Annotated in this window: 40 protein-coding genes (1 of these 40 cut by a window edge); 12 read left to right on the top strand and 28 right to left on the bottom strand. The window is 40.4% G+C overall.

Features of this window, described 5'->3' with window-relative positions; translation table 11 throughout:
- Positions 1 to 273: 273 nt before the first annotated feature.
- The gene (locus tag ACQKMP_RS27235) at positions 274 to 1,215 is read left to right on the top strand and encodes an AraC family transcriptional regulator (protein WP_427472038.1); all 942 of its coding nucleotides are present in this window, start codon (positions 274 to 276) and stop codon (positions 1,213 to 1,215) included.
- A 16-nt stretch (positions 1,216 to 1,231) separates the two neighbouring features.
- Here the strand turns inward: ACQKMP_RS27235 and ACQKMP_RS27240 are convergent, their stop codons facing one another.
- From ACQKMP_RS27240 to ACQKMP_RS27250, 3 genes are all read right to left on the bottom strand, one after another.
- Entirely contained in the window at positions 1,232 to 1,954 is a 723-nt protein-coding gene (locus tag ACQKMP_RS27240) for an MBL fold metallo-hydrolase (RefSeq protein ID WP_427472040.1), read from the bottom strand.
- A gap of 207 nt (positions 1,955 to 2,161) precedes the next feature.
- The gene (locus ACQKMP_RS27245) at positions 2,162 to 4,078 is read right to left on the bottom strand and encodes a hypothetical protein (RefSeq protein ID WP_427472042.1); all 1,917 of its coding nucleotides are present in this window, start codon (positions 4,076 to 4,078) and stop codon (positions 2,162 to 2,164) included.
- Between the two features lie 315 nt (positions 4,079 to 4,393).
- Positions 4,394 to 4,753, bottom strand: coding sequence for a winged helix-turn-helix transcriptional regulator (locus ACQKMP_RS27250; protein ID WP_042184858.1), 360 nt, complete (start codon positions 4,751 to 4,753; stop codon positions 4,394 to 4,396).
- A gap of 220 nt (positions 4,754 to 4,973) precedes the next feature.
- Between ACQKMP_RS27250 and ACQKMP_RS27255 the strand changes: the two genes are divergently transcribed.
- On the top strand, positions 4,974 to 5,507 hold the full coding sequence (locus tag ACQKMP_RS27255) for an NAD(P)H-dependent oxidoreductase (RefSeq protein WP_042184856.1): 534 nt from the start codon (positions 4,974 to 4,976) through the stop codon (positions 5,505 to 5,507).
- 62 nt (positions 5,508 to 5,569) lie between these two features.
- Here ACQKMP_RS27255 and ACQKMP_RS27260 read toward each other — a convergent pair whose 3' ends face one another.
- Both ACQKMP_RS27260 and ACQKMP_RS27265 read right to left on the bottom strand, forming a co-directional pair.
- Complete coding sequence (locus ACQKMP_RS27260; protein WP_042184853.1) at positions 5,570 to 6,736, bottom strand: DUF4317 domain-containing protein; 1,167 nt, start codon at positions 6,734 to 6,736, stop codon at positions 5,570 to 5,572.
- Positions 6,737 to 6,894: 158 nt separating this feature from the next.
- Complete coding sequence (locus ACQKMP_RS27265; protein WP_427472045.1) at positions 6,895 to 8,016, bottom strand: NAD(P)/FAD-dependent oxidoreductase; 1,122 nt, start codon at positions 8,014 to 8,016, stop codon at positions 6,895 to 6,897.
- 169 nt (positions 8,017 to 8,185) lie between these two features.
- Here ACQKMP_RS27265 and ACQKMP_RS27270 point away from each other — a divergent pair, with 169 nt between their 5' ends.
- Positions 8,186 to 9,373 carry a YhgE/Pip domain-containing protein gene (locus ACQKMP_RS27270; RefSeq protein WP_427472047.1) on the top strand — a complete coding sequence of 396 codons (1,188 nt, stop codon included), beginning with the start codon at positions 8,186 to 8,188 and terminating at the stop codon, positions 9,371 to 9,373.
- A gap of 46 nt (positions 9,374 to 9,419) precedes the next feature.
- Entirely contained in the window at positions 9,420 to 9,959 is a 540-nt protein-coding gene (locus ACQKMP_RS27275) for a PadR family transcriptional regulator (RefSeq protein WP_339800375.1), read from the top strand.
- A gap of 77 nt (positions 9,960 to 10,036) precedes the next feature.
- Here the strand turns inward: ACQKMP_RS27275 and ACQKMP_RS27280 are convergent, their stop codons facing one another.
- From ACQKMP_RS27280 to ACQKMP_RS27320, 9 genes are all read right to left on the bottom strand, one after another.
- Positions 10,037 to 11,023: a FecCD family ABC transporter permease gene (locus tag ACQKMP_RS27280; RefSeq protein ID WP_427472049.1), complete on the bottom strand. Its 987-nt coding sequence runs from the start codon at positions 11,021 to 11,023 to the stop codon at positions 10,037 to 10,039.
- Positions 11,023 to 12,063 carry a FecCD family ABC transporter permease gene (locus ACQKMP_RS27285; protein WP_052404149.1) on the bottom strand — a complete coding sequence of 347 codons (1,041 nt, stop codon included), beginning with the start codon at positions 12,061 to 12,063 and terminating at the stop codon, positions 11,023 to 11,025. The genes ACQKMP_RS27280 and ACQKMP_RS27285 overlap by 1 nt, the downstream gene beginning before the upstream one ends.
- Positions 12,064 to 12,128: 65 nt before the next feature.
- Entirely contained in the window at positions 12,129 to 12,950 is an 822-nt protein-coding gene (locus ACQKMP_RS27290) for an alpha/beta hydrolase (protein ID WP_052404148.1), read from the bottom strand.
- The gene (locus ACQKMP_RS27295; RefSeq protein WP_427472052.1) at positions 12,947 to 13,957 is read right to left on the bottom strand and encodes an ABC transporter substrate-binding protein; all 1,011 of its coding nucleotides are present in this window, start codon (positions 13,955 to 13,957) and stop codon (positions 12,947 to 12,949) included. The genes ACQKMP_RS27290 and ACQKMP_RS27295 overlap by 4 nt, the downstream gene beginning before the upstream one ends.
- Positions 13,958 to 14,069: 112 nt before the next feature.
- Entirely contained in the window at positions 14,070 to 15,182 is a 1,113-nt protein-coding gene (locus tag ACQKMP_RS27300; RefSeq protein ID WP_427472054.1) for a helix-turn-helix domain-containing protein, read from the bottom strand.
- 193 nt (positions 15,183 to 15,375) lie between these two features.
- Positions 15,376 to 16,236, bottom strand: coding sequence for a hypothetical protein (locus ACQKMP_RS27305; RefSeq protein WP_076286100.1), 861 nt, complete (start codon positions 16,234 to 16,236; stop codon positions 15,376 to 15,378).
- Entirely contained in the window at positions 16,229 to 16,807 is a 579-nt protein-coding gene (locus ACQKMP_RS27310) for a sigma-70 family RNA polymerase sigma factor (protein WP_052404147.1), read from the bottom strand. The genes ACQKMP_RS27305 and ACQKMP_RS27310 overlap by 8 nt, the downstream gene beginning before the upstream one ends.
- Before the next feature lie 478 nt (positions 16,808 to 17,285).
- Positions 17,286 to 17,624: a hypothetical protein gene (locus ACQKMP_RS27315; RefSeq protein WP_427472056.1), complete on the bottom strand. Its 339-nt coding sequence runs from the start codon at positions 17,622 to 17,624 to the stop codon at positions 17,286 to 17,288.
- Positions 17,625 to 17,930: 306 nt separating this feature from the next.
- Positions 17,931 to 18,569, bottom strand: a complete 639-nt coding sequence (locus ACQKMP_RS27320) for a DNA-binding protein (protein ID WP_427472058.1) — start codon at positions 18,567 to 18,569, stop codon at positions 17,931 to 17,933.
- A gap of 167 nt (positions 18,570 to 18,736) precedes the next feature.
- Here ACQKMP_RS27320 and ACQKMP_RS27325 point away from each other — a divergent pair, with 167 nt between their 5' ends.
- Positions 18,737 to 19,081 (top strand): helix-turn-helix transcriptional regulator, encoded by a 345-nt coding sequence (locus ACQKMP_RS27325; RefSeq protein WP_339189535.1) that lies wholly within the window; start codon positions 18,737 to 18,739, stop codon positions 19,079 to 19,081.
- A 235-nt stretch (positions 19,082 to 19,316) separates the two neighbouring features.
- Here the strand turns inward: ACQKMP_RS27325 and ACQKMP_RS27330 are convergent, their stop codons facing one another.
- Positions 19,317 to 19,568: a histidine kinase dimerization/phospho-acceptor domain-containing protein gene (locus tag ACQKMP_RS27330; protein ID WP_427472061.1), complete on the bottom strand. Its 252-nt coding sequence runs from the start codon at positions 19,566 to 19,568 to the stop codon at positions 19,317 to 19,319.
- 178 nt (positions 19,569 to 19,746) lie between these two features.
- Here ACQKMP_RS27330 and dndB point away from each other — a divergent pair, with 178 nt between their 5' ends.
- The 6 genes from dndB (at position 19,747) to ACQKMP_RS27360 (ending at position 27,209) form a co-directional block, all read left to right on the top strand.
- Positions 19,747 to 20,838: a DNA sulfur modification protein DndB gene (dndB, locus tag ACQKMP_RS27335; protein WP_339189532.1), complete on the top strand. Its 1,092-nt coding sequence runs from the start codon at positions 19,747 to 19,749 to the stop codon at positions 20,836 to 20,838.
- Positions 20,831 to 22,327, top strand: a complete 1,497-nt coding sequence (gene dndC / locus ACQKMP_RS27340) for a DNA phosphorothioation system sulfurtransferase DndC (RefSeq protein ID WP_427472063.1) — start codon at positions 20,831 to 20,833, stop codon at positions 22,325 to 22,327. The genes dndB and dndC overlap by 8 nt, the downstream gene beginning before the upstream one ends.
- 17 nt (positions 22,328 to 22,344) lie before the next feature.
- Positions 22,345 to 24,351: a DNA sulfur modification protein DndD gene (gene dndD, locus ACQKMP_RS27345; RefSeq protein ID WP_427472065.1), complete on the top strand. Its 2,007-nt coding sequence runs from the start codon at positions 22,345 to 22,347 to the stop codon at positions 24,349 to 24,351.
- Positions 24,348 to 24,725, top strand: a complete 378-nt coding sequence (gene dndE, locus ACQKMP_RS27350; RefSeq protein WP_339189527.1) for a DNA sulfur modification protein DndE — start codon at positions 24,348 to 24,350, stop codon at positions 24,723 to 24,725. Before dndD ends, dndE begins: the two co-directional genes overlap by 4 nt.
- A 21-nt stretch (positions 24,726 to 24,746) precedes the next feature.
- Entirely contained in the window at positions 24,747 to 25,880 is a 1,134-nt protein-coding gene (locus tag ACQKMP_RS27355; protein WP_339189526.1) for a cysteine desulfurase family protein, read from the top strand.
- A 66-nt stretch (positions 25,881 to 25,946) separates the two neighbouring features.
- Complete coding sequence (locus ACQKMP_RS27360) at positions 25,947 to 27,209, top strand: SIR2 family protein (RefSeq protein ID WP_339189524.1); 1,263 nt, start codon at positions 25,947 to 25,949, stop codon at positions 27,207 to 27,209.
- 68 nt (positions 27,210 to 27,277) lie between these two features.
- Here ACQKMP_RS27360 and dptH read toward each other — a convergent pair whose 3' ends face one another.
- The 12 genes from dptH to ACQKMP_RS27420 form a co-directional block, all read right to left on the bottom strand.
- Positions 27,278 to 32,494, bottom strand: a complete 5,217-nt coding sequence (dptH, locus tag ACQKMP_RS27365; protein ID WP_427472067.1) for a DNA phosphorothioation-dependent restriction protein DptH — start codon at positions 32,492 to 32,494, stop codon at positions 27,278 to 27,280.
- A complete protein-coding gene (gene dptG / locus ACQKMP_RS27370) occupies positions 32,475 to 33,881 on the bottom strand; it encodes a DNA phosphorothioation-dependent restriction protein DptG (protein ID WP_427472069.1) in 1,407 nt (468 codons plus the stop codon). The genes dptH and dptG overlap by 20 nt, the downstream gene beginning before the upstream one ends.
- 5 nt (positions 33,882 to 33,886) lie before the next feature.
- Positions 33,887 to 35,692 (bottom strand): DNA phosphorothioation-dependent restriction protein DptF, encoded by a 1,806-nt coding sequence (dptF, locus tag ACQKMP_RS27375; protein WP_339189519.1) that lies wholly within the window; start codon positions 35,690 to 35,692, stop codon positions 33,887 to 33,889.
- Between the two features lie 305 nt (positions 35,693 to 35,997).
- On the bottom strand, positions 35,998 to 37,305 hold the full coding sequence (locus ACQKMP_RS27380) for a hypothetical protein (protein ID WP_339189518.1): 1,308 nt from the start codon (positions 37,303 to 37,305) through the stop codon (positions 35,998 to 36,000).
- A gap of 2 nt (positions 37,306 to 37,307) precedes the next feature.
- Positions 37,308 to 38,687 carry a DGQHR domain-containing protein gene (locus ACQKMP_RS27385; RefSeq protein WP_427472072.1) on the bottom strand — a complete coding sequence of 460 codons (1,380 nt, stop codon included), beginning with the start codon at positions 38,685 to 38,687 and terminating at the stop codon, positions 37,308 to 37,310.
- A gap of 755 nt (positions 38,688 to 39,442) precedes the next feature.
- Positions 39,443 to 45,445, bottom strand: coding sequence for an S-layer homology domain-containing protein (locus ACQKMP_RS27390; protein WP_427472074.1), 6,003 nt, complete (start codon positions 45,443 to 45,445; stop codon positions 39,443 to 39,445).
- Positions 45,446 to 45,836: 391 nt separating this feature from the next.
- Positions 45,837 to 47,231, bottom strand: coding sequence for a thioether cross-link-forming SCIFF peptide maturase (gene scfB / locus ACQKMP_RS27395; RefSeq protein WP_427472076.1), 1,395 nt, complete (start codon positions 47,229 to 47,231; stop codon positions 45,837 to 45,839).
- A 122-nt stretch (positions 47,232 to 47,353) separates the two neighbouring features.
- Positions 47,354 to 47,503 (bottom strand): six-cysteine ranthipeptide SCIFF, encoded by a 150-nt coding sequence (gene scfA / locus ACQKMP_RS27400; RefSeq protein ID WP_076098734.1) that lies wholly within the window; start codon positions 47,501 to 47,503, stop codon positions 47,354 to 47,356.
- A gap of 484 nt (positions 47,504 to 47,987) precedes the next feature.
- Complete coding sequence (locus ACQKMP_RS27405) at positions 47,988 to 48,557, bottom strand: SF0329 family protein (protein WP_427472078.1); 570 nt, start codon at positions 48,555 to 48,557, stop codon at positions 47,988 to 47,990.
- Positions 48,558 to 48,837: 280 nt separating this feature from the next.
- Positions 48,838 to 51,858, bottom strand: a complete 3,021-nt coding sequence (locus ACQKMP_RS27410; RefSeq protein WP_427472080.1) for a DUF4855 domain-containing protein — start codon at positions 51,856 to 51,858, stop codon at positions 48,838 to 48,840.
- 394 nt (positions 51,859 to 52,252) lie between these two features.
- Complete coding sequence (locus tag ACQKMP_RS27415) at positions 52,253 to 53,041, bottom strand: response regulator transcription factor (RefSeq protein ID WP_427472082.1); 789 nt, start codon at positions 53,039 to 53,041, stop codon at positions 52,253 to 52,255.
- Positions 53,010 to 54,596, bottom strand: a complete 1,587-nt coding sequence (locus tag ACQKMP_RS27420) for a sensor histidine kinase (protein ID WP_427472084.1) — start codon at positions 54,594 to 54,596, stop codon at positions 53,010 to 53,012. Before ACQKMP_RS27420 ends, ACQKMP_RS27415 begins: the two co-directional genes overlap by 32 nt.
- A 272-nt stretch (positions 54,597 to 54,868) precedes the next feature.
- Here ACQKMP_RS27420 and ACQKMP_RS27425 point away from each other — a divergent pair, with 272 nt between their 5' ends.
- Positions 54,869 to 56,659, top strand: a complete 1,791-nt coding sequence (locus tag ACQKMP_RS27425; RefSeq protein ID WP_427472086.1) for a flavocytochrome c — start codon at positions 54,869 to 54,871, stop codon at positions 56,657 to 56,659.
- Between the two features lie 230 nt (positions 56,660 to 56,889).
- On the opposite strand, the gene rlmD is transcribed toward ACQKMP_RS27425, so the two are convergent.
- Positions 56,890 to 57,671, bottom strand: the 3' portion of a protein-coding gene (rlmD, locus tag ACQKMP_RS27430) for a 23S rRNA (uracil(1939)-C(5))-methyltransferase RlmD (protein ID WP_427472087.1). It continues 703 nt past the right edge of the window; 782 of the gene's 1,485 nt are visible here — the last part of the coding sequence; its start codon lies off the right edge, out of view; it ends in the stop codon at positions 56,890 to 56,892.

A 57,671-nucleotide genomic window follows, 5' to 3' on the forward strand; every position in this document is an offset into this window, starting at 1 on the left:
AGTGGTTCTTATATTTCGGGATTGGCCGTGACTACAGAGAATGTTTGGACTTCCGGCCGCTGTTGTCTGCAGATTTCTTGATTTTATACCGCTCTTCGCGGTGGAAATCTGCAGACAAAGGCGGACGCTAACGCTCCTACAGTTCCAAACTTCTCCTCCGCCACTTTTTTCCTAAATTGTATAATATCAAGTTCTCTTTATATAGTTGAATTTGATATAACGTTAACCTATAATCTACTCAACCTACGTAATAAGAATGGGAGTATTGAGAATATGCCCAGAAAAAAGAAACCCGTCATCGAATACCGCCACTACAGCTTGCCGATAAACTTCCCTATTTTACTGCTAAGCGGTGAACGTTGGAAGATTTCCGATATCAAAAGTGAACATCTCCATTTTCATAACCATTTAGAGATTGGCATTTGTCATTCGGATAGCGGCATCATGGAGATCAAAGGTGAATCCGTACCCTTTAAAGCCGGAGATGTGACCTTCATCCCTAGGTATCTTCCTCATACCACTTATAGTTCGCCAAATGAGGCCAGTCTTTGGTCTTATATCTTTTTCTCACCGGAGGAGCTCTTTCAACATTCATTCAAAAGCGCTTATAGTGACTTCGAGCCAAATTTGTGGGCGATCAAGGGAAAGAATTGTATTTTGAACAAGGAGGAACATCCCAAGGTTTATACCCTTGCGACATCGGTCGTAGAGGAATTGAAGCACAAAAATCCTTACTATCAGGAAAGCGCCTACGGCTTATTATTATCCCTTTATATAGAACTGCTTAGAATTCATTCCCGGAATAAACCCTTAGTAGAGCAAGAAACAGACCATAACCTGAAAGGTGATTTTGTCATCTCTCCGGTTCTGGAGTACATCACCAAAAACTATATGACACCTATCACCATTGATGATCTGGCTGATCTGTGCCATCTAAGCACCACTCATTTTCGCAGAAAATTCCATGAGATCATGGGGACCGCACCTCTAGATTTCCTAAACAGCACCCGTATTGAAGAGGCCTGCAAGCAGTTGAAAAGCACGGATGCTTCCATCCTCTCCATCTCTGAACGAGTCGGTTTTCAGTCCATTTCCAGCTTCAACCGATGCTTCTCTAAGCTTATGGGCGAATCTCCCAAACAATGGCGTAAAGCCGCACATTCCGAAGCCCAATCTGCAAAAGCATCTATATTGGAGTTTACGGGGTGGGTATAGGGAAAGGAGTCCCTGTTTACTTCACTTCACAAAATCTACTTAACACATGAATGATTTGCTCCTTGCTCATAGGGGCGTCGTGCCCTGGAATATACGTAGTGAATGAAAGTTTTTTTAAAAACTCAACATATTCCTTCATTTTTATGGGATCAATTTTACCTTCTCCATGATAATAATCTCCACTATGTGCATCACCTGCAAATAAAACCTCCGCTTCTTTAACATATACAACACAAGAGTCTGCTTCATGCGGCCCTCCTACCTTGAGGATTTGGCAAGTGATGCCCCCTAAATCCAATGTTAAAGAATCCTCGAAAATAATCGATCCTGTGCTGACCGAAATCTTATCGAACGTATCATATTCTTTGTTCATACAGTTATAGGCGAATTCTATTTCTTCTTTTGTCCCTAGACGTTTTATAACGGACTCTTCATCCCATTTCCACGCTTTCAATCGCTTTAGTACCTCATTCGTTGCTGAAGATACTATGGTTTCCCCCTCAAAAGCATGCATACCAAAGGTATGATCCCAATGCCAGTGCGTAATCAAAGCATATTTGGGACGAGATAGATTGTGATCATCCAAACCCGTTATAAAGGCATCAAAATGCGATTTTGAATTGCCACAATCAATCATAATTGAAAAGTTCTCACCTACAACATATCCCAAAACAGGTCTGTCTGTTTCTCTAACATTTTCTAAATAATAAATCGATTCATTTATTTTTTTTAGTTCCATAAGATTGTTTTCTCTCCTTTAGATCAACGGGTCATTTTGTAATTTAATAATGAATCCGGATAGCTCGTTGAGCAAGGGAGAGTTTAATTTTAGGCGTTCTCACCAAGAGCACAAGTCAATCCAACTCCAAAAAAAAGAGAGTCCCCCGGTAGCCACTTTTTTATGGCTACTGGGAGACTCCCTCACAATTAGGTTTTTGCTATAAGGTTATTTCGAATTCTTCATAGTTGTCGAACGAACTTGGAATGCTCCGTTTTTGTAAGCAAGAACAGAGGTTTCTACGCCTTTAATTACGGAAGTAGCTTCACCACGAATCGTTTTTGATGCAACAATCTCATAGACTCCGTTTTTATCTACATCAGAAGCCTTCATTGTATTGTAGAGCGAACGTTTGCCATTCACTTTCACGTATTCGTTTAGAAGAACTTTAACACCACTGTCTTTGAAGGATACTACGTAAGCATTGGTGCTGCCGTTGTTACCGCCTGAGTATACAGTAATCATGACATCTTTAGATTTATCTCCGTTGAAATCTCCAACGAAGTTAATTTTTGGCTGGTAACCCGTGAAGCCTTTGAGATTACTGTTGATCACTTTTTTAGTTTTTCCTTCAATAACGACGATGTTGATATCTGTAACCAGTCCACCATTTGCGGCATCCTTGTTACCAATCAGTAAGACATTATCCGCAACACCATTACCAGTTACATCGACTTGTTGTTTCGCAAGCAGGATTGTTTTTGCTGTTGTTGTAATTCCCTTAAGCTCAAAACGTTTACCAACGGTGTAATCACTTGTTGTAGTTGTTGGAGTAGTCGCTGGCTTGCTATCGGACTTAATGGTTTCTGTACCTACAACCTTGAAGGCACCATCTTTGAAAGTAAATGTTGTTTTTTCCTCACCTAGAACTATAGCTTCAGCGTCACCGCGAATTTTTCTAGTCCCCACCAGATCATATACACCATCTTTATTAAGATCTACTTGCTCTAAAGTGTTGAAAAATGCTGGTTTACCATCCACAACAGGTTTTACACTCAAAAGTGGTTGTACCTTATCACCTGTGAAAGACAATATGTAAGCATCTGTTGTACCATTGTTACCACCGGAGAATGCTGTAAACATTACATCATTTGCTTTGTCCCCGTTGAAATCACCAATCCATTGAATTTCTGGTTTAAAGCCATCGAAACCGCTGATTTTTGCATCCTTCAATGTGTTTGTTTTGCCATCGACAACAACCAGGTTGATGTTGCTTACATAACCAAGTTCATCTGCTTTGTCACCAATCAGATAGATTTTATCTTGGACACCGTCTTTATTAACATCGTTAACTTGTTTTCTGATAAGAACAGTCTTATCTGTTGTGTTAACACCTTGCAATGCGAAAGGTTGGCCAACAGTCAGTTCTCCAAGTGCAGGTTGTTTAAATGGATCTTCTTTAGTAGTTTCTGTTTTGCTAACTTGGAATTCGCCGTTTTTGTACGTAAACCATACTTTTTCATAGCCTGTTACCACGGAAGTAGCTTCACCATGGAGGATTCTGATTCCAAGCAGTTCGTTCACGCCATCATTTTCCACATCAACTGCTTCTAATGTTCTGAATAATGCCCGTTCGCCTTTCACCTTCAAATCCCCGCCCAGAATAATAGAAGGGGTATCATTCTTGAAAGTTACGATTCTAGCATTGGTAGAACCTTGGTTGCCACCGGAGTACGCAGTAATCATCACATCAAGTGCATGGTCATTATTGAAATCACTTACATAGCTGATTTTCGCGTTCAAACCACCAAAGTCTTTAATCCCTGCGTTTAACACTTTGTTTGTTTTGCCGTTTACAACGATGAGATTAATGTTGTCGAAATCAGGAGATTCATTTTTGTCGCCAATGAGATATAAAGTGTCTTTCACGCCATCCAAATCAAGATCAACCGTTCTTGTTGCTATCAATACTGTATTGACGTTCGTTTTAACACCAGCTAGTGTAAACTTTTGTCCTACTTGATTAGTGGATGGTGCTACGGTTGAACTGGTTGTTGTTGCGACAGGATTGGCCATTGCTTGAGATGAGAAAGATGCGACTGCTGCTACACATAATGCAACGGATAATGTTTTCTTAACTTTCATTGTGTTTCCTCCGATGGTTTATAAAGGTTGGTGTCGAATACAATCTCATTATATTCCTAGAAACATAGGACAGAGTGACGGTAAGGTAACATTATCCTATTGAAATAAAACAATAACTAAATAAAATATCCAAATCAGAGGAACTTCAAGCACTAAATAATGCCAATTTCTTTGGGGGATAACGGTCGAAAAATCAATAGAAACGCTTTCATTGGCTATACCATGGGATTTGAACAACCCTACTTTTTTTTAATAGTTTGATAACAATTCTGTAAAATCAGTTTGATTCAAACGACGCGCAAACCTATTCAAAGGCTACAACGCTTGGAACTCCTCCAACAAGACGACCTCTTCTCCTTGTTCTTGTCTGATTCTAATATTTTCTTTTCCCCAAGAACACATAACGTCAACGATCTTATTGGCTGTAACGCCATATTCCGTGAGGCTATATTCGACTTTTGGCGGCATCTGCTGGTAAACGAATCTTTTGACAAGTCCATCTCTCTCAAGTTCACGAAGCTGCTGAATCAGAACCTTTTGTGAAATGCCCTGTATATTACGCTGTAATTCACTTGTTCTTTTGGCACCGGACATCAATAAGCAAATGATCAAAGCTTTCCACTTTCCGCCGATGATTTCTAGTGTTGCCTCTATCCCTAGATTATATTGTTTCATAGAAAACACCTCGTTCATACGGATCTATTTAAACTTACCCAAAACTTCATTTTTGCATATATTTTTTCGTGAGTCTAGTACGTACTTCAAAGTAACCATCTTACTTTATTGTGTGTATTTTCTTTTAATAAAACCTGCAAGATAATGATGATATTCATAAAAATAAGGCACAGCATTTTGAAGAAATACGCTTAATATAGGCCTGGAATGGAGATTCATTATGAAAACACTGGTGATTGTGGCACATCCCAACCTTGAGAATTCGAGGGTCAATCAACGCTGGAAAGAAGAGCTACTGCAATATCCAAACGATATTACCATTCATGAGATTTATAAAGAGTATCCTGACTGGAACATTGATATTCCTAGAGAGCAAAATCTAATGGAAGCCTATGACCATGTGATCTTTCAATTCCCTTTGTATTGGTATAGTTATCCGCCTCTACTGAAAAAATGGTTTGACGATGTGCTCGCTTACGGATGGGCTTATGGATCAAACGGTGACAAGCTTAACGGGAAAAAGTTAGGGCTTGCTATATCCATCGGCGATAAAAAAGAAAATTATCAACCAGATGGCTCTGTTTCTTTTACCGTAGACGAAGTAATTGCACCCTTTAAAGCCAGTGCCAAACATGTAGGTGCAGAAGCACTACCGTACTTTGCTGTTTTTGGAGCTTCTTTTCAAGCGAGCGATGAAGAAATTAATACTAGTGCAAAAGAATATATCCACTATATCTTTAAGTACCATATTTGATACAAAAAGGGCTATCCCAAGTCTTGATCAAAGACTTTAAGGATAGCCCGCTATTAAAAAATCTAAAGCGTTTCTGTAGTGAGTGTAAATCCTTCGATCACAGCATCTTCGTCAACCTCAATCAAAATGCAACGTCTACCTTGATAATTCACTTGCTTCACATATTTCAAATCCTGTGGGCTGACCGAAATCGTAGCTACCTTTGTTTCGATCTTTATCGATTTTGTAGTGAATTTTGGCATCACGCTACTTGCCTTCATCTCATAGTGCTTGTTGTCTACGATGGTTTCAAACGCACGTTCCACTTTTTCCATCGTCACGTCTTCAACACCGCTTACCTTCAGCACACGTTCTACATCTCTATAGTCGAGTTTAGGAGGTTCTTCTTCATCTTGGTTGGTTTCAATGACCTGGTGGATTTCCTCGTACAGCTGAGCAATGGTGGTCGCGTCAAGTTGTTCGCCCGCCACTTCCTTCACGATGTCTTCGAAAATAGCTCTCTCTTCCAGTGCCGTCACGGATCTTTCGGCGTTCAAGACCTGCTCGATGAAATGCGGATCTGGAAAATTCGATTTTCCCGTACAATACAGAATGCGGTTCACATCGGAATAATTGTCCGTCACGCTTGGGTAAAAGAAGCCCTGCTCCGGCGTACTTAACTTGACGATCGGATCTACAATGACATTGTACTTAAATTCCCTTTCCACATAATCAAATAAGAGAGCTTTCCGTTGCTTCTCCGTGGAATTCACGCTGCATAGAATAAACGGATGCGCGAATAGTTCGTTTTTCTCACTTTCCTCGGCTTCATCGTTTCTATCTTTAGTCGGACGGTAATATTGTCCGCGAACAAAAGTGATCACCGTATCCCGTTCATAATGAGTATCCGCCATCATTCTGTCCACCAACAGCAGCATCAGGTCCTGCCATTCATCTGGATCCCCTGTCACCAAAGCTTGGTGAAGCATCACCTGCGCTGGCTCCTCCGCTTCCGCCTGAAACTTCAACTCGAACAATTTCTGATCCAGTTCGCCGGTCAAAAGCTTTTTGAAATTGCCCATATACAGCTCCTGCTTCTCTCTGTCCACCATTCCAAACGGCAGGCGCTCCCAATGATAGATCTCGTTGCTTTCCTTCATAATATACACGTTGAGAATATCGTAAATATTCATTAAATCGTGATCCAGCTTAAATTGCTTGCGTATATGCGCGACTTCTTTCTTTATCATGATTCGTTAGACAACTCCTAGGAAGATAAATTGGTCTTATCAGTATAAAGGATAAAAAAAACCTTCGCTATACTAGTTGAACTTAAGATTTTTCTATTAAGGTAAGTGCGTGACTGCGGTGAATGTTTGGACTTTCCCTCCATACATGCTCGTTCTAATCAATTTATCGCATGCTCTAATGAATAGTCTTCAAGCGGAATATCAACCTGTTGATTCATGGCCAGCTTGGCTAGCTGCTCACCAAGAAAGGGTCCCATCGTTAATCCCGATGAACCTAGTCCATTAGCAACAATTAGTTTATTCCATCCTTGAACCCTGCCCAACACGGGAAGAAAATCTGCAGTAAAAGGACGGAAGCCTACTCTTATCTCATTTAGGCTACAATCTGCAAGACCGGAAGCCGTTTGAAGACCTTTATTTAAAATTTCTTGCATTCCTCCTGCGGTTACAGCAGTATCATAACCTACGACATCATTTTCGTGAGTAGCACCTACCACGATATTTTGATCCGCAAATGCAAGGATATATTGATCTGTAGGCGGCATTACCACAGGCCATTGCTCTGTACTCGCTTGTTGAGCAAGCTTCAAGTGCATAATTTGAGCCTTCTGATAACGCACCTGGAGCATGATCCCAAGCGGATGAAGCAAAGCGTTAGACCAAGCCCCTGCGCACACAATCACTTCATCCGCTGTGAATGTCTGTTCTCCGACGCTAACCCCTTTAATTTCATGATCATCATACTCAAGAATAGCATCTCCCTCAATCATTTGCGCACCGTTACGCTGTGCCGCCCTTAGCAAAGCATCACGTAATTCACGTCCATCCACTCTTGCTGCACCCGATACATGAAGCGCATGATAACCTTCCGACAATAACGGAAACTTCTCTTGTGCTTCAAGATCCGTCAGCATCGTAAGCTCACCTATTTCAGGGGCGTCCTCTCTGCGAAGCTCCGCTCTTTCTTTCATCGCATGTAACTTTTTCAAATCCTCATGAATACATATCGCTCCTACTTTTGCGTATCCAGTCTTCGCTTCTCCAGCCTCTTCCAACTCTTGAATAAGTGCTGGATAGAAGCTCGCCCCTGCTTTAGCAAGCCGATACCATGCTTTGTTTCTGCGTTGAGACAACCACGGACAAATAATCCCTGCGGCTGCATCCGTTGCTTGTCCAACATCTTTACGATCTATAATGATGACCTCAGCACCTAACTTACTTAGCTGATAAGCTGCTGAAGCCCCTAATATCCCTGCACCAATTACGATAACCTTGTTCATGTCCGAAGTCCCTTCAGTTATTCATTTTTTTAATCATTCACTACTTATCCATTGTATCTTAAATTTGACATTTCTAATGAATTATCGTACTATAAATCTCACTCAGTTAAAAGTACTTTAATTAGAGTACTAGAATAAAAGTGTTATTCATAAGAAAGAAGGTATACAGTTGAAGTTCTCACAGTTTTTGAAGTCCAAAGGGGCCATTGGTTCTATTTTTATGGGTGTGTTCTATGCCATTGCGATGCTTGGTATTTTCTTACCAGGGTATACAGCACTTCCAGGGAACATGAATGATTTAGAAATTGCTATCGTCAATGATGATGCAGGTAAATATGGGGCTCAGATTTCGAGTCAGTTTTCGGAGAGCTTACCATTCAAAACGATAAAAACCGATGTATCGAATAAAAAGGCGATGGATGAATTAGAGCATAATAAGTTAGCTCTAGTTGTCCATATTCCAGAAGAATTTTCCGCCAACGTTCAAAGCGGTAAGGTATCCGCAAGTATTGATTTCACAGTCAACGAAGCCTCTGCCACCATGGTATCTTCAGCCATGTCTTCCGTTGTAGGAGAAATTAACAAACAATTAAGCGCGAACTTCTCAGAGCAAACCGCAAAAGGTGTGTTAATGAACTTTAACGTACCAGAAGAACAAGCCACCGCAATGGCTACACAAATTGAGAATAGTTATGTCGGGAATTATGTTGTCATCAATGATGTTCCGGACGGCATGCACAACAACATGTTACCTATGTTCTTAACTATGGCTGGTTATGTTGGGGCAATGATTGCCTCCATGCAATTAGTTGCTTCTTTTAAAGCGAACCGCGGGAAAGCAAGCAAGACAAAACTGTTTATGTTCGTTCAATTCACAGCTTTATTAATCGCTGTATTATCAACAGTTGTTGCTTTAACCATTGCCTTCTCTATTGCAGATGTAGACCTATCCTTACTGTTACCAGTTGCTGCTCAGCAAATTCTAATGTATATAGCTGCATTTAACGTATGTGCGATTATGGTCTTCCTAGTTGGCGAAGGTGGTATGGTCTTAAATATTCCAATCCTGCTCATGCAAACCATCGCCAATGGTGCTACCATGCCTCGTGATATGATGTATACACCATACGATTGGTTCGGCCGCATCACACCGATGTATTATTCTGTACAAGCTTATTTGGCACAAATGTTTGGTTCCATCAGTCCAGCACCCTTCTTATGGGGATTAGCAGGCGTATTTGCCGGGGCTATGATGATTAACATTGTAATCGTCCGGTTTGTTCATAAACCTGTACCTCTGACTAAAGAAGCTATACTGCCCGTTGAAGTTAAAAATACAGCTGAAATAACCGCCTAGGTTTGGTAAGATAGAGTTTAGCCAACAATTAGGAGTGGGTTCTGTGATGTCAATTCAAATTTATATCTTAAGTAAGTTAATGGATGAAAATAATTATCCTTATAAATTAAAAAAAGAACTATCCACCCCTATTCCTTTTGATAAATTGCTCAATCTATCTGAAAGCAAACTGTATTATCACTTTGAATCTCTTTCGAAACAGGGCTTAGTTGAACAGGTAGAGATTATCAAAGAAGAACATCGTCCAGACAAACAGGTGTTTTCCATTACTGATAAAGGGCGCAAGCAGCTCCCGCTCAAAATTTATAAGGTAATAGAAGATGCAGAATCTATTTCAGATATGATTGTCGCTCTTGTGAATCTTCGTTTTGTAGAGACTGATAAAGTGATCCCGATTATCGAGAAGAAAATTGAACAGTCACTTATAAAAAAAGATCAATTAAATCAAATTTACCATCAAATAGATGTAGTTAGCTCCACTCGTGAAGTCGTAGATTTCATGGAAAGCTACTACGTTTCTCAACTTGAGCAATCTATACACTGGTGGAAAGTTCTTTTAGAAAAGCTGAAAACGAAAACGATATAAAAAAGAATGCCTTGGATTATAGCATAATCAAGGCATTCTTTTTTTATATCCAGCACCAATCGCAAAGCTTTTTTCAATTATTCACTTTTAATCAATAAATATAAGAAGTATGGAGCACCGATTAAAGCCACGATTACTCCTGCTGGTATTTCAGTATTGGCTACTACCATTTTACCATGCGCATCTGCAATAACAACTAATCCTCCACCTATTAATAGGCATGCGGGAATCATTATTTTATGACCACGAAAGAGTCGTCTAACTAAATGTGGAACTACTAAACCTACGAATCCAATACTTCCACTAACGGCAACCGCTGGTGCCGCTAATAATACACTACACACTAAAAACCAAACACGATATTTATTTAAAGACACCCCTAAACTAATTACTACTGGGTCATTAAGCCTTAGCACATCCAATATAAGATGGCTCCGAATTAATAAAGGTACAATAATAAGTAACCAAGGCAGCATAGCATATACGTGTTTCCAATTACTATTCCCAATGTTTCCAGCCAGCCACACCTTGATCATTTGATATTGCGAAGGATCTAGTACGAAGGTTAGCACAATTAAACATGCACTAATCGCAGCCGCAATAGCAATACCTGTGTAAATTAATCGAATGGGAATAATGCCCTGATTACGATCATAGGAAAGCAAAAATAAGAGAGCCACAACGATAAATCCACCCAATAGGGCATAGAATGGCTGAACATAAGTATGTAAGCCGGTAGAGCTATTTTGTAACAGCAAAAATAACATCATGGATAATCCAGCTCCAGCATTTATCCCCAGTATGCCCGGGTCCGCTAAAGCATTTCGGCTTATCGCTTGTAGCAGCATTCCTGCTATCGCCAACGCGCCACCCACTAGAAACCCCAATATCAATCGAGGAATACGAAACTGAAAAAGTACAAGCTCCTGCCTCGGTGTTCCATTTCCTAATAGGGTCTGCCATAACTCTTGTAAGCTTAAGCTGCTTTGACCAGTAGATACACTATATATAAAGCCTAGCAGTAAAATGATAGCTATAATTATAAATTTCCATCGCAGCTTCACTATAGTTCCCGCCTTTCTTTACGTGCCAAATACAGAAAGAACGGAACTCCAATAACTGCAATTACAGCACCTACAGGTATTTCATAAGGGGAATTTACGATCCGTGCCACTAAATCAGCAAGCACAACAAGGATGGCCCCCAGAACTGCCGATAATGGAATAATATAACGATAATCTACACCCACTATGTAACGTACCAAGTGCGGAGCAATTAAGCCAACAAAGCTTACAGATCCAGCTAAAGCACATGAAATCCCAGCTAACATAAAGGCGGATAAAAGCGAGAGATTTTTGATAAGCTTAATATTAACGCCTAGCCCTTCCGCTGTCTCATCCCCTACAGATAATATGGTAATCGACTTTGAAATTACGATGGCAAGTAATAGAGCAAGGAGCATCCAAGGCAACATTTGCTGTAGATGGGCCATGCTAATGCCACTTAAACCTCCTCCATACCAAAAAGCCACCTGCTGTGCCACTGAAAAAAAGATACTTATGCCTTCACTTAAAGCAGTTAGCATAGCAGATATGGCAGCACCCGCCAGTACAAGTCGAATAGGTGTCATTCCTCGTTTACTTAATAAGCCAACACTAAAGACTAAACCCGCTCCCAATCCCGCACCTAGAATACAGAGCCAAAGTGTGCCTGTAAATGTAAGCGTAGGCAGGAAAACCATAGCAATAACTAGCGTGACACCTGCTCCAGCATTTAATCCAAGAATCCCCGAATCCGCTAAAGGATTGCGACTAATCCCTTGAATAATCGCTCCACTTACTGCAAATCCAGCGCCTGTTGCCATAGCGGCAAGTACTCGGGGTAAACGAATCGACTGGATCACCTGATGGGTAGAAGCCTTATCATCAAAAGCAATGATCGACATGAATACATCTGCAAAGGGTATTTTTTTCGCGCCAAGGGCCATAGCAAGCACTAATACGCCTATTAATAGGAGGAGCATGAAGATTAGCAATAATAAAAAGGAAAGCTTTTTTTCTCCTGTTAGAGATGATTTCTGAACATTTGTGACCAATATTTCCAACCCTTTCCCTTCACTTACAAAAAGAGCCAGCCAAGGGCCAGCTCAGATGCAAACGAATATAATTTCTAACGCAAGTCAGAGGATGTTGTAAGCAAAAATTTGACGGCCCGACTAATCGCACCCGAGATTACGCTCACATGCTCCTCTTGCGCAAGCAATGCCCAGCTTACTTCGAAGCTTGGAATGTGTAAGGACATCATGCTGTTACATAGATCCAAGCTATCCTTGACCATATAATCCAGCTCTTCTCCACCGGCAATCATAAGCGTTTTAGGTAAATGACTTAACGTATTGCTGTGTAAATCAGCTTTAAAATTCTCATACTCATTTAATAGTGAATAATCATTCCACCAGATGGAAGCACTACTTGCAATATAATGCGAAAACAAGGTAGGTTGTGTAAACAAGGCATGCAGAACAAATAATCCGCCAAAGGAATGACCAAACAATGCTTGCTTCTGCTCATTTATAACGAACCGCTGGGCAATGGCTGGCATTAACTCTTTTTCAAAAAAAGCAAGCAGCTCATCTGCCCCGCCAAATTCAGGCCAAGGCTCCCCGTTAGGACGTTTCGGTAAATTCGCAAGCTCGGCTGGCATGGTTAAATCATAGGTTCGACGCACTGTATCAAACGCTTCACCCCCAGGATAGCCGATGCCGACAACAATCGCGGGTGGATATCCTTTGGGCTTACGCGTCAGCAATCGGGTGATTTCAGCAGCGGTTTCAAAAAGTCCATTACCATCTAGCACATAAATGACGCCGTAGCCATCTTTTGCAGGCTCATCTAAAGGTTTGGCAATAAAGATTTCATAGTCCTTATGATTAGCTTTACTCGTAATCAGCATCGTTTCATAGTTGGGCTTTACATACGGTTTGATGATCATGGCTTTAGGAACTTCACGATATCGTCCATCGTCTTTTGATAAGCAATTAATCCGCTGGATCTCCAGTGATCGCCATCCACCTCGAACACTTTACCCGCTTGGACTGCAGGCAGCGCTTTCCATAAAGGACTAGCTTTAATGTCTGCCAGGAAGGCATCCCCGAGACCATCATTATCGTTAATAAAAATGTAATCAGCGTCTAAATCAGACAGCATCTCCAGCGAAATATCCGCAGACATCTCACCTTCTACAAGAGTACTTTGAGCAAAACCTAGCTCACTCAGCACATATCCCCCGTAATGGAAGTTACCCACTAAAAAGATCTTACGCGCATTCGCATTAATATAAATCGCTTTTTTACCGGCAGAAACACTAGCTAACTGTGCTTTAGTCTCTTCTAGCTTTGTATTATAAGCAGCAATAGCTTCTGTTGCCTTATCCTCTAAACCTAGCAATTTCGCAATCGTTTCTGTTGCTTCCACTACGTTACCAAGTGCATTCTTAAACACGTAAGTTGGAGCAATTTGCGAGTAGTTTTCATAAACACCATTTTGTGCATAAAAAGCTGTTGGGAATATAATTAATTCCGGCTCCAAATCCACTACAGATTCTGGAGAGGGAATACCATTAGCGAAGCTGATTTCTTCTACACCACTTAACGTATCCTGTAGATATTGCTGCGGTCTTTCACCCGTGGACCATTGCGCTACCGGGGTTACACCAAGCGTTACTAAGTAGTCCTCTAGACCAGGCGCATACACCTTTTGTACAGTTCCGGGAATGTTTACTGTATTGCCTACTTGGTCAGTTACTACAAACGCTTCTCTAGCCGCTACTTCCGTTTCTTTTACAGCTGGTTCCTCCGTTGCGCTCGCTTCGCTAGTTGTTACTGGAGTATCTTTTGCTTGCTGATTCGCTGCATTATTACTGCCGCAAGCTGTTAGTAGAATGGATAATAAACCAACCATTACAACATAACTTATTATCTTTGTATTAAACCCCTTCATGATTGACCTTCCCTCTTTCCTGTTTTCTCAATAATAATCATTCTCAGTATTGAGTGTATAAGAGATAGGGCTCATTGACCATGTAACATCTTATGATTCCTCATGTACATTTTCAAGGTATCATCATCACTGCAACTTCTTCTAGCATCCGCTTTAAAGCTACTGGGGAATATTCGAACCAAGGATCAGAATGAATAACATAGATTTGTTGCTGTTTAATAGCCTCTAACTGTTTGAATCCAGCGTCTCTCTGCAAATGATGCCATGTTGCGCGTGACTCATCATCAGGGCATATAATCGTAAACAGCTTATCTACCTCCAACTTACCTAGCTCATCAAAAGTAATCTCGGTATTATATAGACCAGGCTGCTCATAACTAGATACCGCTCCCAAATCCTGAAACAAAAGATGCTCGATGCCTGTATTGCAATAAGCAAAGATTTGCTGCTGATAAATACGTATAACTAGAACTTTAGGTGGTGTAGTGGTCCAGCCTAACTCCCGACGAACGCCTTCCAATCTTGCCCTATACTGTGTGATCCATTGTTTCGCTTCTTCTTGTTTATTTAATCGGGCAGCAAGTTCAGTTAATGCTATTAAGCAATCTTGTTTATCATCCAACCAATAGATTGGAAAATGCTCCTCTATCTGTTTTACCAGCTCTGACGACAAATCTTTTGGAGAAATGAGAAGATCGATTGGCAAATGCAATAGCTCATTTGGCCTGCAATAATTTTTATTCTGGGTCAAGGTTACCTTATGCTCAATTTCTTGCGACCACAAATTATAGTAGTACGGTGTCCATTTTGCACTTAAGGGTGCAGCAAATGGGATGATTCCTGCCGCATGTAAATACCCCATCATATTCCCAGTTACAACACCGATATTAGATTTTTGCTGGCTGGAATACATGGTTGGGGATATCCCTTCGACCTTTTTGAACACTCGGCTAAAATAAAACTCATCACTATATCCAACAGCCTCTGCTATAAACTTCAAGCGAACGTCTTCCTTTTGCAATAATTGTTTAGCCTTTTGAATCCGCAGCTGGGTAACAAACTCCATTGGACTTTGTATATATTCCTGTTTAAACGCTGAGGAAAAATAACTGGAACTAAGACCAGTAAGATCTGCTAAATGAGCCAAAGATAAGGGCTTCGTGAAATTCTTTTCTATGTATTTTCTAACCTCACTTAAATCTGTCTTTTGAGTTTGCTTTTGCATTCTGTCACCTCTCTACTGCTTGGATAAATTTTATTAAATTTGCTGATTGATAATTATTCTCAATTATACTTTTGTTTTGGGAAGCTAGCAATACTTGGAAGTGTATAGCCTCGTAAAAAAAAGACGCTCAGGGGAATCCCCTAGCGTCTTCTTTATGTGTATCTATGGGCATCTCTACCCTGAGTAGAGCATCTTATTTTGAATCTACAACCGGAACCGAAGCTGGAGCTGCAACTACCCCTTCATTCTTCTGCAAATTCTCTTTCACTTCTTCAGTCCCTAAGGACTGTACAGGAGCACCGATGCTGAAACTATCGATGATCTTCCCAAGTGTAGCTTGGTCAAAGTCTTCTTGGGCATACAGTTCAATGGTAAAGCCATCTTTTTCCCAAATCACAATACCATTTGCAAAATAAACCTTAGTCCCGTTAATTACTTCTGTCTTCACTTCTTCCGTAGTACTGATCCCATTGTCGCCGCCCTTGGAGATTAGGAAATTAACAGCTTTATCCCCGGAGTTATACTGCACTTCAACCATGCTGGTCCCCTGAAGAACAACATTCACAAACTCATAGTCTGCCATCCAGGTTGGTGCCGGGAAGTTCATTCCAAGCTCTGCACGTGCTTCATCCAGGGTCAACTTGGGTGCAACCGGCAATTCAATGGCAACATTCTCCCCGCCTTTCCCCTCTTCAGATGGAGTCATTGACTGTGCAGCCGAAGGGATTTCCTTATCGTATTGCGTGATTTCGAGATTTCCTACTTCAAACTTTGCCATGATTGATTGGAACATATCCTGTGCATAGGAGGTTGCAGAGAATGCTCCACCTAGACAAATTACTGCACTACCAATCACTATTGCATTTCTCCAGCTACTTTTTTTCATCGTTATCCCGTCCTTTTTCTCTGATTTGAGTTCAAGAGCTCCATGGTCCAGCTTGTATACTAAACGGTTATAAATTCTTTCTTTGGCGGCTGTGTTATCCTGTTCAACATTCTCAAGCAGCTCTATGGTTTTGCTGAATTTTGTGAGATCATCATTTTTCTTATTCATGGTTGAATCCTCCTGCTTTTAAGGAAATATGCAGTTTCTTCAGACTTCTATGCAATACGACACCAATATTGGACTCACTGACGCCCATGATCTGTGCGACTTCGGAATTTTTCAGCCCAGCCCCATATTTCATTGCAATGATATTACGTTCCTTCTCACGCAGCTTGGAGAGCGCCTTAAACAGTGCTTGATTATTATCCTCACGAATCGCCAATTCCTCCGGAGACGGCTTGGGAAATATGAGCTCCAGCAAAGAATCTAGTGAGGTGTAGCTTCTTTTCTTCTGCCCTCGGAAGTAATCCGTCACAGCGTTCCTTACAATGGCAAACAGCCAAACCTCAAAATTCGATTTTTCTTCTGAAAAGCTGTAATACTTACACATCACCGTCTCAAACACCTGACTGCAGATGTCCTCTGACACGTGGTGGTTATTAATACGATAACTAATATATTTGTAAACACGTTTGTAGTACGTATCGTACATCCGGGTAAATTCCTCTTTTGACATCATGGCACCACGTGATCTTTCGATATTCTTGTAACGGTCCGCAGTACCCTGGATAACTTCCATCTTCACCCTCCTTCCACCTCACCTTCATCGAAAAGCTAAACAAATTGCGCAATTTGTTGTGAAGAAACTTACATAAGTTAATACGTAGAAAAGCCCAAACCATTAACAAATGTTTTGATAATTGTGGGATGGTGGGAAAAAGGGTGAAAGATCACAATCCGTAAAAGCGGCGATACTTGAGTTGCGGGGTGGATATTTGTGCGGGAGAGAAGGGGAGAAGCTCAGCGCTATAATTCAATGATTTCATAGTTATGTACTTCAAGACTTTCAGAATCTATACAAAACACTTGTACATCCAGTGCATCTATAAGCTTTTCCATGTGATCTCTTTCTATATAACTGTTATCATAACATGTTCATTCCAAGTACCGTCTATTAACAGGATGTTTTGTATTTGCCCAATTTAAAAATCCTGCCATTATCCAGCGGGATGCTTGATAAATGGCAGGACAATAACCTTACTTCATTTTCACTAACTTTAAATATTCCGAACTTCCACAACCTTTCCTAAATCCACAAACTGCTCATGATCGACCTTCACCTTCACTCTGCCCTTTCGGCGCTTCTCACGCCATTCACGAAGATCTTCCTCCGTTTCTAAGCGAAGCTCCGCGATTTCCAGCGCTCGGTCTAGGACATATTTGCTTGTGTAAAGGACTGTATTTATTCCCTGTCCCCCTAAAGCAATGTGAGGCTTTAAAGGTATCCATTCCTCGACAGTGAATCTAACATAATCTTTCTCTTCCTTATGAGGCTCAGGGACAATCTCCTTTATTTCCTTTCGTTTCACCACTTCCCAATCTACCACTTTACCCACCCAATGAATTCCTGTCTTTGCAGGATCGAAGAATTTCCTTCTGGATTGACACATAGCTACATATTCGATCTGGGTTATTATCTTCTGGCTTGTAAGGTTCTCCACAGGTACATGGTAAAAAGAATGCTGCCTGGCCACCTCCACTTGTTTGGGGCCACGAACAGAGCCGACAAGAACATTTTTACCCGCGAGTTGGTTGGCATAGTATTCTTTCGTACCGCGTGGACGGATGGAACATTAGTAATATTTTTTTATATGAGATTTTCTCCACTAAGTATGTATAATTTGGTAATTAATCCATTATATTCAGTCCTTCCGCATATTATATAAATCCACCAGATAACAAAACCTTCTGTACTTCGACTGCGCGGTTTTATCTTGTTCTAACTTGATTTCACTTACATCATCATTTAAGTGACTCAACTGCTCATCCACATTCAATCCAAAACTAAGCGCAGTTTGCATAATTACAACCAGCCCATCAAGCAGTCCATTGGGATAGGTCTGTAGAAAGCAAGCATAATCATGCAGAAGTTCTACTTTTCCAGATAAAATCTCTACAGCATATAAATTCATTTTTGCCAAACATCGAAATTCACGAGCAATCTCTTGCCCGTCCGGTCCTAAATCCTCCAACCACCCAAGTTCTACGTATCTGTAAATGCTATCCCTGGCTTGCTCGTAATCCCCCAGATGTTGATATGCAACTCCCCGCATCTGTTGACTGAACCCAAAATAATAAACAAGTGGATGCTGCATCTTAATTAGAGGTATTGTCGTCCCCATCGCCTTATAGTACAGTCGCTCTTCATATATACGCTGGGCATAGCTATACAAAATATCTGCAGTGTATAGCAGCTTATCCCACTTTTCAAAGTAATGTGCAGTTTCCAACATTTCGACAAGAACATCCGGGTTGAAGGCTTTAAGAATAGAGAGATGCAACCGTAAATCCCCCTTTTTTATCCATTTATACCTTCATTGTATATTTTGTAATCTAGAGGGTCAATATAAAAAGTACTAATAAGTACAGATTTAGTGATTATCAAGTTGCCTTTAATAGTCTGTTACGGTTAGCATTCCTCTTCTAACCTTAATGTAGAGGTGATCCTATGAATTTACCAGAAAGCGTCGGCAATCGCATTCGCGAGCTTAGAAAAGCAAAAGGATGGACACAAGAACAACTTGCCGAAGCTGCTTCGCTTCACTACAGTTACATAGGTGGTGTCGAACGAGGAGATCGAAATATCTCATTAGAGACACTAGAAAAAATTATTGCGGCGTTTGATGTTCCAGCTATAGAATTCTTTCGATTCGAGGATGAGACACAGCGTCGCAAGGCGTTGGATGAACATATGGCTTTGCTAAGCAGTAAAAGTGCAGAAGAAATAACAGCACTCACTCAGGTAACTCGAAAAGTGATTGCTGCTATTGGGTTAAGTAAGGATGAAAAGTAGCAACTTCTAAAAATTAACGTTGTTACATATCTTTTCGAATTCAAAGACTGTATAGATTGTAATTGAAAAATCACAACGATGTGTATATCCCTCAAAGCACCAATCAGATTGAAACTTAACCTTCATACATCAAAGGCCCCTTCTGCCGAAAACGGCGGAAGGGGCCTTTGATGTAGATGGAATAAGCTATTTACCATATAGTTGTGTTGTAAATGCACCACAACGTCCTCCAGCATTAGATTGGAGATGTAACTATGCCGTGTAACGGTGTCTTCAGTTCATGAGATGTATTGGCCAGAAACTCGTTTTTTAACTGATAGAGAAAATGCAACTTTTCTAACAGGTTACTGATAGTGCTATAGGCTCTCAAATCCGCTGGGCGGAGATATAGACCTAGCTGAATATAAAGATAAAAAGCCTCACGGAAACTTCCATTCCCCCTTTCTTCTATCCTTACAGTATATTTATGGCTTGCACTCTTAACCATTTTTAATATTATACTCAATATCTAAAGGTTCTAACTGAGTGCCTATTTAAAGAAATTTTTATATTCTTCAAAGAAAAAGAATACTTTTTTACGATCTTTACTAGTTGAACATTTGTTCGTATTGAGTTAAAATGAAAAATATTGCACGTTATTACGTACGTAATAAAGGAGAATGCTGATGAACTTCAGTTACACCTTCCCAGCTTTAAGAGGAATTCAAGCAGGTAGAGAATTCTATACTGTCATGTGTCCACTCCGTTTAATAGCTAAAATTTTCCTGTTTGACGAAGAGGAAATTCCTGTTGAGCATCGGGCACAACGTCTAATGAATAGGTCGCGGATTCCTGATATCACCAATTATATTTTAGAGAATCCTAAGGACTATATCTTCTCTTCTCTAACAGCAAGTGTGGACGGTACTATGAGATTCAAAGAAGTTTCAGATGAGATGAAAGACATAGGACAACTGACTATCTCTCTTGATTCTAAGTTTTTAATTAATGACGGACAACACCGTAGAGCGGCAATCGAAGAAGCCCTGAGGATCTCTCCTGAGCTTGGAGACGAAACAATTTCAGTGGTCTTTTTTCATGACTTTGGCCTTACTCGCTCTCAACAAATGTTTTCAGACTTGAATCGTCACGCCGTCAATACAACATCATCAATCGGAATACTTTATGACCATCGAGATCAATTATCATTAATTACAAAAAGTTTAATATCTGATATCCCATTATTAGAACGATATACAGACCGAGAAAAAGTATCTCTTTCTAAGAATTCACCGAAGCTTTTCGCGCTAAACCATGTTTTTAATACAACTTCTCGTCTTATCAATAAACGTAAAGGCGAACTTATATCTGAACAAGAGAAAGAATTTGTTACCGCCTTTTGGGAGTTACTATGTGTATCAATCCCAGAGTGGCAAGAAGTTATTAAAAAGAAGATCTCACCTCGAGAACTACGTATTCAATCAATCGTCGCTCACGGGATTTTTCTGGAATCTCTTGGAATAATAGGCTATTATCTATACCGGTATCATCCGGATGAATGGCAGTCCTATATTATGAAACTCAACACCATCGACTTGAGTCGAGAAAATAAAAAAGACTGGCAAGGACGCGCTTATAGCAATACTGGCAGAATTAATAAAAATGGTGAAACTATTCAGTTGACTGCAAACTTGATTAAGTCCAAAATCAACCTCCCACTCACCGAACAAGAACAGAAGATTGAAAACAAATTTAAGGAGGTGTCTATAAATGGGTAATTTAGGACTCAATATATTCAATACTGGTACCAAATTCATTGAAGCAAAAGAGTTGATTAAGGAAGTTTATTTAATGGACGAGCGTCCATGGGTTGTTGGTTTTAGCGGCGGTAAAGATTCTACAGCTGTAGTTCAACTTGTCTTTCAGGCACTTCAAGAACTTAATCCTTCTGAGCTGCACAAAAAAGTTTATGTTATCTCTTCTGATACCCAAGTGGAAACACCACTTATTATAGATAAAATCACCCGTACATTAGGTCGAATACAAGAAAAAGCATTAAATCTTGGTCTCCCAATTGAGACGCAAAAGGTCCGTCCTAAGGTTGAGCAGACCTTTTGGGCTTCCATTATCGGTAAAGGTTACCCAACACCTCGTCAAAAATTCAGATGGTGTACAGACCGTTTAAAGATTGAGCCTGCAAATCGCTTTATTCTCGATAAGGTTGATCAATTTGGTGAAGTTATTATGCTACTTGGTGTTCGTGACTCCGAAAGCTCAACACGAGCTGCAGTAATGCAGTCACATACTATTGAAGGTAAAAAGCTAATGCGTCATTCAACATTAAGAAATGCATTTGTGTTTGCTCCAATTCGGGCCTTTGATGTTGATGATGTTTGGGAATTTTTGCTTCAGTATGAATCCCCTTGGGGTGACGATAACAATGAATTGCTCGAACTGTATCAGAATTCAAGTAGCGAGTGCCCACTAGTTGTTGATAAAGAAGTTAAAGAAAGTGCAGGATCTTGTGGAAATAGCCGTTTCGGTTGTTGGACTTGCACAGTTGTTTCTGAAGATAAAGCTCTGAGTGGGTTTATTAACAATGGAGTGGATTGGTTGCGTCCTCTCTACGAATTCAGAAACTTCTTAGTACAAATTAGAGAAGATCACACGAAGAGACAAAAACAGCGGATGAATGGTGAAGTATACCTACTTCCGTATCACGAGGAACCAACACCAGAGCAAGAGATAGTTGATAAGGAAAAGCTAAAAGAATACCTCAACACAAATAACATTAACTTAGCTACTATAGAAGAACTTAATATTCTAATTAGAGAAGAAGATGGCACACATAAGCGCCTTGGGGTCGGCCCATTTACCTTAAAAGCTCGTGAAGAAATACTTAGACAATTATTACGAGCACAAAGACAAATTCGTGAGCTTCACGATCCGACTATTGAATTAATTAGTCTTGAAGAACTTAAAGTCATTCGTAAGTACTGGCATAAAGACTTGCAGTGGGAAGATCGTTTGCCATTAATCGTCGAAGAAGAAACAGGTGAAATTTATGATTGGAACCATGATGATCGCCCTGTATTCAAAGATGATCAACTCACTGACCTTGAAACATTGTGTCAAGAAGAGGGCATCAACTTGAGCGTACTCAAACAATTAATCTCAATAGAAAAAGATTATTCTGGAGTAAAAGTTAGACGCGGATTATTCCAAGCATTTGATAAAACTTTAAAGCAAGACTTCTTGCATTTATAAAGGTGGACTAGCATTTTATGCAAATAACAAAATTAGTGCTCTGTAACATTGGAGCTTACTTCGGGAATCAGAATACATTTAATTTTAAGACCAATGAAACTAAAAATGTAGTTCTGTTAGGCGGAAAAAATGGAGCTGGAAAAACAACAATTTTAGAGTCACTTAGAATTGTATTATTTGGATCAATGGCTTATGGATTTGTGAATGATAATGAACCGTACTTCCGAAAAATTTCATCCTTCCTTAATAGAAAAGCTATAAATGAAGAAAGCAATCCTGATTTTCGAATTATTATCCAGTATGATTCCACAGAGGATTTCGAAATCCAGAGTTATACCTTGACAAGAAGTTGGAGAATTAAAAATAAGAAAATCAAAGAAGACTTCTACGTTGTTAGAAACGGAAAATCATTGAATAATCAAGAAAAATCGGATTTTCAAAATCGACTACGTGAGGAAATGCCCCCTCGTCTCTTTGAACTATGTCTTTTCGACGGCGAAGATATTTCTCGAATTGTATCGGAAGAGAAGATCCCTGAATATCTTAGTGAATCTGGAAAAATCCTTTTCAACTTAGACCTTTTTATGAACTTAGAAAAAGATCTTCAGTCTTATCGAATACAATATGCGCAACAAAATGCAACTGCAGCCAAAGATATTAAAGATCAAGAAGAATTAGAATTAAAGATCGTAGAAAATAAGAAGATCGTTAGTGAAAAAGAATCTATTATTTCCGACTCAGAGCAAGAAATAGATCTTCTTAATGATGCAATTAAACAGCACAAAAGAGATTTTGATACGCATGGGGGTTTGTTAAGAGATAGACGACAAGAATTAGTCAGCGAATTGAATACAATCGAAAATCAACGCAAATCTAATTCTGAAAAAATACGTTCGCTTACTACCAGCCTCCTTCCTTTTTACATTACGAAAGATTTACTTGGTAAGGTTGTAAAACAGCTTGATTTAGAGAAAGAAACTGAATCTTTTGAATATATAACCTCTTCATTAGAGAAAGATAAGCTAATTAAGCTTATTGATCAGTTACAACAACTAAATAAAACAAAACCTATAGATATTGATATTGATCTGCTACATAAGGGCCTTTTAAACATTATGCAGCCTGAGCATATCCAATTATTACATCGCGCATCCTTCGCACAACGTAGTGAGATTCTGCAGTTATTTAATCAAATTCAAAAGTTAGAGCCTGAATTTTACCTTCAACTTTTCGATCAGAACGCTGAGTTGCTCGTTCAAGCCCAGGTAATTCGAAAAACAATAGAACAGAATGATCACTCTAGCGAATTTAAAGATCTCTTGGAGCAAATTGAGAATAAGACAAAACGTGTTGAGCAGTTGAGATTACTTATTGAACAGTCTACTAAAGAAGTTCTTGAAGCAAATGATGCTATCCGAGTGCATATGATCACTTACAATAAAATTACGGATAAAATCAGGGACTTTCATAAAGCTGAAAATTCCTATGTCATGACCGAAAAGCTCTTACACGTCAGCAAACGTTTTAGAGAAAGACAATGGCGTAAAAAGTTAGATGACGTAGCCAACGAGTCAACTAAAATGATTAATATTCTTTTTCGAAAAAAAGCTTATATTGAACGAATTCATATCGATCATCTAACCTTTGAGCTGCATCTCTTTGATCGCCAAAAAAATGAAATTACGAAAGAACGTTTATCTGCTGGCGAAAAAGAAATGCTAATGCTTACTGTTATTTGGGCCATGTTTAAAGTCTCTGGTTGGAAACTCCCATTTGTATTTGATACGCTCATGGGACGACTAGACCAAGACCATAAGAAAGCATTAATCGAACATTTTATTCCTAAATGTGGAGAGCAAGTATTAATGTTTACAACCGATTCTGAGGTCTCTGCCGAACAATTTGAATTAATAAAAGGTAATACTGCTAGATTCTACACTTTAGAATTTGATGAAATCTTCGATAGTGCAAAGATTGTTAAAGGGCGCTATTTTAACTTTAGTAAGGAGAGTGTTCTACTTTGAATTTTACTTTGCGAACCTCCAAATATGCTAAAGATATTCTTACCCAACTTCATGCATCAACCGGTATCACACCAAATATTCTAATCCGCTATGCTGTTAGCCTCTCTCTTAGAAACAGTACAACTGATAATAAAGTAATACCTATTACTAAAGACTTTTCAGATGGTCTCGTGCTCAATCGAAATACTGTTACGGGAGAATATGACTATGTTTTTAAGGTCCTTATCACACAAGCTGCTGAGAAGCAATTAACTGACGAGGATTACTTTCCTGGATACTTTAATGCGCATTTAGAGCGAGGAATCCGCTCCTTAGCAGGTGAGTTTAAGAGTACTGGAAATTTTGAACGCTTTATTCGAGCTTTACTAAGTTAATAGGATGTAGGAGGAATCTAAATGCTTTATTTAGATAATAGTGCCACTACCAAAATTCTCCCCGAAGTACTTGAGGCAATGATGCCTTACCTCAAGGAGGAGTACGGAAATCCTTCCAGTAAATTTTACTCTTTAGCCGAAAATGCAAAAAAAGCTGTCGCGAAAGCTCGTGAGCAAATAGCATCGTTGCTTGGTTGCGATCCAGACGAGGTTATCTTTACCAGCGGAGCAACAGAGAGTAACAATATGATTATAAAAGGCATTGCCGATTATTATAACGACGGCAATATCACGAATAAACGCTTACTCACCTCGAAGGTGGAGCATCCTTCTATAATAGAAACCTTTAATTTCCTAAGTGAGCGTGGGTTTGAGGTTTCATTGATAGATGTTGATCAGTTCGCAAGAATTGATGTTCAAAAAGTAAAAGAAGTGACTGAGCAAGCTCAGCCACTTCTTACATCTATCATGTGGGGTAATAATGAAATCGGCTCACTAAATCCAATTGATGCACTTTCCGATCTCTTTAAGGATAACGGTTTGTTCTTTCACACTGACGCTACACAAGTAATAGGAAAAGTCCCTATTGATCTTAATAAATTAAAAGGAATTCGCTTCTTGTCAATGTCTGGCCATAAGATTGGTGGCCCAAAAGGTATTGGAGCAGCAATCATTCGAAAACAGACGAAAGAAATATATACTCGGATTACACCTCTTCTGCATGGGGGCGGACAGGAAAATAATTATCGTAGTGGTACCTTAGCGGTTCACAATATTGTTGGCTTAGGCAAAGCTGCTGAACTAGCTACAGCTAATTTAGAGCAAAATGTGAAACGTTTGAGGGAATTAGAGGATTACTTAACTAATATCTTTAAGACCAACCTAGGAAATAAAATTAAATTCAACAGCGATACAAAAGATAAAATCCCCGGTTTAATTAGCTTACAGTTTATTGGTGTTAATAACGAACTCTTACTTAAGAAGCTTGCCGGCCATGTCGCCCTTTCCACTGGATCAGCTTGTAGTTCAAGTAAACCAAGTCATGTTTTAAGTGCATCTGGTAAAACTCTAGAGGAAGTTCGGCAGACTATTCGTGTGACTTTAAGCCCAGAGCTTAGCGAGAACCAATTAGACATATTCAAAGAAATCCAGTAATTTTTTTCATTTTCTGTAGCCTATTTGAATATTAATTTTCATCTATAACATTCAGGAGTCGATACTTTGAAACTTTACGATGCCGCTATTTTAGCCCTTAAAGAAATAAACTCCCCCTCTCCTGTTCACGAGATATTGAAAGTAATAAAAAAGAACCATTGGTTTGATTTTAATACAACTGATGAGCTGGGTGTTTTGAATATGACATTAAAGCGAAGGACCCAAGATTATATTATATCTCAAGCTATCAAAGTTAAAAGTTTCCGACTTAAAGATGGTTTATTTTCTTTAATTGAAGATAGAGATGCCATGGACTCTGTTCCCCTTAAAGTCGAATTAATTGAGTGGAAGAGCCGTAGAAATAGATGCATTGAAGATATTAAAAAGTGTCTAAAATCAAATAAGCTATCATTATTTTTAGGAGCAGGAGTCTCTAGATCTGCTGGGATTCCAACATGGGATGTATTATTAGAGAAAATTAATGAAGCTGTCTTTAGAGAAATGAAAAATAATAAAAATGAAGGTAAATTAAGAAACTATCGAATATCTAGTAAAGAAGCAGTTGCCCTAACAAATTTATTAAGTCAATTAGGCGATGATTCCCCAATTATTAACGCTTCTTTTTTAGAAACTAACTTAGGTAATAATTCATTATCAAAAGAAATCCGGGCAGCCTTATATGGGAAAGGTAGACGTAAAGTTTTCACTTCACCCACATTACAGTGGCTAGCCAAATTATGTAACCATAGAGGGAGCTATCAAGTACAAAGCGTGGTTACCTTTAATTATGATGATTTGTTAGAACAGCATTTAAAAGAGGTCCCACTAACTTATATGCCAATATTTAAAGAAGATGATGAAGTAGAACCTAATTGTTTGCCAGTATACCACGTTCACGGTTACCTACCACAAAACACTCAAATCTATGATTCTCATCCTATAGTGCTTACTGAAAAGTCATATCATGATGTTTATACTAACTCCTACTCTTGGTCAAACATAACTCAGCTATTAACTTTAAAAGAAAATAATTGTGTATTTATTGGCTTATCAATGAGTGATCCAAATATGAGGAGAATATTAGATATAGCAGCGGGAAAAAACCATAACAAGGTAAAACACTTTGCATTCATGCAGCGACTTGAATTAGAAATTGAAGAAAGACAGTTAGAAGATGATATCAGCACAATATCGGAAGAGATACTAGAAGCTTTTTTAGAAGACTTCCATCTTTCTCGAGAAAAACACTATGCTCGGTTAGGAATTCAAATTGTTTGGTTTGAAGACTTGGCAGAGATTCCTCAACTAATCAAATCACTAGTGGATTAAAGGAACAGCCTGTACTTCGATAATCATTAAAGTACAGGCTGTTAGTAGTCATTTAATTAGTAAAAAAATTATTCTTTATTTAATTCCCAAAAAGCTCGATCTCTCATCCAAACCGGCTGCCCCGATCCTGCCTTCATAATACTATAATGTTTCTGTAATGATTTGATTCGGTTCATAATATTCTCTTCCTCAGCCTTACTCTGCGTACTGAACACCATCCGAATCTCTTTAGCAGATAACTCAGAAACATTATGAACAATCCATGTAAGAATGTAATTTGCATAATCATTATCCGATGTTGAAAAATGACTCAGGAACTGTGTAGATAGAATGGTACCTACTCCATATTCTCTACCTTCCTTAAGAATTTTCTTAATTGAGGTGAAATCCTTGCTAAGAAAATTATCTGCTTCATCAACCAGAATCATCTTTGTAATCTCACGATAATTACCGTTAATACCACTATGACCCTGCATCTGCATTTGATTATAAAATACATCGAGAGTAATCGATACTACTAAATTCTGAATACTTGCGTTAAATCCAGATAGGTTAATAACAGTAATACCATCGATCATATCAAAAAGTGAGATTGTCTTACTAGCATCAGGCTCAAAGACCTCCATCTCATAAAGCTCTTGAAGCGCTGCGTATAGACTATCAACTTTCACATCTTCTCGCTCTGTATAAAGTTCATAGATATCACTTAGAGTAGGAGCTGCCTTTTCCCAAGTTATTGCGTCGTTTTTGATAATACCTTTTTGGTTGTAGGCATCCATTATTACTCCTTTAAGAGTATTCACTTGTACCTGTCCAAGGTTAAATGCCTTTGCGATCGTATCTGTCAATGTGCTACTAGTATGCACTGGCAACAGTGGACGCAACGGTTTCGTTACATAGAGAGATAATGGATTATATGGTAAGTGGTATAAATCATAGACCTTCGCACCTGTAACTTCAGTGAAATCCGATTTGATATAGTCGCCTTTGTAATCAAAAATCAAGATTCCAATTGGCGTTTCATTCACGTTATCAGTACTGTTACGAAGTATCTGAGTAATCAAGGATTTAGTGAATTGCGTTTTCCCTGTACCCATTGTTCCAATAATGCCTGTGTTAGTGTGCATTATTTTATCAGTCGAGGTCGGATACCATTTTACTTCTTCTTGACTCTGTGCATTGTGACCGAACAAAATCTCCAATGGTTTTACAGGTTTAACTTCAATTTTTAAATTGCTATTTGTATGATCATTATCAAGGGAAGGCTGCACGTAATTATCTGTTCTGTAGCTACCTGATTGATCAGCGGCATTTTCACAATAGTTGTCAGTGTTTTCTTTTCTATAAATTAAACCTATTTCTGATTTATACAACTTTGAAAGAAGTTGATCTGATCGAATATCCCCATCCTCACTTTGGATATGGTCCTTAATTTCCTCAATATTCTTAATGATAAAATCATATCCGCTCTTTTCTGGATAATCAAAGACTAAGACATCCTCTGTTCTTTTGATTCCTGAAAATACACAATCTTTTTTAAAGGAGATGACTGCTCCATCACCGATATACTCTTGCAGTGTATTTGAAATTCTATAATCATCGTTGAGCAATCTTCCCCTCAACCTACTGTCCGTAACATTTCTCCAGTATTGCTCTGGCCAGATCGAGTAAAGATTCATTTTTTCAGCACTAGCGATCGCTAATTGTATAAAGAAGTTACGATATAATTTCGATTTAAAGACGTTCTCTTCAGATTCTAACAAGAAGTCTATTAACAATTTTTTAGTTTCCTTAACTTGGTCTACAGCCTTATCATATACTGACTTAGGGTTATTCCCAATCTTCACTTCAATCGGATAGAAGTGAACCGTTAGATCTTCGCCCTGCTCCTCAATACCAATTAGTAGCAAATCATCGCTGTAAGAGCCAAACTTTCCAAGGTTCCTAGCTGAAAACAACCCTTCCGATTGCCTTAGTCCAGTACCACCAGATATTCGTAGAATCTCTTCCATTGAGATAGGTATCCATATAATATCCCGATGGGCAAAAGCAGCTAAAGCCAATTTTACAGCAGACAAAATACTGATTTTTTCTTTCGGAAACTGATTTTTTTGAGCCAATAATCGTAACAACCAGTTTCCGTTAATTGCATTAAAAAAATTGATTATTGGAGGCAACACTTCATCAGATGCTATAATTTGGTGAGAGTCCAAAAATTCTTTAATTAGCCGTTGATATTGCTTCGAGCGTCTTGTCACAGTGATTGCATCAAAGCCACTAGAAGAGGTGTACTGATCACTGTAATGGATAACAAGCAAATCCTTCTGCTCATCATTATTCTTAAAGAAACTGAGATCTACCTTGGGTTCAATAAAAGTAACCCAATGTGACGAATCGTATACAGCATCTAACTTTTGCTTATGCTCGGCAGAGATAGCAGTTACGATATTCATATCTTCTTGATAATTATCTAGTGTCCTTGCAACTCGAAGCAAAGAATTGAGTTTAGGAACAAGGTTTAGCAACGGTGCTTCGGATGTTCTGTAATATTTAGTACCAAACCCTGTCTTGTAATCCTCATTAATGAATACTGATGGAACACCAGATACCAATCCAAATAAGGATAAGCCTGTAATAATCTCAGATGCATTGCTTGTGGCTACTTGTTCTATTTTGCTCATTTGGTAGAAGGTAATATGGCAGTATTCATATTGATTAGTGACAACATCACGTGAATAAAATTTAACTTGGTCTCTAAAGATATTTAATATCTCTTCGGAGTGGTATCCTTCTAACTCCAACTTTAAGTTGAAATTTTTAGCAATTTCCTCTGCATCAGAGTACTGTGACATCTCTTCAAAGACATTATTAATCCCTTTTTCTGCATAGATATGTAGTTCGATAGGGAGTAGGTCACTCTTCTGAACCTCTCTCTTAAGCTGTCTTTTATAAAATTCAAACAACCCTTGCAGAATTTCCTGACAATCACCCATATTAATTGTGTTTATTTTCAAAGGTGCTCGATAATCTAAATCGAACAAATAAGAAAAATGCTCAGTGAATTCTTCGATCTTCTCCTGTACCAGCTTATTTACAAAGAGTTTTGAGGACTCAAATCTCGGTAGACTTTGGTCAATATAGGTTGTCCATTCATATGAATCGCTAGGTTCAATCACTTTATACAAACCGCCATTAAATGAGACATAAGGAACTAGATGTGTTGGTCTTAATGTACGGAGCAGCTCATCATTAATCGTCTCTTTGTCAATCAAGTCCTTTAGCTGTAGTTGATAAGCAAGATTAAGCGGGTGCAGAGGCGTATATAGCCATTCTGGGTCCTTAAGTCCTTTACGAATTGTGCCTAGTAAAACTAGATCACGTTGTGTTTGAACTAACGATTGTCCGTTTTGCAATTGTTCTAATTCTTTAATATATACTTCAACATAGGCTCGAGCTAGTAAGGAGTAATCTTCATCCAAATAAGCCAGACTGGGAAGCAGTTGGTTATCACGGAAGTAACGAAGTAGATTAATATAAGCTTCTCTAACGGTTTCTGGCACGTTAATTTGTTCCGGGTGAAGTTCACCAGCTTCTTCCGTAAAGTACAGATGATTGGTACCAATTAGTTTCAGTTCACGTTCAAGATTCTTTTTGAATTCACCTTGGGCATAAGTTTCACGAGTACCTTGTATGATTTTCATCTTATCATTTTCTATACGGTACTTAAAATGATCCTGTTTCTCACGTTTTAATTTCCATACATTAAATCCACCAATCGGAACAGGTCGTTCAACTACATCCTGGACAGAAAGTGGGATTTCAGTCATCGGTAGTTTTATAGCAAAGTGAATTAAGTCTTCCTCACCTTGATTTTCCGAGTTTTTTGTAACCACTAGCTCTTCAGATTCTGTAATTTGAAATTGATTATTTTCAAAATCTTCCATGAGCTCCACCTGAACTACATCGGATTTACCTTTGTTAAAGATCCACTGCTCATGGTCTGAATTAATTAAAATACTCGAATGTCTTAATTTTGATTTTACTAGGTTGATTGTGTAGGAAGTCTGGATCGCCTGAAGCAAATTTTCTGACGTTTCTACAATCGCTATTCTAAACTCATAAGTTGGTGAAACATCTGTTTTATATTTAACTCCATAGAATGTTGTTTGTCCTGGGGCATGTGTAAGTTCTACCTTTATTTTTTTCCCCGATTGCTCAGGATTAATGTTATGTTTTATTGCAATTCTAGAAATAAAATCTTGTTTAATAAAGTCGTTAAACTGAAACTCCAAAGTAACTTTTTTTTGTTGTTCAGGATTAAATACTATAATATTACGCTTACGCTGTTGGCTCTTTCCTTCTCCATCTGCTCTTTCCCAGTAAATTAGGCCTTCATTAGTTGCTTTTACTTTTTTAGTAGACTCTATATACTCTAGCCCCTTACCCTCTAGCTTCTTCTGATTAGACTGTTTTACTTTTCCGAAGTCAGTTAGTTGCCATTCCATATCAGAGAGCAATTTTACGCCCTGCTCATCAAAATGCCTTTCCAAGCTAATATCAATAGGACCATACTGATGGGCCAATTCAACATTACTGAAAAGACTGTGATTTTCAGTTAAACGAGCTTGAATTTGCTTTTCCGTCATAGGTGTATTGAAAAATTCCGAATCCTGAAACAAACCAAAATCTTTATAATCGTAATTTTCAAGCCTTTCGTTGTTTAGAACGGTAAGAATTTTCTCATAATCAAACAAGGTTACTTGCTCATGGATTCCTTGTTGAGCTCTATTCGTCTCCATACTAAATTTTAGTATTTGCTTTTCCGGTTTTGTAAGAAGGGAATTCTCCATCATATTCTGAAGATTCTCTTCAATTGAGTTAATGTGGAACGGCATTCCTTCTTTGTCAAATGAGGTCATACCCTGTACTAAGCTATCTAGGTTTGAGTTGTGAATTAGTAGCATGGCTTTATCGATAAATAGCTCTTCATTAATTCCTACTTTATTCCGCAGCGTAGTTAGAAAATCTGGTGTCACCTCGTCAGTATTTGAAGCTATTAAAACTTTGGCATTTGATCCCATCAGAGATTTGGATTGGTAGATTCCTTCCTCTGTTTGCATATAAAAGGGCTCAGCTGTGGATAATGATTTAACTTGTTCCACAAGCAATTCTACTTGCTCATCACGTTCAAATTGAATATGATATTTATCTCCTGGCTGAACATTTGTACGAATAAAGAATTCCACAATCTGCTCAGCCAAGTAATTATAAAAATGCTTTGACATAAATAGCATCCCCACTATCACTTTTTTTCTCAAGTAAGTTAAGTTTCTCAAAATAATCAACAATCGCTGTTTGTGTATCTCGGTCAAATATCATACCCCGTGCCTCGAACTTTTCGAATAGTCTTTTCAAACGGATTTTACTCTCATCTTTAATCATTAATTTAGTCAAAAACAAAAGATAATCTGTATCAAGTATGAGCATTTTACCAGAACGTCCTCGTGACTTTAAAAAAGTTTTCTGGCAAAAGTGAACGAACCATTGTCTGTACTCGTTATAAGGCTTCGATCGAGAAGTTTGGTTAAATTGATGGTCGATCATCCTGAATAACTGATCTATTTTATTTAGAACCGACAATTCATACCGTTCAGTAAATGTCCCCATTAGCATCCATTTACTGTCCCCAGACAACTTTTGCTTATATTCTTCAGTCAATAGGTCAATCTCTTCTTCAAGCGCCACTTGCTCTTCTCCTGACATTTCACGGATACAAGTAGCAATTTGCTGATATGAAAATGGGGCATTCCAATTTTCTTCCTTATGTTCATTAGATGTAAAGTTCAACATTTTTAAAAGGTTAATATGCGAGAAAATTTTCCCAATAGATTTCTCGAGATTTTTCCACCCATACTCGTAACTCACACGGGTTTTAGACAATCTTTCTTCTTCTTCAAAGGTAAAATAGATTGGCCGAATTTTCTGATCAACCGAGTTAAATAAACTTTCACTTTGGATGGCAAACTGTGTAACGTAAAAGAAGTAATAATAAGAGATAATTTTCTCAACTTGTTGGGTAAATAGATCACTTTTTGTAGATAACCATTGGAAATCTTGAAAAAATAACTTTGATACCTCTGGCAGCATAAGTGCATAATTATTTTTAATTTCGTTAGCAGTTATTAGTTCAGGTAATGACCTAAAGAGCAATGTACTCATCAGGTCAGATTCATTTTCAGTCGCAACATCTACAGACCACGCATCTCGTTGATTCCAAAGGACGTTATATAAAAAGAGTGCTAGCTTTTTATTTTCATTGTCGACAGTATTGATGTAATACAACATTTGAGGATGAAATAAATAAAGCTGCTCATTCTCGTCCAAAAAGAGCGTCTTAACCATTTGTTTGAATTCGCCACGTTGATTTGCCTGTCCAAATGAAATAGAATCTAAAACATTACTTAATAGCTTTTCAGCATCAACAGCCTCAGGTAATTTTTTTCGTCCCACCAGCCGCATAAACTCCCCAACAACTTCTCTAAAATTGTACTGTGTTTCTTTAAACTTTGTGGTGTAGGGCAAAAATTCTAGTGGGATTCTAGGATTGTGTTTAATAGAAGTTTCAAACTTAAACTCTTTTCGTATTTCCTCTAGATTTATAAGATAACTCATATTATTCACGTCTCCATAAATGAGTATTGATCAAAAGTTTCATCATACTGCAGGCGATAGCGGGTGGACTTTCCAAACTGCTTGCTTTCGAAGATAATTTCATTCTTCTGATTACCGGAGTTGTTCAACTTTTCAATAAACTCAACGAATTTAATAAACTGAAATTTGTCCTTTTTATTTGGACGGTATCCGTTCTTAATTCGAATTATTAAGGCATAAAGAGAATAATCAACATCGATAGAGGGAACAGTTGCATCGCTCTCATAAGTCACATTTTTGGTTTTGAATTGAATAGTCATCATCGTCAAAAATTTAAATAATTCCGAATGAGAAAGAACACTTCGCTTGTCTATATGAGGATCAATCTCTAATTTTTGAAGAGCATGATATTGTGTCTGTGGCTGACCTATCTGAACATATACCAAGTCACCGTTAGCTTCTCCATTCCATTTGTAGATCGCGTCACGCACTTCGCCTTTATATAGATTGGCTAATTTACTAATATCCCTCTTGTTCCAGTAGAATAAATACCTCATAAATTGCTCATATGTTTCGTCAACAAAAAAACTATGTTCCTCCTTAGGGAGGAAGTAATATAAATATACAAATAGTTTGATTAGTCTTTTCTTGAAGTTTTGTTCCTTACCATCCGAATTCCGCCATGGCGAATTTTGAAATATGGATTTTGATAAATAAGGTAGTCTACTGACGTTAATATGATTGGCGAATAGGCCTGCTCCTTCTTTAAGAGATTTAAATTCTATTAGATATCTATCCATCTGCTCTGTTCGTATCCGGGTCGGATTGATTTGGTCAATCGCTCGATGAATGGCTGATGCATCAACCTTCTCGAAGATCTGGAACGGAAGCAAACAGGCTACATAATCCTTAAAATCTTGCTCTTGTACGTATTCGATAATTTGATTATGACTCATATTCTCCATAACAGATGGAACAAGCAAGTTATACACAAAATCTAGCAAGGCGCGTGTAGAGATGATTAGTTTTTCCTTTACCATAACTTGAATCAAGAGCGCGATGATTCTATCTTGCACATCCTCATGCTGTAGTAAATCATAGTTTTGGATGATTGGATTCTTCGATGCGCTTTCTCGATCTTCTTCAAGATCTCTAAGGTAAGCTTGATAAAAGGGATTATCTACTGTATTCTGAGTAACTTTTTGGAAGATCCCTTTTATATAATCCGATTTTGGTCCTTGCTCAGTCAGCTGATACATATGATAGTCACTAAAATTCACATATCGAAAAATATGATCATCTGGACTAACTTCATCAGCAATTACTGACTCTAGAATTTTTTTTTGATATACATAAGCCTTTAGTCTAGAAAAGGCCTTACCTTCTTCAGAATCAACGAAGTTATTTAAGGCTCCTAAGTTGATGGCTAGAATGATATTTATGGTTCCGCCAACTTCTAGCTCAGCATCAGAAAATGGTTGTAGTACATTGGATAAAGTTTCAATGGATGTTCTTCTAGGAGAAAAGCTTTCAGTAGCATCATTATGTAAATAAAAATTTGATTCATCGTTTAGAAAGGGATATTTGCTTTTTAAGTAAGATAAGATATGGGACTTTCCATCTCCGACCCCACCACAGACTAAAATCAATCGTGCTTCGGACGATTCATAGGCTTCATTAATCTGTTGCTCAAGTTCCACTTCTACTGGCCGTTGAATATGCAAGTATTTCTTGAAATCACTAAAGCCCTCCAGGTTTTCAACGGCTTCTTTGGATGATTGTTTGCATTTTTTCAGAACATTGATGAAGTGTTGAGACTGTGTTGTACTCATAGGATTCCTCCATTACTCTGATGACCGAAGTATTATTTGTAATTAACCTTGTTAAATAGAAGGTCTTAAGATATAGGCCATTAGTAACTACATATTTTTTTAAGTATACCTTGTTTGGAGATTGGTGGGAAATGTAAATACTCATCATTATTGATATTGTTGATCTCTAGTCCCAAACTAATTACATAATTAGAAATTCCAATTTTAAACCCTCCACTTTTAAAGTTATAAAAAAGACCCGCAAACTTTATTTGCGGGTTTACATATAACTAGATTTCCTAAATCAGCTGACCTTCTAATACTTATTATGAAAATATTCTTTTCAAGAAACTGTGATGGTCTTCATTCACAACCACCAAACCTTCCCCAGATTCATTCGCAGTCTTAACATTAAATTTAAATACACTAGTTAAGATATTGATAATTTCATTTGAATCTTCCTCTGAAATATCTTCAAACCATTCAGGGAATTTTTCATTTTCAGATAATATATTATATAAATACGGATTTCTTAAATAAGTACTATCTAATTTTGCTATGAAATCGGCTTGTTTACTAAATAAAACTTTATAGAAGTTATAGATATCTATATAGTCTGCTTCTAGCTTTGATACATAGTAAAATTTCCCATTAAGATTAAACTTTATTTTCACCTCACAGTTTACTACTTCATTCTCATATTTACTTATTGATATCCTTATAAAATTACCATAATCCTTAAAATTTAGTGAACCAAGTAATGAATCTATAGTTAGTTCAACCTTGATCTTTTTATTTATCCTTTGACTTAGCCGTAGATATTCATTATATTCCGCTTCCGTCATTAAAAATATATTATGCGCCCAATAATTTCGGTAGTCATAAATTCTATTCCATTCTTCCACTAAATCAGGTTTAATATGAGCATAAATATCCTCAGAATATAGGTCATTAGCATTACCCACGGAGATTTTCAATTGATTTATTTCATCAACAATATCATCCGTAATTTCATTTAAATCTTCACTTTTCTTAGCTGCTTTTAAAATATCCAATTTACTATCTAATAAATCTAACTTTTCAGTGATAATACTTCTATTCCTCCTAATATTTTCTTTAACAAAAACACTTAGGTTTTTGAAATTATGGTCATCCAATGGGTTAGCAAGGTATTTAAAAACATCGTCTTTCCTTCCTGTTTTTCGGTCATATGTATTATCATTAGATACTAGATATTGGTTTCTCCACAAAGGTCCTACTTGACGAAGCATCTTAATTTCTATTAAGTTTCTAAAGTTCCTTTCAAGTTCATAAATAGAAGAAGATATCTTCTCCAAATATTCAACGGTTTGGGAATCATAAAGAATTGAAAGATATGTTCCATCAATCATTCCCAATGTTTCAATAATTGCTTTTTTTGTTTTTTCATACTTTTTCGGCTTCTCCGCTTTGTCAAATATCGAGAAAAATATCATCTTTTCAACTGGATTAAATACATAATCAATATTGTCAAACTCCTCAGAGGACAATACTTCTTTTAGTGTTTCATTACTATATGTTTTTGTGAATTGCAAAACAAAATGCGTATGATGCAATTTGCATTCCTCCAAATAATATTTTCCTAATAACTGCATATTCACTCTTCCGGCTTTTCAGGTTTATCCTCTTGTGGATCCTGCTCTTGCATAATTTCCTGAGTGCCGATGCTCGCTCTTAAATCGACGTTTATCTCCTCCGCTGCGGCTTGCTCATCAGGTTCAGTTGTACCAAATTGATTTGTTTTATCCACTGGAACAAGTTGTTTAATTATTTCTTTTTCAGTTTTATTTTGAGCTAACAAATCTGTTAGTAAATTATTTGTTAACTGTAGAAAGGCACTGAAAGGTTCATATTTCGTTGCATCAACTGAAAAATATCCACCATTATCAAGAAAACCTTTGGGTATAACTTTAGAGAGCAGTTTATTAAAAGTAATTTTGTTCTGTAATGTTATTCCGTTTTCAACTAAATATTTATTGCAATCCAGATATCTCTTCAGCGATTCATTACATTCAGAAGATTTATTAATTCTAAACACATAATCAAAAACCAATTCCTTCGGTAAAAAATTATTTAGTATAATACTAATTTTATCTTTAATATTAATAAGAGCCTCAATATCATCGTTTACTCCCTCAGTATCGAGTTTGTTAATCAATATCTTACTTATATAGCTTAATGTTATTTCTTTAACGTAAAAATTTTTATCTGTGGGCTTCTCCTTTAGTTTTAGAAAAATATAATCCCAAAAGGCTCTAAATACAGAATAATAATTGTCATTTTTATATAAATGTTTCTTATTATCAACTAAGACCCCTTCAATTGTACTCAATGTATTTTTAAACTTTTTTTGTAAGAAATCCTCTATTATTTCAATACAATTCAGCATATGAGAATAAACTATCTTTTCTTTTGACTGCTTACCTTCCCATTCAATTATTTCTTTTATATCGAGATGGTCTGAGACGTATTTCAATCCTATTAAATTTGAAGTTGTAGTTGAAAAACGATCTGAGACGTTATTTTGTACTTTCGTACTCTTATCGTTGATTGTATGGAACAATTTTCTATGTAACTCTGGACTTAATTCTTCTATAATCAAAAAGGGTATTTTCTTAGAACCAAATTCAGAAAGAAATTCTGTATCAGCCAGTATCTCATTTATTGCCTTAATCCGATGTTGCCCATCTATAATAGTAAGGCTACTTTCTTCAATCTCCATTAGGCTATTTACAGAATCATACTTTATTTTATTTGAGCAATTCATTATTACTGGTGGAAAAAAGATCTCCTCTCCTTCATTTTTCATATATTTTATTATTAAATCCACGCTGGCATCATTAATTAATCGATTCATAGATTGGTCTTTAACAATATTTACATACTTTCCAACCTCATTATATGACATGAAGCCAGTAAAACAATTTTTGGTATTCCAGAAATAAACAACTGCTTTTATTTTTCCCCTTTTCGCCATTCATATATTCCCCCTACTTATTTCATTGTTTCTAACTGTCTATCTTAGAAATATCAACTACATCCTCCTAAAAGCCCCCTTTGAAGGATAGGGTAGCATATAAAAGCCTATAAACCTAACAATAATATGCTATATATTAATTCTACATCTAATTATTTGCATTCTAACACAGTAAAAGTAAACAAATTAATTTTTTTCAATAACGAAGACAACCAAAAAACACCTTTTTTTAATATAACAGGTGTTTTTCCGAAGTTTTTTGTCAAAATCAGCAATCTTCACTATTTTACATCTTCTATTTATTTTTACATCTCATCTATACTACTCCCAAAACTCACTCCATCACAGTAAATCCAGACTTCTCTATTGTTCCTCATTAATAACGCCACCGACTCCAAATGCGTCGAGTACACAGCGGGAACAAATCTTATACGATATGCCCATTTTTAATGGAAAGAAAGACCTCGAAAAATTGCAGTCTGGCTCTTTTTTTACCCATCCTTAATTTTCGGAGTGATATGTAATTTTAACTCTATTCGATAATCTTATAGTACCTACATTACCTGCACTTCCAATCCTCTTTGTCATATCTATAAAATAGATTTGAGCCGTAACTCCTTCATAACTTCCGTATTTTATTGATACTTCAATTCCAGACATGGCGGCTATCCAAGATAGACCAGAAACTAGATCAACTAACAAAAAAAAAGCGGATTCAGCCCTATGCTGAATCCACTCTTCCATTGCTCACCAATCTAATCAATAAGACCCGACTTCTGCAGCAACCGCTGAATCAGAACTGCCACTTCCGCACGGGTGACATTAGCCTTTGCCTCCAGCTTATTGTCGCCACGGCCGCTAATTAAACCAGCCTTGGCGGCAAGCGCCAGACTGTCCTTAGCCCAGACACCTATGTTACCAGCATCTGTAAAGGCTGCCAGTACGCTTGTCACATCCACTGTACTAGTCTGGTCCGCAAGGCCGGTTAACTTCATCGCTTTAGCGATAATGCTCATGGCTTGCTCGCGTGTGATTGGAGCATTCGGCTGGAATGTCCCATCCTCAAAACCAGTGATCAGACCGTACTCGGATGCCGTTTCAACCGCACCTGCATACCAGCTATTCGCTGGCACATCTGCAAATGCTGTCTTCCCTTCTCCAAGCTTCAGTCCCAGACCGCGTACAATAATCGCTGCGAACTCTGCCCGGGTGATATCTGCATTCGGGTTGAACGTCGTTTGGTTCATTCCATTAATTACTAGACGAGATCCCATATCGTTCACTGCGTCCTTCGCCCAATGATTCTCCACATCCGCAAAAGTCAGCGGATGCCAGATCACAGAATACGAACTGTTCGTCACACTCTTAATAACTGCGTAGTATTTGCCGTCCTTCAGAACGAATCTGGTCGGTACATGGCGCACTGTGCCATCTGGCTCCACAACGACTCCAGTCGTAATCCGATTCGGAGCAATACCACCTGGAAGTGCCACTATCCGCTCTACGTAAGCATTGAACTGACTTACTTCCACTGTCGATGTACCGTAAGTAGCGGTAACAGTGAAATCTAGTGACGGTGCAACGAGTGTAAAGCCACCTCTGCTTGCCGCACCCGCCACTACCTGGTTCATGGATGGTGAGGTCTCGCTGATCGTAATCTTCAGTGTGATATCTTCCAGCTTCAAGCCGCTTCCAAATTTTTTAGCTAACGCATCAATATTGATTTCGTCGGCTGGCAAAGTATAAGTACCTTTGCTTGTCTGAAACACTAGGGTAGCCGATGCGTTCTCCATATTCTTAATTATTTGACCGTTTAACTCAGCGACGATGATGTTGGAATCCAGCGTCACAGGAACGGTCACCACCGCCCCATTACCTTCCGCGTCCAGCTTCGCTTGGAGTTTAGCTGGGTCAACGACGATAATAGTTGTTCCCACGTTTCCTGAGGTCGTTGTTGTTGCTTTGCCCGCATTCTCTTCCTTACCGTTAACAAGGACGATCACATCGGTAACGACTGTGTTCGCGTTACCGGGGGTTGTTCCGCTATTCGAGTTCCCTCCGGTTCCTGGGCTGACCGGATCAGTGCCAGGTGTTACGGTATCAGCCACCACAGCTGCTGTTGCACTACCGTATTTCACCACTTTGCCGTCAGCATCTAGCTCTGCAATCCCAATCGTATCCCCATTGGCCGCAGGAACCAATCCCTCAATGCCTACAAGCATGTATCCAGCCAGGACATCTCCCACATTTGGTACGACGATGCTACCAGCGCCAAAGTTCTTATAAAAGAGCTTATGTCCTTCAGCCAATGCAGGCGTAACAGTGATTTGAGTATAGCCGTTATTTACCGAGCCACTTGGATCGATGGCAATCACGTTCAAACCACCCGCAGGGTTAAGCATATTAATTGTAAAGGTCAGCGTAGTTGCCGGTCCCGCCGGAACGGACCCGCTAGCTACCACCCGTACCATAACGATGTGCTCACCGCTCAAGTCCGGCAAGTTGGTGCCGTCGAACCGTATATATGGTCCGTCGTCCACTGAAAATTCCATACTTGTGTCCAGACCAACAATCGTATTGTTCAGATCATCTGCTGTGACTTCAGGTGCGGACGGGATGACCGCATTCGAGTCATGAACGATAACCTGAGCAGCATTAGAAGCGAATGCTGTTGCCGTTGCCTTTTCCCGAACATAATACGTGTCCGGCGCAAGGTCAGTAATCATTGTGTCTGTAACTTCTGTCCAAAGACCAGTGCTGCCTATTTTGTATTCCATTTGGACTGTCAGATTCTGAATGGTACCGTTATTAGCCCCATTGTACGTTACATCCGTAACAGTCACACCTACCGGAGCCGCTGCACGAGATGGAATGCTTAACGTCTGTACCGCACTGTCCGTAGTTTTTGAACCGTCACCTTTCTTAAGGATGCTCAGTGACGTTCCCAACCAGCTGCTATCAATTTCCAGCTTGCCATCTACTGGCACCGTAATCGCTGTATCGTTTACCATGTATGAGCCACTTGGCGTCAGGCCTGCCAACTGTTCAGTAGCATAGTCGATGACGGCCGCTGGCGTCGCTTCTGGCATTTTCGTGAATGCCGATACCGTCACTTGCACCGAAGCTGAGCTAAATGCCGTCGCTGTTGCTTTCGTCCGCACATAATACGTGTCTGGAGTAAGCCCCGTCACGCTTGTACCAGGTACATCTGTCCATGCACCTGCTGTACCTTTCTTGTATTCCATTGCAGTAGTAACATTGATGAGCGTACCATCATTTGTGTTCAATCCCGTTTCACCCGTTGCTGTCACACCAATCGGCGCCACTGAACGGGACGGAATGCTTAGCGTCTGCGCCGCGCTATCCGTTGTCGTCGAGCTGTTGCCCTTCTTCACGATGCTTAGCGATGTTCCTATCCAACTACTATTAATGTCCAGCTTACCATCCGCTGTCGCCGTAACCGCTGAACCATTTACCGTGTACAAGCCACTTGGCGTCAAGCCTGTCAACTGCTCTGCCGCATAGTCAATGATGGCTGTCGGTGTTAATTCCAGCGTTGGCACGAACCTAGCCACCGTCACGATCTTCGCTTCTGACGCAAATGCTGTCAAAGTCGCTTTCGTCCGCACATAATATGTGTCCGGAATAAGTCCTGTCACGGTTGTGCCTGACACATCCGTCCATGCACCTGCTGTGCCCTTCTTGTATTCCATCACGGTTGTTACGTTCGTCAATTTGCCATCGTTGGCATTTATCGCCGTTTCATCCGTCGCCGTTACACCAGTCGGCACCCCTGAACGGGACGGAATGCTTAACGTCTGCGCCGCACTATCCGTTGTCGTCGAGCCATTGCCTTTCTTCACAATACTTAGCGACGTTCCCAACCAACTGTTACCAATAGCTAATTGTCCATTAGCTGTCGCTGTTACCAAATCCCCGTTTACTGTGTACGAGCTGTTTGACGTGAGACCTGTCAATTGTTCAGCCGAATAATCAATAACAGCTGTCGGTGCCACTTCCGGTGTTGCTACAAAAGCAACCACCGCTACTTGCACTGAAGCTGACGCAAATGCCGCCACAGTCGCTTTCGTCCGCACATGGTACGTGTCCGGAGTTAGTCCCGTTACGGTTACACCCGTCACTTCCTTCCATGCACCTGCCGCACCCTTCTTGTATTCCATTTCGGTTGTCACGTTCGTCAGTGTACCATTGTTAGCATTTATTGCCGTTTCGTCCGTCGCCGTTATACCTATCGGCGCCCCTGGACGGATCGGAATGCTCAGCGTCTGTGCTGCGCTATCCGTAGTCGTCGAACTGTTGCCCTTCTTCACAAGGCTCAGTGACGTTCCCAACCAACTGCTATCAATAGCTAGCTTGCCATCAGCTGTCGCTGTTAGCGAAGCCCCGTTTACCGTGTACGAGCCGCTTGCCGTTAAACCTGTTAACTGCTCAGCCGCATAATCAATGGTGGCTACCGGTGCCGCTTCCGGCGTTGGCACAAACGTAGCCACCGTCACGATCTTCGCTTCTGAAGCAAATGCCGTAGTCGTCGCTTTCGTCCGCACATAATACGTGTCCGGAAAAAGTCCCGTTACGGTTACACCTGCTACACTCGTCCATACACCTGCTGTACCTTTCTTGAATTCCATCTCGGTTGTCACGTTCGTCAATGTACCATTGTTAGCACTGATCTCCGTTTCATCCGTCGCTATCACACCAGTCGGCGCCCCTGCACGTGGCGGAATGCTTAGCATCTGCGCCGCGCTATCTAATGTCGTCGAGGCATTGCCTTTTTTCACGATGCTCAGCGACGTACCCAACCAACCACTGTTAATGGCCAGCTTTCCATCTGTTGTCGCTGTTAGTGCCGTACCGCTCACCGTATACGAGCCGTTTGGCGCCAGACCGGTTAACTGCTCTGCCGTATAATCAATGATGGCTGCCGGTGTCACTTCCGGTGTTGCCACAAACGTAGCCACCGTAACGCTCTTCGCTTCTGACGCAAACGCCGTCACCGTCGCTTTTGTCCGGATATAGTACATGTCCGGATCAAGTCCCGTTACGGTCGCACCTGAAATATTCGTCCAAGTACCCGCTACACCTTTCTTGTACTCCATCGCAGTTGTTACGTTAGTCAATGTACCATCGTTAGCACTTATCGCCGTTTCATTCGTCACCGTTACACCATTCGGCGCCCCTGGACGGGATGGAATAATCAGCATTTGTGCCGGGCTATCCGTTGTCGTCGAGCCATCGCCTTTCTTCACAATGCTCACTGACGTTCCAAACCAGCTGATGTCTATAGCCAGCTTACCATCCGCTGTCGCCATTACTGCCGTACCATTGTTAACCGAGTAGGCGCTGTTTGGCGTCAGTCCGGTCAGTTGCTCAGCTGCATAGTCAATGATAGCCGCTGGTGCCGGAGCTCCCGTCTCAAATATTTTAGCGGTTATTCTATAATGATCAGCATCCGTATTATCGGTTGTCACCAAGACAAGCTTGTCACCAAAGGTGGGATACAATTTGAAGCTTGGATAATATTCCACAGCGTACATCCAAGTGGCTTCATTGAAACCCTGCATAGCCACCGGAGCGGAATCCACCGGCTGATCCGATGTAAAGACTAAGTTACCGTCATTGTCATAATAATTCAGGTAAGCATACTGCGTTCCCGACCATTCTTTAAAGTTGTTGTACGCATCATTGATGGCATTGGTAGAAGTGGGGTCCGTACTTACGGTTACAAAGCCCGGATTTGCACCATCCCTATAAATAGCAGCCGAAGATTCGCCTAGAGAGCCATTTACCGTAAAATCACCTTTGCTCGTACCGTTCTTATCATATAAGGAGACTGTTGATGTGCCGTTTCTATAGCTATATTGGCTGAACATGAAATTCCCGTTGTTCAACGTGGATAGAAACAGCTGTTTTTCATCCGTTCTTATTCCTTTATTAATCGTATTTAACAGAGTCCCACTATTACTGAATATTTTCAGATAAACAGTATCCGTCTGGGGTCCTACTCCTGAATTGTAAGCAACCATATATACACCGTCTCCAGCGGATACATTAGACATGCTCGCATTATGGGAAACCAGAAGTGTTTCTCCCGAAACTGGGTTACCCTCAACAGTGAACACACGCGTAGCCGTGCTAATATTGTCGTTCCGTTGCCAGGAAAAAGCTATATTTCCGTCAGACAATTCCGTTATAGAGACAAAGCGCGTGAGTGCCGGGGTACTGGCGGCAGAGTATGTATTAATCTGTGTCTGACCGACCACCTTTTGTCCTGACTGGTTTAGCACCATGAAATAGGCATTGGGAGTACTCTCCCTAACGGTTCCCAATTGCAAATTGTTATCGCCGCTGTCGCTTTTATGGTAAGTAATCAGAATCCTTCCATCACTTAGCGCAAGCATATTCACATCAATCATTTTGTAATAGATATCCATTAGACTACTAAGATCAACATCTGATCTAAGTGCTCCCGTGCGGTCAAAAATCTTTAAAAAATAAGAATAAACATAGGAATTGCCTTGATAAGCGAATGTGTTCAACACTACTGCGGTACTTCCGTCAGGAAGAACATCAACATCAGAAACATTCTTACCCGAGGCGTTTGTAACTGGAGGCTGAATGGGAAAGTCCACCGTTTTGGTGAATGAGGGTATGGCAGCGTATGCCCGGAGTGAAATCATCGGTAGCAGTCCAATGACTAATATAAAAGCCAATCCAATCTTGCCTAACTTTTTTAACATTGCTTTCCTCCTTGTCGAATGACTATTCATATAATTGTTAACGCTTCCGTAATTGCAGTTAATTCAGAATAGAAGATTTCTATCCTATTATATCGACATTTCTTAGAAAATAGTTTATTTTTCGACAAAAAAATACGCTAAATCACGAATTTAATATGACTTTAGTCATATATATTTGTGTTCAAAGAAAAAATCATAGATTCGCACATTAAAAAAGCCCTCTCTGTCTATTAAACAGATTAGGCCGTCACGTTTTGAATTTCTCATCCTGATTGCCGATGGAAAAAACGATCTATGATCATAGTTCTAGTTAATACAAAAAAAACCGAGAAAGGCACTTTATTTAAAAGTGTCTATTTCTCGGTTATAGTTTATTCGTCCGTTACGTTAACTAGCTAGATTGCCCTTCCATCGCTCTAATAGATTCATCAACCTTTACCATCATGGAACATTCGACTCTTTTGCGGAAGACGTCACAGCTGAAGTCATAGGTTCCGACGAGGGAACCCGTCGCGTGCAGTGCATTGGCAGGACAACCACCGCTGCAGTAGAGTTTAGCCCAGCAGTCCTTGCATTCCGGCTTCGAGTAGCAGTTGCTCTCTTGGAATTGACATTGCAACCCAGGTTGTGTGATGCCATCCCAGAGGTTTCCCATGCTGTATTCTTCATCCCCGACGAACTGGTGGCAAGGAAAAAGCTCACCCCAGGGGGTGACAGCAAGATATTCGGTTCCTGAACCACAGCCAGTAATTCTCTTCTGGATGCAAGGTCCTTCCGAGAGGTCAAGCATGTAATGATAAAAGGTAAATCCCTTGCCTTGCTCATCACGTCCAATCATTTCCTTGGCGAGAATTTCGTACTGGTTGTAGATCTCCGGCAGGTCCTCCTCGGTAAGTGCATAAGGTTCCTTTGGATCACAGATGACTGGTTCCATCGAGATCTTGTCAAAACCAAGGTCTGCGATATGAAATATATCGTTGGTGAAATCGACATTGTTACGAGTGTAAGTTCCTCGAACATAGTACTCTTGGTCCCCGCGCTTACGAACGAATTCCTTGAACTTCGGAACAATATGATCGTAGCTGCCTTTTCCGTTAACCGTTTGGCGAAGTCGGTCATGAACCTCTTTTCTTCCATCCAGGCTTAATACGACATTGTACATTTCCTGATTTAAAAACTCAGTGACCTCATCGTTCAGCAGCATTCCGTTCGTCGTAAAGGTGAACCGGAACTTTTTTTTGTATTCTTGTTCTTTGCTTCTTGCATAAGCTACGATCTGTTTAACCACTTTCCAAGCCAAGAGCGGTTCTCCACCAAAAAAGTCGATGTCCAGGTTACGATGATGACCCGAATTTTCAAGCAGATAATCGATAGCTTTTTGTCCAACCTCATAGCTCATGATTGCCCTATCTCCGTTGTATTTCCCCTGGCTAGCGAAGCAATAGTCGCATGACAAATTACAGGTATGCGCAACATTGAGGCAGAGTGCCTTGACATAAGTTTTTCGTTTTTTCAAATCGAGCGAGAGGTTCTCATACTCATCTTTTGTAAAGAGCTGTCCATCATTTTTAAGTTCCTCGATATCCGCGATGGTTTCTCGAATGTCGCTCTCGGAAATGCTGGAATCATCTTTATATTTATCCAACAGCGTTGTCACGATTTGGTCGGCAGAAGTTTTCTCATAATCCGCTATAATTTCATATGCTAGGTCATCAACAACATGCACCGAGCCACTATAGGTATCGAGCACGATATTGTATCCGTTTAGTTTATATTGATGAATCATACTTACTAATCAAGCTCCTTTTGCACACAAGTAGAAACGGCTTTGCCATCCTTTAGGGATAGTATCCATTTCTTAAAAATAGCCGCCCATCAGCAGAGCAATGGGCGGTAAAATTCCGAATCTTATCTGTTCATTGCATTTTCACACTTCTGGTTTGCAACGCCGCAGGAAGTTTTACAAGCGGATTGGCAAGATGTCTGGCATGCGCCGCATCCGCCGTGTTTTGCGGTGTCCATCAGTTTGCGGGTGCTCAGTGTTACGATTCTTTTCACGATAAATAACTCCTTCTGTAATTTCTTGTGATCACTTTCACTTAATTTCCATGGAACATCGTAGCAACATCACGTAAGTACGTCTATGATTCCCGTCACCTAGCAGAGCAGAGAGAGCTTGAACATAAGCATCAACGCTAATTTTCGTGCAGTCTTTCATACTTGTGATCGTAGGATGCCGTAGCGGGAACCAGAGTCAGAGCAATGCTAAAAAAGTGACCAAAGAAACAAAAAAGAGACAGCAATGATGCCATCTCTTCAATAACGATTTTTCCTCAAACTTGTCCGTAAAGTCCAATAAATATAAGGATCTCATAACACTGTACCCTTCCTTACCAGTAGAGCGACATTCTCCGATTCCATATGCACTATATGCGAACATCCCTCTCATTATCATGGCTATTGTTATGGTGGGAAGAAGTCGCGTAGAATTAGGGATTTTTGTAGGGAGTGTTTCTTGAATATTCAATGAAGTTATTTATTTTTATAATATACTACGCCTTAGTTCATAAAAATATTGCACACTTGGATGCTTTAACTTCATCTTCTCGCTCATGTTTAAAATTCGCTTTTTTCCAACTCGTCTGTCCACTAAAGCTAGAATATTCAATAAGATATCGTCGCTTTCTAAGCTCTCCTCTATGGAAATAGATAAATACTTAGTAGCTATAACAATAAAATTCGATTTACTTAATGACGTCTGTGCTGACAAAAGCGCCTTTGCAACTTCTGATATTTTTCTGCTTCTTGCAATGACTATTAAACGATCCTCCGGGATGATCCCCTTACTATCTTTTCTAACCGCTTCAATGTCTTCATGGTTGATAGGAATTTGAAGATCTGAATCATTCTTAATCTCCTGCTCCGTCTGATACCATCTAATTGAGCTAGTTCTATCATTCATATTAAGTACGTTCTTTTTATCTACCGAAATATAACAATCCCCTGATTTATCAGGTAAATAACGGTAACTGCTTGCGCGATATTCAACCCTGCCGTATAACGCAGGACAGAGAAAACTCTCCAGTTGTTGCTTCAATTTGCTCCAGGACATGGATCCTCCTATGTTCTATATTATAAATACCTGCTGAGGCAGTCGTTCTATTATACAATACATAATACAATCCCACTAAAACCTGAATAATATCTTGATACTGTACATAGAAACAAGCCGATTAGGTATAGACCCCGTGGTCTGGCACCTAATCGGCTTGTTATGTTACGCCTCAAACGTTTTTACTTCGGTTATTAGTCTTACTCGGACAGATAATTTGATAACCGGTACAGGAAGTTTCAGTGCGGGTCGTATTGCTGCTTGGATGATTATTTCTCCATTACTTATCGTGACCTTTACCCGGGTTTTCTTTTGAGTATTCAAAGGTCACTTTTACAGGCTCGTTCATATAGCCAGTCGATAGATACGCCTCATTGGTTCCCTTTAAATTACCTGTAAGTTTGAATGTGAATTGGAAACTTCCCGCGACTGTACTCTTCGTCTCATCTTCGAGTTGAACCTTGCCTTTCGAATCAAGCACCTTCAACTTCACATTTGTAAGGACGCCATTCATCAGCAATCCATCAATCGTTACTTTTTTCGCTTCCTCGTCAACCTTTACTTGTATGCCCTCAATGCCTTTCACGTCTACAGCGCCCGAGAGGTTATAGACACCAAACTCGTAGATGGAATATCCGTAATCGGTTGCTCTTTTTATGCCTTGTAACTTCATGTATCTTGCCTTGACCGGGTTGAACTGAATCGTTTCTTTGCCATCATGCGCGGTAATAATTCCGTCATTTGGCATGACATTGATCCAGTTCTGCTTATCGTTCGACACAAAAAGTTTGTATTTATCTGCACGAGCATATTCCCAATCGATTCGAACTGTATCCATTTCCTTCACTTCACCGAGATCGACCAGGAACCAAGTATTGTCCACGTATTCGCTCGCCCATCTTGAAGCAGGGAATCCATCGACGGCTTTAGCCGGTGCATAATTCGCATTATTGCCTTCGGTCGACGAAGCTTCTACCGTTTTATTCTGCGCCAAATTGCCTATGAGGTAATAGATGCTTTCCTTCAGCGTATTGTACGCCTCATCTTTTATCGTACCCGCCTTCTTGAATTCATCCAGCTTTGCGTTAAAGCCTTTGAGATACTTGGTGACTTGCGCTGCATCGTTCCCTTCATAGCGCTTCATCATTTCCAAATAGTTGTTCAAAGAACGCACCGTTGCAGAATTCGTAAATTGCTTCGCTTTTTCGAAGCGGTCGACTAACGCTTTCATACCAGATGCATTTGTCGTTGCTTCGATAACATATGACTTAGTCACCATATGCCCCGCCGTAACGGTAATGTTAAGCTCATGCTTGCCAAGCTTGCCTGCAAGCGAAATAACGGTACCCGCTGTATAAGGCTTGCCGTCATACGTCGCCGTCACTTTCGTCAGACCATCATCCGTTCTAAGTTTCCATGTAAAGGATACGGATTCTGAATCGGGCAGCTTCATCCCGCTCTGGAACGGCTTGCCGTTCATCTGCACGTCTACCTCGGAAGGCGGAGCCTCGTTGACCTGATACGTTCCTTTAACAAATTGATACAGCCAGTCGTAAAGAACGCGTGTCGCTGGATCTTTACTTACCGCGGTGTTATAGACTGCATTGTTGCCTTGGTAATACGATTTGAAGCCATCCTTCATAAGCCCTGTCTTCGCACCGCTGTTCAAGTAATCGATATACCGCTCGCGGAACACGCCGTCCGTCAGCATCCGATCATCGAACTCGAGTTCATTGGACATGCCATACTGCTTCGCCAGATTCGCAGAATCCTCCAAGCGTTCGATATCCGTCGGCTCGAAGAAGTAATTCGGTTGGATCGTCACCGCATCGAAGCCGACATCCTTCCACATGAACGCTTTATAAGCGAAGAAGTGCGGAATCCAGAAGAACTTCAGGTCCTTGCCGCTAATTTCCATGTCATGCAGGGTGCTGCTCACGGAACGGATCAGATCCGGTCCGGATTGGCTTGTGCTGATTTGCTCTTCGAACCAGTACATACCTACAAGCTCGAGGTTAGCGTAACCTTTTGCTTCCCATCTCGATTTGACTTGCTGCAGCCACCATTGAACTGCTTTTTCACGGTTCGCAAGGGCTTTCTCTTTGCCAACGGAATCATTGAAGTTCAGCGATTCTCCACCTTGTTCAACAGCTCCGAAATTAGTGATCGATTCACCTGGATCCGGAATCATGAGGACAACCTTTTCCTTCACGCCAGACTCGTTCAGCGCATCGGATACTTCCTTAGCCGCTGCGTTTAACGCATCCATATCGCCGCCTACCGCAAAGGTCTTATCCAGATACCATTTCCAATCTTCCAGATAAGCCCACCCGCCGAAATCACGACCTGGATTTGGAGAGTTAATGCCAAGATACAGGACGCCGTCGAAGAGTCGATCCTTAATCTTGCCGTCCTTATCGACATAACTAATGTTCGGAATGATCCGTTCTTTCGTCCAGATGCCTAAGTCATTCGCATATTGCCCGTTATACAAAAGTCCAAGATGCTCGATACCCGCTGTCGCTTCGCCTGCCGCCAAGAATTTCGGCGTATGCATTGGAACAGTTATGGCTCCGGCAACTTTGCCGTCTTCACCGAGGATTTCAATCTCATCCACGAAGGTCATTGCACGCGTATGCATTGTGAATGTCACTTTCACGTACCGAGCATACGCGATTTTCGCATCTGGGCCGACCGCTTTAATGCCGTCCTTGCTGCCGTCCCACACATAGGTCTCCGTGTATTTGCCGTCATTCCACAGCTTCTGCGTGGCATTGTCTTTGAGCAGTCCCCAGTTCACTTTGTCATCGGAGACGTACATCGATACCGTGAGTGGCACGAGTACATTGTTCGTTGGCCAATCTTCGAGGAAATTGGCTTTAATACCCGTGAGTGATTTCTTCGCCCCCAAATCAAACACAACTTCGCGTGTCTTACCCAAATGATGCCCAACCCATGCTACGTCGGATCTATTGCTTGCCCCATATATACCATCCGTAAGTGTGTTGCCTTCATCCGGATAGGAAGCTTCCGGCTCTTGCGACCACTCATAAGATAAGCCCGCTGCAAGATTGTGATATACCGCCCCATACACTGACGCAATAACACCCTCCGTACCTGCTCCGGGTAGGTCTGATGGATTCGTCACCTCGACCGGATCGGCTTCGCCCGGCGGGTTCGCTGGTGTCTGTTCCTCTGTCTGTGTAGGCGGCAGCGCCTCTTCCGCTTGCGCGATCGGTATCATCGTTACGATCATGATCGCAACCATGACGAGAGCTACCCATTTTCTACTCCTCTTCATATCGTACGAACTCCCTTCTGATTCTTGAGTCAAGAAACATCAATCTCCTAAATGGTATGCGCTTCCATTTCAGCTTACCTCGATGCTCTTTCCTCCCTTCCGAGATTCCGACACGTCATAGAAGCTTATAACATATGTCAATGTCCTTAAAGTAACATTATGAAAAGTGGCCTTTCTTTCAAATAGATAATTAATGACATTGGATATACACTTGTTGACATGAAGGCCTTCACGTCGCGTTTTTATAGGTATAAAGATAGCGCTTACCTCCTTAGGTCCTACCTATTTTTCTATCAATGTCCTCTAAGCAATCCGCCAAATAAAAAACGCAACCCCTCGAGGTTGCGTCGTGTTTATATATGGTGGCGCCTAATTTTTCTACTAACTTGATGCCCTATCCATAACCGAACGGATGCTTTTTGTACTCTAAGGGGCTTGAACCGACTCTATTTTTGAACACACGACTAAAATAGTACTGGCTCTTATACCCTACCTTCACGGCCAGATCCCCGATTTTGATATTCGGCATTACGTCATCCAGAATCTCCTTCGCCTTCGATATCCGAAGCTCGGTGACATAGTCAAGGAATGAAGCACCGATTTCTTGCTTCATACGCTTGCTAAGATAGGTTTGGTTGATATGAAATAGCGCTGCTACTCGAGTAATAGACAGCTCCGGATCCTGATAATGACTGTCAATATACTCGGTCACTTTTTGGATAAGCACTGTTCCATCCCCTGTATACCCGGGAAGCCCCAGCTCCTTATCCACCCTGCTTTCATGTGAATGCAAAGGATATTTTGCCTGAAGATGCTCATCGATCCGATGAAGCAGCTTGTTCAGATCACTCTTCGGCACAGGTTTCAATACATAATCGAATGCTTGCAGTTGCACGGCTTGACGCGCATATTCAAAGTTATCGTAGCCGCTGATGATTACAACCAGAACCGACGGACAGCGTTCGCGCAATATATTTATCAGATCGAGCCCATTCATATTCGGCATGTTGATGTCCACAAGACATACATGTGGTGGGGCTTCCTCCACCATATTCAATGCTTCGTTTGCACTTTTCGCTTCTCCTGCAACTTCAAAAAGATACGAACTCTCCTCAATGTATCGTCGCAAGCCTTTGCGAATGATCGTTTCATCATCGACGATGACAATCTTCCACATCTTCATTCCGCTCCCCTTCCAAAGGTATTCGAATGACCATAACAGTAATGCCATCTTCGCTCTTCACTGCAAGGCCATATGGCACCCCGTAAGCTAGTCGAATGCGATGGTTTACACTGTATAACCCAAAGCCTGTGGCAGAACGATCATATTTATCATCAATTAGGGCTTGATTTATCTGTTCAAGCTTCTCTTCAGGAATCATAACCCCATTATTTTCAACATTAATGACCAAATAATCTACCTGTTTATATGCTGTGATCGAAATTTTGCACTTTTGATCCCCAAGTGGCTTAATCCCGTGATAAATCGCATTTTCCACCAACGGCTGCAGCATGAAGCGAACGACTTGGCACTGAGCAAGCTTTTCATCATATCGAAGCTCGTAGTCCAGAATCTCCTCATATCGCACGCCTTGAATATGAAGATAACTCTCGACATGGTACAACTCCTGATCAAGCAGAATGTAGGGACTGCCTGTGCCAAGCCCTAATCGAAAATACGCGCTAAGCGCTTCCACCATCTCCACCACATTGTCTGCTCCATGTTCCATTGCCATCCACTGGATCGTATCCAATGTGTTGTATAAAAAATGCGGCTTGATCTGCTCATGAATCAGTCTGAGTTCCATCTCCTTTCGGTCCTGCTCCACAGCGTATAATTGAACAAGCATGTCATTGAAGCTTCGCCCAAGATCGCCGATCTCATCCGAGCGCGTAACATCTGCTCGTATGGTTTGGTTGCCGTTCTGCACATTTTCCATTACCTGGCGAAGCGACTGAATTGGACGAATAATGGAAGAAGCAAGCAGCATCAGAAAGACGATAAACGCACTACCGATAAGAACGCCTACCAGTAATGCAGTCCGCTGGGTTTTGATCACCGCGAGCGATAGACTTGAATTTGGTACTTCGAGTACTAGCTTCCAGCCTTCCACATTTTGAATTGGAGCCTCAAATACACTCATGTTCTTCTTATCTGCTGCATCCTCCGCTCCATCTCCTTCACCCAGCTCTCTGCAATCGATGATAAGCTGGCCTGACTGGTCATATAGCATTACATCTTGAGCAATCTCCTTCATCTTCTTGACGGAGACGGCTGCGGCAATATAAGCTACCTCATCATTCACCGATGGATTCACGCGATAGAGAATGACGACGATTTCGGCTGCATTCGCTTTGGATACGATCGGATTGCTCACCACATAATTGGAATCTGAATTCAGCAGTTTTCGATAGTAGGGTCGGTTTAATATCGAAAAAGGCTTGTCCCTTACTGACCAGGAATTTCCGTGAATATCCACCACGCGTATGGATTCGTACTCTACTTGCTTCTTCGCCTCAAACTTATCGATCTCTTGCAGCAATTCATCTCGTGTCCAATGATGGTCCGAAGCTAGAGAAGCAAGCATGTCTATCTCTCCGATGCGCTGATTAAACCAATAATTGATCTGGTCGCTGCGTGCATTAACCACTTGCTGCGTTAAGTTCTTATTCAAAGGGACAACCGTATGGTTCATCTCCAAATATATTGTTACAAGCAATGCAACGAACAGCAGCAAGAAGCAGCCTCCTGCGATTAACGTAATTTTTAAGTGAATTGATCTCATTGTAATCATAGCCCTTCACAATATCCGTTTCTTACATGCCCGAAAAAGACAAAAAAACGCTAATCTGTGCAAATACATAATGCTGTACTAAATCTATAATAGGTCTTGTGCATATTTTCACATGAAATAACATTCATGTCTAGGCTAGAGATAAAGGATTTGCCTAGCAAATCTTCCTCTCCCTAATGTATGTAACCAATTCACAACAGAATGAAGGAGATATTATGCGAACTCACACGAAAAAGCTGTTATCTATTCTACTAGTCCTCAGTCTTATGTTCACGCTTGCTGCCTGCGGCGGTAAAGACGCAGCACCCGCTGCAGATGCAAACGGAGTTCAAGTCTTTGAAGGAGTTGGGCATGGTAAACATGGCGATATTAAAGTACAAGTTTCCTTATTAGATAACAAGATCACTGACATTAAAGTAACAGAGCATAAGGAAAATGAAGTACTTGCAGAACCTGTTTATACGCAGCTCAAGCAAGATGTCATGGCAACTAACAGCGCAAAAGTTGATGCCGTTAGCGGATCTACGGTTACAAGCAAAGGATATCTCGAAGCCATTCAAGATGCAATTACGAAGTCTGGACTTACCCTTGTCGCTGGCGCTGCAGTCAGTAAAAGCAAAGACAAAGAAGAAGCCGAGCAAACCTATGATGTTGTCGTCATCGGTGCCGGGGGTGCTGGCTTTAGTGCGGCTATCGAAGCGAAGAGCGCTGGAGCTAATGTAGTTCTGCTCGAGAAAATGCCAGCTGTTGGCGGCAACACATTGATCTCCGGTGGTGAGATGAATGCGCCGGACAACTGGGTTGAACGTGCTCTTGGCATCACAGATGACACGGCTGAATTATTCTATAATGATACGATGAAAGGCGGAGACAACCTCGGGGATCCAAAGATGGTTCGTATTCTTGCCGACAATGCTCTAACATCTGCCGAATGGCTGCGCGATGATATCAAGGTAGAGTTCTTACCTGATCATCTGTTCCAATTTGGAGGCCATTCCAGAAAACGTGCGTTGATTCCTGTAGGTCATACAGGGGTTGAATTGATTACTAAGTTAAAAGCCAAAACAGACGCTGATCAAATCACGATCAAAACGAATATGAAAGCCGAAACCTTGCTGAAGGATGAAAGCGGCAAAGTAACCGGTGTAACTGCGACTTCGGGTACTGGCGACAAGATCACATTCCATGCGAACAAAGGCGTCATCATCGCTACCGGTGGTTTTGGATCCAATGTAGAGATGCGTAAAAAGTATAACCCTAAAATGGATGAAAAATATATGTCTACCGATACACCAGGATCTACAGGTGACGGTATCGTTATGGCAGAAACGATTGGCGCCAAACTGACAAATATGGAGAGTATTCAAACGTATCCAATCTGTAATCCTGAGACAGGTGTTATTTCCCTGGTTGCAGACTCCCGCTTCGATGGTGCGATCCTGATTAACCAAGAAGGCAAGCGCTTCGTTGAGGAATTAGAACGTCGTGACGTTATTTCTAAAGCAATTCTTGCCCAAACGGGTGGATATACGTATCAATTATGGAATCAAGGCATTGAGGATATTGGTAAAACGATCGAAGTTCATCAAGACGAATACGATCAGCTCGTTAAACAAGGCTTGCTCTTTAAAGCCGATACGATTGAAGAGGCGGCTGATTTCTTCAAAATTGACGTGAACACTTTGAAAGAAACGATTAATAAAGTAAATGATTATGCGAAAACAGGTAAAGACCTTGATTTCAAACATCGCGGTGGATTGAAATCTCTTGAAAAAGGCCCTTACTACATCGAAAAAGCTGTACCATCCGTTCACCATACAATGGGCGGCTTGGTGATCGACGAGAAGACTCGCGTATTGAATGAAAAAGGCGAAGTCATCCCTGGGCTGTTCGCTGCAGGTGAAGTAACAGGGGTCATTCATGGTGCAAACCGTCTTGGCGGTAATGCCATCGCTGATATCTTCACATTCGGCCGGATTGCAGGCAAACAAGTTGTAGCAGAGTAATCTTATGATTGTGTAACTGCTCTATTAATAAGTTAGCCTTAAAAAAATGCAAGATAGTTTGTTGAGTGCAGGTTGACTGCTAACTTTCAAGCTGCCCTCTATGACATAGCAAACCGCCCTGTAAGCAACATTGCGAACAGGGCGGTTTTTTATGATGAAGCCTAGAGGCTACGCTCGTCTAACTCGCGGCTCTTTTATCGTTCTCCGTTAGTGGAATTAATATTGTCCAATTATTTAGTGTCTACTTGACAAGAGTTCCTCACCAACAAAGCTACCGATTCTACATGCACTGTATGCGGGAACATGTCCACCGGAGTTACCTCCACTGTCTTATACCCGCCATCTTCGAGCACCCGCAAGTCCCTTGCCAGTGTCGATGGATTACACGATACATAAACCACACGCTCCGGCTTCATCGCCAGAATCGTCTCCAAAAGTCGTGGATCGCAGCCCTTACGCGGAGGATCGACCACAATAACATCTGCCGTAATCCCCTGCTCTTTCCAGTTAGGGATTACATCCTCAGATGCGCCTACCTCAAACACCACGTTATCCATACCATTCAAAGTGGCGTTCGCCCGTGCATCCTCAATCGCCTCACGTACAATCTCTACACCGTAGACCTGTTTAGCATGCTGTGCAAGGAACAATGAAATCGTCCCGATGCCGCAATAAGCATCTATAACAGTCTCGTTTCCCGTAAGTCCTGCATACTCTACCGTCTTACCGTAAAGAACTTCAGTTTGAGCCGGGTTAACCTGATAAAAAGAACGGGCAGAAATCGCGAATTTCACATCGCCGATATAATCGTAAATAACATCGTTCCCCCAAAGGGTACGTGTTGTATCACCGAAGATTACGTTCGTCTGCTTAGTATTCACGTTCTGGCAGATGCTTGTAACAGCTGGGATTTCACGGCGGATCTCAGTGATCCATTCGTCCAGATGTGGGATGCGTTCGCCATTAGTGACGAGTACGAGCATCATCTCACCAGTACGGAAGGCTTTCTTTA

It is taken from the genome of Paenibacillus sp. NPDC101420 (assembly GCF_050277435.1).
GTDB lineage: Bacteria > Bacillota > Bacilli > Paenibacillales > Paenibacillaceae > Paenibacillus_AQ.

What these genes read in the sequence shown, in the direction of transcription:
- ACQKMP_RS27310 (WP_052404147.1), bottom strand. Translation starts at nt 16,807, where the DNA reads ATGGAAGTTATCCAGGGTACTGCGGACCGTTACAAGAATATCGAAAGA.
- ACQKMP_RS27330 (WP_427472061.1), bottom strand. Translation starts at nt 19,568, where the DNA reads ATGGTTAAGAGTGCAAGCCATAAATATACTGTAAGGATAGAAGAAAGG.
- scfB (WP_427472076.1), bottom strand. Translation starts at nt 47,231, where the DNA reads ATGATTCATCAATATAAACTAAACGGATACAATATCGTGCTCGATACC.
- ACQKMP_RS27260 (WP_042184853.1), bottom strand. Translation starts at nt 6,736, where the DNA reads ATGATAAAGAAAGAAGTCGCGCATATACGCAAGCAATTTAAGCTGGAT.
- ACQKMP_RS27235 (WP_427472038.1), top strand. Translation starts at nt 274, where the DNA reads ATGCCCAGAAAAAAGAAACCCGTCATCGAATACCGCCACTACAGCTTG.
- ACQKMP_RS27355 (WP_339189526.1), top strand. Translation starts at nt 24,747, where the DNA reads ATGCTTTATTTAGATAATAGTGCCACTACCAAAATTCTCCCCGAAGTA.
- dptF (WP_339189519.1), bottom strand. Translation starts at nt 35,692, where the DNA reads ATGAGTACAACACAGTCTCAACACTTCATCAATGTTCTGAAAAAATGC.
- ACQKMP_RS27390 (WP_427472074.1), bottom strand. Translation starts at nt 45,445, where the DNA reads ATGTTAAAAAAGTTAGGCAAGATTGGATTGGCTTTTATATTAGTCATT.
- dptG (WP_427472069.1), bottom strand. Translation starts at nt 33,881, where the DNA reads ATGAGTTATCTTATAAATCTAGAGGAAATACGAAAAGAGTTTAAGTTT.
- ACQKMP_RS27415 (WP_427472082.1), bottom strand. Translation starts at nt 53,041, where the DNA reads ATGAAGATGTGGAAGATTGTCATCGTCGATGATGAAACGATCATTCGC.
- ACQKMP_RS27290 (WP_052404148.1), bottom strand. Translation starts at nt 12,950, where the DNA reads ATGATCATCAAACCGTATGTAAAGCCCAACTATGAAACGATGCTGATT.
- dndC (WP_427472063.1), top strand. Translation starts at nt 20,831, where the DNA reads ATGGGTAATTTAGGACTCAATATATTCAATACTGGTACCAAATTCATT.
- ACQKMP_RS27410 (WP_427472080.1), bottom strand. Translation starts at nt 51,858, where the DNA reads ATGAAGAGGAGTAGAAAATGGGTAGCTCTCGTCATGGTTGCGATCATG.
- ACQKMP_RS27240 (WP_427472040.1), bottom strand. Translation starts at nt 1,954, where the DNA reads ATGGAACTAAAAAAAATAAATGAATCGATTTATTATTTAGAAAATGTT.
- ACQKMP_RS27275 (WP_339800375.1), top strand. Translation starts at nt 9,420, where the DNA reads ATGTCAATTCAAATTTATATCTTAAGTAAGTTAATGGATGAAAATAAT.
- ACQKMP_RS27245 (WP_427472042.1), bottom strand. Translation starts at nt 4,078, where the DNA reads ATGAAAGTTAAGAAAACATTATCCGTTGCATTATGTGTAGCAGCAGTC.
- ACQKMP_RS27385 (WP_427472072.1), bottom strand. Translation starts at nt 38,687, where the DNA reads ATGGCGAAAAGGGGAAAAATAAAAGCAGTTGTTTATTTCTGGAATACC.
- ACQKMP_RS27265 (WP_427472045.1), bottom strand. Translation starts at nt 8,016, where the DNA reads ATGAACAAGGTTATCGTAATTGGTGCAGGGATATTAGGGGCTTCAGCA.
- ACQKMP_RS27300 (WP_427472054.1), bottom strand. Translation starts at nt 15,182, where the DNA reads ATGCAAAAGCAAACTCAAAAGACAGATTTAAGTGAGGTTAGAAAATAC.
- ACQKMP_RS27255 (WP_042184856.1), top strand. Translation starts at nt 4,974, where the DNA reads ATGAAAACACTGGTGATTGTGGCACATCCCAACCTTGAGAATTCGAGG.
- ACQKMP_RS27295 (WP_427472052.1), bottom strand. Translation starts at nt 13,957, where the DNA reads ATGAAGGGGTTTAATACAAAGATAATAAGTTATGTTGTAATGGTTGGT.
- ACQKMP_RS27250 (WP_042184858.1), bottom strand. Translation starts at nt 4,753, where the DNA reads ATGAAACAATATAATCTAGGGATAGAGGCAACACTAGAAATCATCGGC.
- dptH (WP_427472067.1), bottom strand. Translation starts at nt 32,494, where the DNA reads ATGTCAAAGCATTTTTATAATTACTTGGCTGAGCAGATTGTGGAATTC.
- ACQKMP_RS27325 (WP_339189535.1), top strand. Translation starts at nt 18,737, where the DNA reads ATGAATTTACCAGAAAGCGTCGGCAATCGCATTCGCGAGCTTAGAAAA.
- ACQKMP_RS27305 (WP_076286100.1), bottom strand. Translation starts at nt 16,236, where the DNA reads ATGAATAAGAAAAATGATGATCTCACAAAATTCAGCAAAACCATAGAG.
- dndD (WP_427472065.1), top strand. Translation starts at nt 22,345, where the DNA reads ATGCAAATAACAAAATTAGTGCTCTGTAACATTGGAGCTTACTTCGGG.
- ACQKMP_RS27425 (WP_427472086.1), top strand. Translation starts at nt 54,869, where the DNA reads ATGCGAACTCACACGAAAAAGCTGTTATCTATTCTACTAGTCCTCAGT.
- ACQKMP_RS27405 (WP_427472078.1), bottom strand. Translation starts at nt 48,557, where the DNA reads ATGTCCTGGAGCAAATTGAAGCAACAACTGGAGAGTTTTCTCTGTCCT.
- ACQKMP_RS27380 (WP_339189518.1), bottom strand. Translation starts at nt 37,305, where the DNA reads ATGCAGTTATTAGGAAAATATTATTTGGAGGAATGCAAATTGCATCAT.
- dndB (WP_339189532.1), top strand. Translation starts at nt 19,747, where the DNA reads ATGAACTTCAGTTACACCTTCCCAGCTTTAAGAGGAATTCAAGCAGGT.